Source organism: Klebsiella sp. CN_Kp106, from assembly GCF_040064575.1.
GTDB lineage: Bacteria > Pseudomonadota > Gammaproteobacteria > Enterobacterales > Enterobacteriaceae > Klebsiella > Klebsiella michiganensis.
Genome location: NZ_JBEAIG010000004.1, coordinates 1 through 57,671 on the forward strand (window position 1 = coordinate 1; position 57,671 = coordinate 57,671).

The 57,671-nt window shown below is 57.1% G+C and carries 46 protein-coding genes and 2 pseudogenes (1 of these 48 running past the window's edge); 16 read left to right on the top strand and 32 right to left on the bottom strand.

Annotated elements, in window-relative coordinates; translation table 11 throughout:
* Positions 1 to 117: 117 nt before the first annotated feature.
* The 6 genes from ypfH to dapA all read right to left on the bottom strand — a co-directional run bounded on the left by ypfH (position 118) and on the right by dapA (position 6,645).
* Complete coding sequence (ypfH, locus tag ABLU96_RS03775; RefSeq protein WP_004853078.1) at positions 118 to 816, bottom strand: esterase; 699 nt, start codon at positions 814 to 816, stop codon at positions 118 to 120.
* Between the two features lie 77 nt (positions 817 to 893).
* Positions 894 to 2,894, bottom strand: a complete 2,001-nt coding sequence (locus ABLU96_RS03780; protein ID WP_064404380.1) for a GNAT family N-acetyltransferase — start codon at positions 2,892 to 2,894, stop codon at positions 894 to 896.
* Between the two features lie 12 nt (positions 2,895 to 2,906).
* Entirely contained in the window at positions 2,907 to 3,773 is an 867-nt protein-coding gene (locus ABLU96_RS03785; RefSeq protein WP_014839185.1) for a neutral zinc metallopeptidase, read from the bottom strand.
* Between the two features lie 120 nt (positions 3,774 to 3,893).
* The gene (gene purC, locus ABLU96_RS03790; protein WP_004104417.1) at positions 3,894 to 4,607 is read right to left on the bottom strand and encodes a phosphoribosylaminoimidazolesuccinocarboxamide synthase; all 714 of its coding nucleotides are present in this window, start codon (positions 4,605 to 4,607) and stop codon (positions 3,894 to 3,896) included.
* Positions 4,608 to 4,715: 108 nt separating this feature from the next.
* Positions 4,716 to 5,750: an outer membrane protein assembly factor BamC gene (gene bamC, locus ABLU96_RS03795; RefSeq protein WP_049101678.1), complete on the bottom strand. Its 1,035-nt coding sequence runs from the start codon at positions 5,748 to 5,750 to the stop codon at positions 4,716 to 4,718.
* A 16-nt stretch (positions 5,751 to 5,766) separates the two neighbouring features.
* On the bottom strand, positions 5,767 to 6,645 hold the full coding sequence (dapA, locus tag ABLU96_RS03800; RefSeq protein ID WP_004853086.1) for a 4-hydroxy-tetrahydrodipicolinate synthase: 879 nt from the start codon (positions 6,643 to 6,645) through the stop codon (positions 5,767 to 5,769).
* 153 nt (positions 6,646 to 6,798) lie between these two features.
* Here dapA and ABLU96_RS03805 point away from each other — a divergent pair, with 153 nt between their 5' ends.
* Both ABLU96_RS03805 and bcp read left to right on the top strand, forming a co-directional pair.
* Positions 6,799 to 7,368, top strand: coding sequence for a glycine cleavage system transcriptional repressor (locus tag ABLU96_RS03805; protein ID WP_004123480.1), 570 nt, complete (start codon positions 6,799 to 6,801; stop codon positions 7,366 to 7,368).
* A 3-nt stretch (positions 7,369 to 7,371) separates the two neighbouring features.
* On the top strand, positions 7,372 to 7,842 hold the full coding sequence (bcp, locus tag ABLU96_RS03810) for a thioredoxin-dependent thiol peroxidase (protein ID WP_004104423.1): 471 nt from the start codon (positions 7,372 to 7,374) through the stop codon (positions 7,840 to 7,842).
* Between the two features lie 77 nt (positions 7,843 to 7,919).
* Here the strand turns inward: bcp and ABLU96_RS03815 are convergent, their stop codons facing one another.
* Positions 7,920 to 8,987, bottom strand: coding sequence for an AI-2E family transporter (locus ABLU96_RS03815; protein WP_004123481.1), 1,068 nt, complete (start codon positions 8,985 to 8,987; stop codon positions 7,920 to 7,922).
* Between the two features lie 229 nt (positions 8,988 to 9,216).
* On the opposite strand from ABLU96_RS03815, the gene bepA reads away from it, so the two are divergent.
* A complete protein-coding gene (bepA, locus tag ABLU96_RS03820) occupies positions 9,217 to 10,680 on the top strand; it encodes a beta-barrel assembly-enhancing protease (protein ID WP_004853093.1) in 1,464 nt (487 codons plus the stop codon).
* Between the two features lie 9 nt (positions 10,681 to 10,689).
* On the top strand, positions 10,690 to 11,049 hold the full coding sequence (gene arsC / locus ABLU96_RS03825; RefSeq protein ID WP_064404375.1) for an arsenate reductase (glutaredoxin): 360 nt from the start codon (positions 10,690 to 10,692) through the stop codon (positions 11,047 to 11,049).
* 26 nt (positions 11,050 to 11,075) lie between these two features.
* Here the strand turns inward: arsC and ABLU96_RS03830 are convergent, their stop codons facing one another.
* The 5 genes from ABLU96_RS03830 to bglK all read right to left on the bottom strand — a co-directional run bounded on the left by ABLU96_RS03830 (position 11,076) and on the right by bglK (position 16,400).
* On the bottom strand, positions 11,076 to 11,777 hold the full coding sequence (locus ABLU96_RS03830) for a DnaA inactivator Hda (protein ID WP_211800913.1): 702 nt from the start codon (positions 11,775 to 11,777) through the stop codon (positions 11,076 to 11,078).
* Between the two features lie 95 nt (positions 11,778 to 11,872).
* Complete coding sequence (uraA, locus tag ABLU96_RS03835) at positions 11,873 to 13,162, bottom strand: uracil permease (RefSeq protein WP_004853099.1); 1,290 nt, start codon at positions 13,160 to 13,162, stop codon at positions 11,873 to 11,875.
* A gap of 95 nt (positions 13,163 to 13,257) precedes the next feature.
* A complete protein-coding gene (gene upp, locus ABLU96_RS03840; protein ID WP_004123492.1) occupies positions 13,258 to 13,884 on the bottom strand; it encodes a uracil phosphoribosyltransferase in 627 nt (208 codons plus the stop codon).
* 182 nt (positions 13,885 to 14,066) lie between these two features.
* Complete coding sequence (locus ABLU96_RS03845) at positions 14,067 to 15,497, bottom strand: 6-phospho-beta-glucosidase (protein WP_014230344.1); 1,431 nt, start codon at positions 15,495 to 15,497, stop codon at positions 14,067 to 14,069.
* Positions 15,498 to 15,506: 9 nt separating this feature from the next.
* The gene (gene bglK / locus ABLU96_RS03850) at positions 15,507 to 16,400 is read right to left on the bottom strand and encodes a beta-glucoside kinase BglK (RefSeq protein WP_014230345.1); all 894 of its coding nucleotides are present in this window, start codon (positions 16,398 to 16,400) and stop codon (positions 15,507 to 15,509) included.
* A 265-nt stretch (positions 16,401 to 16,665) separates the two neighbouring features.
* On the opposite strand from bglK, the gene purM reads away from it, so the two are divergent.
* The 4 genes from purM to ppx all read left to right on the top strand — a co-directional run bounded on the left by purM (position 16,666) and on the right by ppx (position 22,125).
* Positions 16,666 to 17,703 (top strand): phosphoribosylformylglycinamidine cyclo-ligase, encoded by a 1,038-nt coding sequence (purM, locus tag ABLU96_RS03855; protein ID WP_004853107.1) that lies wholly within the window; start codon positions 16,666 to 16,668, stop codon positions 17,701 to 17,703.
* Positions 17,700 to 18,341 carry a phosphoribosylglycinamide formyltransferase gene (gene purN, locus ABLU96_RS03860; protein ID WP_004123497.1) on the top strand — a complete coding sequence of 214 codons (642 nt, stop codon included), beginning with the start codon at positions 17,700 to 17,702 and terminating at the stop codon, positions 18,339 to 18,341. The genes purM and purN overlap by 4 nt, the downstream gene beginning before the upstream one ends.
* Before the next feature lie 178 nt (positions 18,342 to 18,519).
* Positions 18,520 to 20,580, top strand: coding sequence for a polyphosphate kinase 1 (gene ppk1, locus ABLU96_RS03865; protein WP_004123499.1), 2,061 nt, complete (start codon positions 18,520 to 18,522; stop codon positions 20,578 to 20,580).
* A 3-nt stretch (positions 20,581 to 20,583) separates the two neighbouring features.
* Positions 20,584 to 22,125: an exopolyphosphatase gene (gene ppx, locus ABLU96_RS03870; RefSeq protein ID WP_004853121.1), complete on the top strand. Its 1,542-nt coding sequence runs from the start codon at positions 20,584 to 20,586 to the stop codon at positions 22,123 to 22,125.
* Positions 22,126 to 22,164: 39 nt separating this feature from the next.
* On the opposite strand, the gene ABLU96_RS03875 is transcribed toward ppx, so the two are convergent.
* Positions 22,165 to 24,384: an EAL domain-containing protein gene (locus tag ABLU96_RS03875; protein ID WP_064404373.1), complete on the bottom strand. Its 2,220-nt coding sequence runs from the start codon at positions 24,382 to 24,384 to the stop codon at positions 22,165 to 22,167.
* 370 nt (positions 24,385 to 24,754) lie between these two features.
* Between ABLU96_RS03875 and ABLU96_RS03880 the strand changes: the two genes are divergently transcribed.
* On the top strand, positions 24,755 to 24,946 hold the full coding sequence (locus ABLU96_RS03880; protein WP_009654356.1) for a YfgG family protein: 192 nt from the start codon (positions 24,755 to 24,757) through the stop codon (positions 24,944 to 24,946).
* 14 nt (positions 24,947 to 24,960) lie between these two features.
* Here ABLU96_RS03880 and ABLU96_RS03885 read toward each other — a convergent pair whose 3' ends face one another.
* On the bottom strand, positions 24,961 to 25,848 hold the full coding sequence (locus ABLU96_RS03885; protein ID WP_014230353.1) for a LysR family transcriptional regulator: 888 nt from the start codon (positions 25,846 to 25,848) through the stop codon (positions 24,961 to 24,963).
* A 98-nt stretch (positions 25,849 to 25,946) separates the two neighbouring features.
* Here ABLU96_RS03885 and ABLU96_RS03890 point away from each other — a divergent pair.
* A pseudogene (locus tag ABLU96_RS03890) lies at positions 25,947 to 27,143 on the top strand (MFS transporter).
* A gap of 137 nt (positions 27,144 to 27,280) precedes the next feature.
* Here the strand turns inward: ABLU96_RS03890 and guaA are convergent.
* Complete coding sequence (guaA, locus tag ABLU96_RS03895; protein ID WP_004853173.1) at positions 27,281 to 28,858, bottom strand: glutamine-hydrolyzing GMP synthase; 1,578 nt, start codon at positions 28,856 to 28,858, stop codon at positions 27,281 to 27,283.
* A 68-nt stretch (positions 28,859 to 28,926) separates the two neighbouring features.
* Entirely contained in the window at positions 28,927 to 30,393 is a 1,467-nt protein-coding gene (guaB, locus tag ABLU96_RS03900) for an IMP dehydrogenase (RefSeq protein WP_014230355.1), read from the bottom strand.
* 158 nt (positions 30,394 to 30,551) lie between these two features.
* Here guaB and xseA point away from each other — a divergent pair.
* The 3 genes and pseudogenes from xseA to ABLU96_RS03915 all read left to right on the top strand — a co-directional run.
* Positions 30,552 to 31,935, top strand: a pseudogene (gene xseA / locus ABLU96_RS03905) (exodeoxyribonuclease VII large subunit); the annotation flags it as partial.
* A 71-nt stretch (positions 31,936 to 32,006) separates the two neighbouring features.
* Positions 32,007 to 33,035 (top strand): M4 family metallopeptidase, encoded by a 1,029-nt coding sequence (locus tag ABLU96_RS03910; protein ID WP_064375075.1) that lies wholly within the window; start codon positions 32,007 to 32,009, stop codon positions 33,033 to 33,035.
* Positions 33,032 to 33,376, top strand: a complete 345-nt coding sequence (locus tag ABLU96_RS03915; protein WP_009654386.1) for a protealysin inhibitor emfourin — start codon at positions 33,032 to 33,034, stop codon at positions 33,374 to 33,376. The genes ABLU96_RS03910 and ABLU96_RS03915 overlap by 4 nt, the downstream gene beginning before the upstream one ends.
* Here the strand turns inward: ABLU96_RS03915 and ABLU96_RS03920 are convergent.
* The 13 genes from ABLU96_RS03920 to ABLU96_RS03980 all read right to left on the bottom strand — a co-directional run bounded on the left by ABLU96_RS03920 (position 33,373) and on the right by ABLU96_RS03980 (position 51,349).
* The gene (locus ABLU96_RS03920) at positions 33,373 to 33,588 is read right to left on the bottom strand and encodes a zinc ribbon domain-containing protein (protein ID WP_004853184.1); all 216 of its coding nucleotides are present in this window, start codon (positions 33,586 to 33,588) and stop codon (positions 33,373 to 33,375) included. The genes ABLU96_RS03915 and ABLU96_RS03920 overlap by 4 nt on opposite strands.
* 119 nt (positions 33,589 to 33,707) lie before the next feature.
* Positions 33,708 to 34,100, bottom strand: coding sequence for a cell envelope integrity TolA C-terminal domain-containing protein (locus ABLU96_RS03925; protein WP_348862334.1), 393 nt, complete (start codon positions 34,098 to 34,100; stop codon positions 33,708 to 33,710).
* 58 nt (positions 34,101 to 34,158) lie between these two features.
* The gene (locus tag ABLU96_RS03930; protein WP_025106606.1) at positions 34,159 to 34,536 is read right to left on the bottom strand and encodes a TonB family protein; all 378 of its coding nucleotides are present in this window, start codon (positions 34,534 to 34,536) and stop codon (positions 34,159 to 34,161) included.
* A 158-nt stretch (positions 34,537 to 34,694) separates the two neighbouring features.
* Positions 34,695 to 36,173, bottom strand: a complete 1,479-nt coding sequence (gene der / locus ABLU96_RS03935; protein ID WP_014230361.1) for a ribosome biogenesis GTPase Der — start codon at positions 36,171 to 36,173, stop codon at positions 34,695 to 34,697.
* A gap of 115 nt (positions 36,174 to 36,288) precedes the next feature.
* Complete coding sequence (gene bamB / locus ABLU96_RS03940) at positions 36,289 to 37,467, bottom strand: outer membrane protein assembly factor BamB (protein ID WP_004104478.1); 1,179 nt, start codon at positions 37,465 to 37,467, stop codon at positions 36,289 to 36,291.
* 10 nt (positions 37,468 to 37,477) lie between these two features.
* On the bottom strand, positions 37,478 to 38,098 hold the full coding sequence (locus ABLU96_RS03945) for a YfgM family protein (RefSeq protein WP_004853194.1): 621 nt from the start codon (positions 38,096 to 38,098) through the stop codon (positions 37,478 to 37,480).
* A 34-nt stretch (positions 38,099 to 38,132) separates the two neighbouring features.
* The gene (gene hisS / locus ABLU96_RS03950; protein WP_014230362.1) at positions 38,133 to 39,407 is read right to left on the bottom strand and encodes a histidine--tRNA ligase; all 1,275 of its coding nucleotides are present in this window, start codon (positions 39,405 to 39,407) and stop codon (positions 38,133 to 38,135) included.
* Between the two features lie 91 nt (positions 39,408 to 39,498).
* Complete coding sequence (gene ispG, locus ABLU96_RS03955) at positions 39,499 to 40,620, bottom strand: flavodoxin-dependent (E)-4-hydroxy-3-methylbut-2-enyl-diphosphate synthase (protein WP_004104485.1); 1,122 nt, start codon at positions 40,618 to 40,620, stop codon at positions 39,499 to 39,501.
* A gap of 26 nt (positions 40,621 to 40,646) precedes the next feature.
* Positions 40,647 to 41,618 carry a cytoskeleton protein RodZ gene (gene rodZ / locus ABLU96_RS03960; protein WP_025106603.1) on the bottom strand — a complete coding sequence of 324 codons (972 nt, stop codon included), beginning with the start codon at positions 41,616 to 41,618 and terminating at the stop codon, positions 40,647 to 40,649.
* 277 nt (positions 41,619 to 41,895) lie between these two features.
* Complete coding sequence (locus ABLU96_RS03965) at positions 41,896 to 43,062, bottom strand: bifunctional tRNA (adenosine(37)-C2)-methyltransferase TrmG/ribosomal RNA large subunit methyltransferase RlmN (RefSeq protein ID WP_004123586.1); 1,167 nt, start codon at positions 43,060 to 43,062, stop codon at positions 41,896 to 41,898.
* A 413-nt stretch (positions 43,063 to 43,475) separates the two neighbouring features.
* Complete coding sequence (gene ndk, locus ABLU96_RS03970) at positions 43,476 to 43,907, bottom strand: nucleoside-diphosphate kinase (RefSeq protein WP_004114414.1); 432 nt, start codon at positions 43,905 to 43,907, stop codon at positions 43,476 to 43,478.
* A 170-nt stretch (positions 43,908 to 44,077) separates the two neighbouring features.
* Positions 44,078 to 46,402, bottom strand: a complete 2,325-nt coding sequence (gene pbpC, locus ABLU96_RS03975; protein ID WP_233933110.1) for a peptidoglycan glycosyltransferase PbpC — start codon at positions 46,400 to 46,402, stop codon at positions 44,078 to 44,080.
* The gene (locus ABLU96_RS03980; protein ID WP_064407122.1) at positions 46,403 to 51,349 is read right to left on the bottom strand and encodes an alpha-2-macroglobulin; all 4,947 of its coding nucleotides are present in this window, start codon (positions 51,347 to 51,349) and stop codon (positions 46,403 to 46,405) included.
* Between the two features lie 400 nt (positions 51,350 to 51,749).
* Here ABLU96_RS03980 and ABLU96_RS03985 point away from each other — a divergent pair, with 400 nt between their 5' ends.
* From ABLU96_RS03985 to sseA, 3 genes are all read left to right on the top strand, one after another.
* On the top strand, positions 51,750 to 52,961 hold the full coding sequence (locus ABLU96_RS03985; RefSeq protein ID WP_064404365.1) for a hypothetical protein: 1,212 nt from the start codon (positions 51,750 to 51,752) through the stop codon (positions 52,959 to 52,961).
* A gap of 35 nt (positions 52,962 to 52,996) precedes the next feature.
* Positions 52,997 to 54,181, top strand: coding sequence for a M20 family metallopeptidase (locus tag ABLU96_RS03990; protein WP_348862336.1), 1,185 nt, complete (start codon positions 52,997 to 52,999; stop codon positions 54,179 to 54,181).
* Positions 54,182 to 54,305: 124 nt separating this feature from the next.
* Positions 54,306 to 55,151 carry a 3-mercaptopyruvate sulfurtransferase gene (gene sseA, locus ABLU96_RS03995; protein WP_014230369.1) on the top strand — a complete coding sequence of 282 codons (846 nt, stop codon included), beginning with the start codon at positions 54,306 to 54,308 and terminating at the stop codon, positions 55,149 to 55,151.
* Between the two features lie 39 nt (positions 55,152 to 55,190).
* Here sseA and sseB read toward each other — a convergent pair whose 3' ends face one another.
* From sseB to iscX, 3 genes are all read right to left on the bottom strand, one after another.
* Entirely contained in the window at positions 55,191 to 55,967 is a 777-nt protein-coding gene (sseB, locus tag ABLU96_RS04000) for an enhanced serine sensitivity protein SseB (protein WP_025106598.1), read from the bottom strand.
* A 111-nt stretch (positions 55,968 to 56,078) separates the two neighbouring features.
* Positions 56,079 to 57,365: an aminopeptidase PepB gene (gene pepB / locus ABLU96_RS04005; protein ID WP_348862337.1), complete on the bottom strand. Its 1,287-nt coding sequence runs from the start codon at positions 57,363 to 57,365 to the stop codon at positions 56,079 to 56,081.
* Between the two features lie 106 nt (positions 57,366 to 57,471).
* Positions 57,472 to 57,671 carry the 3' portion of a Fe-S cluster assembly protein IscX gene (gene iscX, locus ABLU96_RS04010; protein WP_004104502.1) on the bottom strand. The gene runs 1 nt beyond the window's last position, so the window shows 200 of its 201 coding nt (coding positions 2-201); only part of the start codon is in view: it crosses the right edge, with 2 bases visible at positions 57,670 to 57,671; the stop codon is at positions 57,472 to 57,474.

Here is a 57,671-nt window from a genome sequence, read left to right on the forward strand (position 1 = left end):
CTGCGCTCTTTTCCCGGGGGCGGCGCTTAACGCGCCTTGCCCGGGCTACGGGTTTACAGCTCGTCTGCAGGTCCGGTAGCCCGGACAGGCGCATCGCGCCGCCTCCGGGTTTATTATTCACAGCAGTTCAATAATATCGCTGTCTTTCGGCGTGCTGCCGCTGAGGGCTTCATCGAAATAATGCTTCGGTACGGTAAAGCGCAGATGATCGAGGGCAAACTGCATACTGCGATCGTCAATCGCGTGCCCCAGATCTTCAACAATATCCAGCGTCACGTCACCGCCGGCCTGCTGCAGCGCCTCCTGCCCCGCTACCGCCCACGCCAGATCGATCACCCGATCTTCACCGCCGTGGATCAGGTGAACAGTGGTCGCGGTCGTCGCGGTCTCCGGCAGCGTCGCATAGCGGCCGTTAAAGGCGATCACCCGCGATGCCAGACCCGGCTCGGCTTTAATGCTCTCCAGCGACATAATCGCCCCCTGTGAGAAGCCGATCAGCGCCGTCGCCTGCGGGCTGACGCCGCTCTGCTGTTGCCAGTAGCGCACCGTTTCAATAAAGGTCGGCATGATGGCATCCACCCGCTGCTGGCGATTTTCTTCGCTAACGCCCTGCACGGAAAACCACTGGCGTCCCGGAGGCGGACCGCACGGCTCAGCGCCGCCGATACTGACAATCAGCGCATCGGGAAACAGCGGCGCAAACCAGCTACCGATTTGCCCCATGGCCACCGGGTTATCGCCGACGCCATGAAACAGCAGCAGCAGTTGCTGTGCAGGTGTCGCGGGGCTCTGAACAATAAAATGATCGTGTTTCATGGCTGTCTCCTTAATGTCTGCAAGGAAGTTTACGCCGCAGGCGAAATATGACCATGCCATTTAACTGAAGGAGTTAGTTAAAAAAATTGCAGCATTTTAACCTGCCGGCGCAGGTCGTTGGCGCGGTTTTCATCCAGGCTGAGCAGCGCCTGCGCCGCCTCTTCGCGCAGCCTGGCCAGGAGCGCTTTCCGTCCGGATAAGCCTAACGTCCGGCAAAGCGCGGCCTCATCCTGCTGCTGCAGGCGGGCCCGCAGCGCCGGAAGCGGCAGCTCCACCAATATAAGCAGGCGATTGAGGCTACCCGCCGAGGTCAGTAGCGGACGATGGGCAAAAGCAAAACCCGCCACCTCCAGCCAGTCTTCTTCAGTAAGAATAGTCGCTTTCAGCGCCGCCAGCGGCACAGGTTCATCTCGCCACTCGCGCAGCCAGAATTCGTCGCGCTGCAGCCGTTGGGCTTCTTCGCTTGCCAGGCGATGGCCCGCTTCGCTGAGAGGATAGAGCGCCATCGCGGTGTAACAGCCGCTGCTGGCTTCCCGATGCGTGCCCAGCCGCACCAGCGTAAAACCGCAGTGTTGCCAGAAGCGCCACAGCTCAGGCGTGTAGCCAAAACTCACCGAGAGATAATCCCGGTCCGCAGCCTGCGACGCCGCCCGGGCCACCAGCCGCTGCCCCAGCCCTTCGCGCTGGCAAGCCGGATGCACGGCAATACGGCTGATGCGCAGCCCCACCAACGTAGCCGCCAGTGGGCTACCGCCGTGCGCCGCCAGCGACTGCGCCACCAGATTGCCGCGCGGACGGCGATAGCCGGCCCACACCGCCTGGCTAAGCGGCGGCTCAAGACCGCCCTCCTCCACCAGCCATAGCGCTCCGGCGATGCGCTCCCCGCCGCGGGCGCAGGTAAAATGCTGCCCCGGCGCATCCATCATGCGCCGGAGGTCCAGCGGCGAGGTGCGATAGTGGGCCCCGGAGAGCAGTTGATACATCGCTTCCGGTAACGCAGGCTGTCGCCGCCAGCTCTCCTGGTTGACGCTTTCCAGCGCGATATCGCCGCCTGGCGCGTGCTGAAAGGTCTCGTCGTTGAACAGCAGCAGCCGCGCAATCGCTGCCTCCAGCGGGCAGCCGCTTGCCCAACGGATGGGCGTCGTCAGGCTAAACTGCCGTAAGTGCGCAAAACTGGCGCAAAACTTAAGCAAAAAGCCGCGTCCCGTCCCCTCGTACCCCTGAACGGTAGTGGTCAACAGCGTCCTCGGGAAGCGGGAGACAAGCTGGCGCAGCAGCGGCCCGGGGATGGCCGCGGCCTCATCGACAATCAGCCATCCAGCGGTGCAGCCGGAAGCCAGCAATGCGTCGGGGGCCATAAAGCGGAAAGCCTCCCCGGCGAATGTCGCCATCACCTCCGCTGCTCCCCGTGCCGGTGCCGTGACGATGGCATCTCCCCCCAGATGGCGAATAAGCATTCCCGCGAGCGCGGACTTGCCTCGCCCGCGCTCGGCGGTTAGCGCCGCAATACCGGGAGGGAACCGGGCCAGTTCGGCAAGCACGACAGCCTGCTCCGCCTGCGGATGTCCGTCGGCGGGATGCCATGGCGGGCGCACGGGTAACGCGGGCACCGCAAGTTCATTGCCCTGCCGCCAGAGAATGGACGCGTTATCCGCACTAATCTGTTGGCAAAAACGATAAACAAAATTCGGCGTAGGGATGGGGTCGGGAGCGTCGCTCCAGCGCAGAGAATCCGCATCAGGACGGGCCGGCCATTGCGCAAAGTCGGGAGTGAGCAATACCAGCCAGCTTCCGGCGCGCAGCGTACCGGCTAATGCGGCAAAGGCCGCCACATCAAAACCCTCGCGGGCATCGAAAAAGGCGTGCTGGAATTCGCGGCCCAGCAGCGATTTCAGGGCAGCAGACGAGACGTACGGCTCGGGCATCGGACGCGGGCCGACCCACAGCCCGTCGCCCGCCAGCGCGGTACGTACTCTTTGCGCCTGACGCAGGGTCCAGGCATCGTCGCCGCTGAGAACCAGCAGACGACGAACGCCTTCGCGCGCCATCTGCGCCGTCAGGTGACGCAGTTCATCCATGACAACAGAGCATTACAGCGCGTTGCCGAAGGTGTTGCACTGCGCCGGGTCGCCGCTATCGAAACCGCGTTTAAACCAGGTATAGCGCTGCTGCGACGTTCCGTGGGTAAAGCTGTCCGGCACGACGCGCCCCTGGCTCTGCTGCTGCAGGCGATCGTCGCCAATCGCCTCTGCGGCATTCAGCGCTTCCTGCAGATCGCCGGTCTCCATGTAGTCTTGCTTCTGCATGTTGTAGCCCCAGACGCCGGCAAAGCAGTCCGCCTGTAGCTCCATTTTTACCGACAGACGGTTCGCTTCCGCCTGCGAAGCGTTTTGCTGCAGCTGGCGCACTTTCGATTCAATACCCAATAGCTTTTGTACGTGATGGCCAACCTCGTGGGCGATAACGTAACCCTGCGCGAAATCGCCGCCGGCGCCAAGCTTGTTTCTCATCTCATCGTAGAATGACAGGTCGATATACACCGTGCTGTCCGCAGGGCAGTAAAAAGGCCCCATGACCGATTGACCGGTGCCGCAGGCGGTCCGCGTCGCGCCGCGGTACATCACCAGTTTGGGCTGCGGATACTGACGACCCATATCTTTAAAAATAGCGCCCCAGGTATCTTCCGTGTCCGCCAGAATCACCTTCGTGAATTTCGCGGCCTCTTCATCCTGCGGGCTAATGGAGCGTTGGGTGGTTTGCTGTTGAGATACCGGCTCGCCGGTCAGCATGCCGGTTAAATCCACGCCGTAATAGCCCGCCACCAGAACAATAATCAGCAGTACAATGCCGCCTTTACCGCTGGGGAGACGAAAACCGCCTCCGCCGCCCATCGGTGAACCAGATTGACCACGACGATCTTCCACATTGTCGCTCTCGCGACGTCCTTGCCAGCGCATAAGCACCTCAATTCATCATATTAACCAATGAATAAGATCGTAGGCGGTTCAGCGGAGGATTACCACAGGAAACAGCAAGAAGAGCGCCAGAAGAAGAAAACTTCTTCTGGCGTCGGGGGATTAGTCGAGCTTCACGCCCAGGCGATGAGCGACTTCTTCGTAGGCTTCAATCAGGCCGCCAAGGCTCTGGCGGAAGCGGTCTTTGTCCATTTTATCCATGGTTTTTTTATCCCACAGACGGCTGCCGTCCGGAGAGAATTCATCCCCCAGCACCACTTCGCCTTTGAACAGACCAAACTCCAGCTTGAAGTCCACCAGGATCAGGCCCGCATCGTCAAACAGCTTTTTCAGCACATCGTTAGCTTTGTAGGTCAGCTCCTGCATACGCGCCAGGTTCTCTTTGCTCACCCAGCCAAAGGTTTCACAGTAGGATTCGTTGACCATCGGATCGTGCATGGCGTCGTTCTTCAGGAACAGGTCGAACAGCGGCGGGTTGAGCTCGATGCCCTCTTCAATCCCTAAGCGTTTCACCAGCGAACCGGCAGCGCGGTTGCGCACCACGCACTCCACCGGCACCATATCCAGCTTTTTAACCAGACACTCGGTATCGGACAACAGCGCTTCCATCTGGGTCGGGATACCCGCTTCCGCCAGCTTGCTCATAATGAAATGGTTGAACTTGTTGTTCACCATGCCTTTACGATCGAACTGCTCAATGCGAGCGCCGTCCCCTGCTGACGTATCGTTACGGAATTCGAGTATCAACAGATCCGGGTTTTCGGTGCTGTATACCGTCTTCGCTTTACCACGATACAACTCAGCTTGCTTTTGCATCTTTGTCACTCCAGTGATGATTAACGATAAAAATTTGTGCTTTTCTGCCGACGCACACGTTTGCGTCACTATACATTAAAAAGGGCCGGATTGCTCCAGCCCTGTTAATTACTTACTTAATGCAGCCTGGAATACGGCGACCAGGGCATCATTTTGCGACTGCGTCAGCGTATGGCCTTTCGGGTCGATGAACTGCAGACTGCTGCGGTTATCGAGGTCCCCGACCTGCAGTTTATAATCGCCGGAAACCAGCTGCGGGTCGCGGGCGCCCAGATCGGTCCAGCCGCTGTCGGAAAGCGGTTTGTAGGTGACGGAGAAGCTGCCCTGAGAACGAGAGCTATCGGTGACCTTCATGCCCACTTTTTCCAGCGCGCCCGGCAGGCGTTGCCACACCAGGTTAAACGGCGCGCGAACGATCAGCATCGGCAGGCCGGTATCATCAGCGCCGCTCTGCACGTCGAAGGTCGCCCCGGCGTTTTTCTGCGCGGCGTTCTGCGCGCTGGTGGCGTTCAGATCCAGACCTTCGGAGATGACGTTCAGCATGGCGGTACTGTAGCGCTGCAGCGAAGCCGGATCGGCAACAGGTTTACCCGCCTGCTCCAGATTCACCAGCTTCACGATCACCGCCTGCTGATAGCCCTGCTGCTTAACTGAGATTTGATAGCGACCACGATACTGCTGGTCTTCATCGAGGCGATTCCATTCGACCCAGTCGGTATTCAGCGTCTGGCCGGCATCGTCGCGTTTCGCGATAGTGTAGTTTTTCGACTGCACGATGCTTGCCACCTGCGCCCACAGCGAACCGCTGCGTCCGTTTTCCACCATCAGCGTCGCGGTATCACCGTTAAACTGCGTACGCGCGCCGCTGACCAGCGCCAGTGGCTGGGCCGGCGGACGAATGTCCAGGGCTTTGCCAGTGTTACCGGTGCTGGTCGCAACCGGAATATTATAATCACCCACCTGAATCGGCAGGATCATCCCTGCTGGCGCGTGAAGTTCACTAAGCGGCGTAGCCTGCAAATAGGCCTCGTCGCCGCTCACCTGACGCTTGTAGCGCGAGTCAGAACTACAGGCCGCGAGGAGTAGAACCAGCGAAACACCCGCAACCTTCGCCAGGCGCGACTTCTGTACTGAGTAAGCCATCAAATCTCCCTAAACTTTACAGCAAACCGGCATGCTTCAGCGCTGCGGTCACAACCTTAATACCGTTTTCGGTAATCGGGGTCATCGGCAGGCGTAGCGTATCGGTCGCCACAAGACCCAACGCCTTACAGGCCCATTTGACCGGAATAGGGTTGGGTTCGACAAATAATTTGGTATGCAATGGCATCAGACGCTGGTTAATCGCACGAGCTTCGGCAAATTGACCTGCTAGCGCCAGTCGGCACATCTCGGCCATTTCGCGCGCCGCAACGTTTGTCGTTACGGAAATCACGCCATGACCGCCAAGCTGCATAAAGTCCATTCCGGTCGCGTCATCGCCGCTCAGCAGAATAAAGTCATCTGAAACCAGCTCTTTGATCTGATGAACGCGGCTTAAGTTCCCCGTCGCTTCCTTAATACCGATAATATTTTTAATTTCCGCCAGACGACCAACGGTTTCAGGCAGCATATCGCAACCGGTACGGGACGGCACATTATACAGGATTTGCGGCAGGTCAGTATGTTCTGCGATAGCTTTAAAGTGTTGGAACAGCCCTTCCTGGGTCGGACGGTTGTAATACGGCGTTACCGTCAGGCAGCCAACCACGCCGCTATCGTTAAATCGCTTGGTCAGGCTAATCGCCTCTGCGGTTGCATTTGCACCGGTACCGGCAATGACCGGGATACGCCCGTCGGCCAGCTCCAGCGTCTGCATCACCACATCACCATGCTCTTCATGGCTCAATGTTGCGGACTCTCCGGTAGTCCCTACCGAAACGATCGCCGAGGTTCCGCTGGCGACATGATAATCAATCAGTTTTTTCAGGCTTGACCGGCAGACGTTGCCGTTTTCATCCATTGGCGTGACAAGCGCTACAATACTTCCCGTAAACATGGGCCATCCTCAGAGCATAAGTGGGACAAGATTCTCAATGTTACGTTTGGAGTCGTAATAAAAGCAAGAGACCCGATGCCATCAGGGATGTTGTATGCCGGTTTTTTTTATGCTTTCCTAACGTTACCTCACCTTTTTAAAGGAAGAACAGGTTTGACAGCCTCATTACAACACTATCTGGTTATTACCGCGTTGGGTGCTGACCGCCCAGGCATCGTGAATACGATCACTCGTCACGTCAGCAGCTGCGGCTGTAATATTGAAGACAGTCGGCTGGCCATGCTTGGCGATGAGTTTACGTTTATCATGCTGCTTTCCGGCTCGTGGAATGCAATTAACCTGATTGAATCCACTCTGCCGCTGAAAGGCGCCGAGCTGGATCTGCTTATCGTGATGAAGCGTACAACCGCGAGACCGCCTCAGGCGATGCAGAACACCGTCTGGGTTCAGGTTGAGGTGCCGGATTCGCCGCATATCATTGAGCGGTTTACGGCGCTGTGCGATACGTGGAAAATGAACATTGCCGAGCTGGTTTCCCGCACTCAGCCCGGAGCGAACGACGAGTCAGCACAGCTTTTTATTCAAATCACCGCCCACAGCCCGACTACGCAAAATGCATCAAATATCGAACAAGCGTTCAAAGCCCTATGTACAGAACTGAATGCACAAGGCAGTATTAACATTGTTAATTATTCACAGCATGATGAACAGGATGGAGTTTGAGTGATGAACCCACTGAAAGCCGGTGATATTGCACCGAAATTTAGCTTACCGGACCAGGACGGCGAGGAAGTAAATTTGACCGACTTCCAGGGACAGCGTGTTCTGGTTTATTTTTATCCGAAAGCCATGACCCCGGGCTGCACCGTACAGGCGTGCGGTTTACGCGATAATATGGACGACCTGAAAAAAGCAGGCGTTGAAGTACTGGGTATCAGTACGGATAAACCAGAAAAACTCTCCCGTTTCGCCGAAAAAGAGCTGCTGAACTTCACTCTGCTGTCTGATGAAGATCATCAGGTATGCGAGCAGTTTGGTATCTGGGGTGAAAAAACTTTTATGGGGAAAACCTACGACGGTATCCATCGTATTAGCTTCCTCATCGACGCCAACGGCAAAATCGAACATGTGTTTGATGATTTCAAAACCAGCAATCACCACGACGTGGTGCTGAACTGGCTGAAAGAAAACGCCTGACGCTAAGACAAACGCAAGACGCCGGGTCGTTCTCAACCACCCGGCGTCTTTTTTAGGGCATTCCTTGCGGCTTCGCGCTAATGCTCGTCTTCCACTATCAGGCCATCCGGCCAGGCGTGCACCACCGCTTTGATGAGCGTCGCCAGCGGAATAGCGAAGAACACGCCCCAGAATCCCCACAGACCGCCAAAAATAACCACCGACAGAATAATCACCAGCGGATGCAGGTTAACGGCTTCCGAGAAGAGTACCGGCACCAGCAGGTTGCCATCCAGCGCCTGAATAATCAGGTACACCGCAAACAGGCTCCAGAACTCGGTTCCCGCGCCAAACTGGAACAGCGCCACGCCCACCACCGGAATGGTGACCACAAACGCGCCGATATAGGGGATTAATACCGAGAACCCTACCAGCACCGCCAGCAGCAGCGAATAGTTGAGGCCAAAAAGGATAAAACCAATCCACGTCGCCACGCCGACGACAATCATCTCCAGCACCTTACCGCGAATATAGTTGGTAATTTGCTGGTTCATCTCTTTCCATACCTGCCCGGCCAGGCCGCGGTTGCGCGGCAGCACCCGGCGTACGGCATTAAGCATCTGCTCTTTATCTTTCAGCAGAAAGAAAACCATCAGCGGCACCAGCACCAGATAGACCGCCAGGGTCAGCAGCCCGACCAGAGAGGCCAGCGAATATTTCACCACCGAGTCGCCGACGGTTAACATCCGGCTGCGCATATTCTCCGCCATCGCATCGATAATGCCGGCATCCATGAGGGCCGGATAACGGCGCGGCACCGTGGCGGCGAAATCGGAAAGTTTATTCAGCATCCCGGGCATATCGCGAATCAGATAAATGCCCTGCTGCCAGGCAACCGGCATCACCACAAACGCCATCAGCAGCAGAATGCCGACAAACAGAATCAGAACGACCGAGGTGGCCCAGGTACGTGAAAACCCGATACGCTCCAGTCTGACGGTGGGCCACTCCAGCAGATAGGCCAGAACAATCGACACTAACAAAGGTGCCAGCAGGCCGCTGAAGAAAAACATAATGCCGAACCCAGCCAGCAAAATGACCAGCAGCGCTATCGCCTCCGGGTCGCTGAACCGACGACGGTACCACTGCATTAACATCTGGAGCATAAAACCCTTCCCTGAAGAGCGGAACTGTAACAATCTCAGGAATTGTATCGAAATGTCACAAAAAAGACTTCGCTTTTTATGGGTAAAACCACAAACATTACTGGCCGGATGAATATCATATTTGCAACGCCGCGAACGACGGCTAAACTCGCTGGACCTGCTTGCGGTCAGGGAACATTACGCCGCACAATCGGTCAAACTGGCACACCTACATTACAGGACAGAGGTTATGTTCAGGCAGTTGAAGAAAACGCTGGTGGCGACCGTCATAGCGTCGCTGACGCTGGGTTCAATATTACCTGCTTTTGCCGATACCGCAGACACTCTGCCGGACATGGGCACCTCCGCAGGAAGCACGCTCTCCATCGGCCAGGAAATGCAGATGGGAGATTACTACGTGCGCCAGCTGCGCGGCAGCGCGCCGTTAATCAACGATCCGCTGCTGGTGCAGTATATTAACGGTTTAGGCATGCGCCTGGTGTCGCACGCCAATTCCGTTCGCACCCCGTTCCACTTTTATCTGATTAATAACGATCAAATAAACGCCTTTGCTTTCTTCGGCGGTAACGTCGTACTGCACTCGGCCCTGTTCCGCTACTCGGATAATGAAAGCGAGCTGGCGTCGGTAATGGCGCACGAAATTTCTCACGTCACCCAGCGCCATCTCGCCCGCGCGATGGAAGACCAAAAGCGTAACGCTCCGCTGACCTGGGTCGGCGCGCTGGGCTCGATTCTGCTGGCGATGGCCAGCCCGCAGGCCGGGATGGCCGCGCTGACCGGCACCCTGGCGGGCAGCCAGCAGGGGCTGATCAGCTTTACCCGTCAAAACGAAGAAGAGGCCGACCGCATTGGCATTCAGGTCCTTCAGCGCTCCGGGTTCGACCCGCAGGCGATGCCGGCGTTTATGGGTAAGCTGCTCGACGAGTCGCGCTACTCCACCCGGCCGCCGGAAATGCTGCTGACCCACCCCTTACCGGAAAGCCGTCTCGCCGACGCCCGCAACCGTGCGAACCAGATGCGCCCGGTTGTCGTGCAGTCCTCCGCTGACTTCTACCTGGCGAAGGCCAGAACGCTGGGCATGTACACCTCCGGCGACAATAAGCTGGGCAACGACCTGCTGAGCAGCTGGGAAAAAGGCAATATTCGCGAGCAGCACGCCGCCCAGTACGGCCGCGCGCTGCTGGCCATGGGCAATAACAATTACGATCTGGCGCGCAAAACGCTGCAGCCGCTGCTGAGCGCCGAACCGCAGAACGCCTGGTACCTTGACCTGGCGACCGATATCGATCTCGGGCAAAAGAGAGCCACAGACGCGATTAATCGCCTGAAGGGCGCCCGCGAGCTGCGTACTAATCCGGTGCTGCAGCTCAACCTCGCCAACGCACTGCTGGAAGGCGGGCAGCCCGGGGAAGCGGCGACGATCCTTAACCGCTATACCTTCAATAATAAAGATGACGTCAATGGTTGGGATTTGCTGGCGCAAGCGGAAGCTAAACTGGGAAATCGCGATCAGGAGCTGGCAGCCCGAGCGGAAGGCATGGCGCTGGTTGGCCGACTCGATCAGGCCATTACCCTGCTCAGCAGCGCCAGCTCACAGGTAAAATTAGGCAGCCTGCAGCAGGCCCGCTACGATGCGCGTATCGATCAGCTGCGTCAGCTGCAGGAACGCTTCAAACCGTACCAGAAAATGTAAGGAGATCTCATGTCCGATACGGTCAAAATCTATCACAACCCGCGCTGCTCCAAGAGTCGCGACACGCTGAGCCTGCTGAAGGCTAACGGCATCGAACCCGAAGTGGTGCTCTATCTGGAGACGCCGCCGGATGCCGCCACGCTGCGCCAGCTGCTGAAGATGCTGGGGATGACCAGCGCGCGCGACTTAATGCGCCAGAAAGAAGATCTCTATAAATCCCTCGATCTCGCTAACCCGCAGCTGAGCGAAGATGCGCTGATCCAGGCGATGGTTGATAATCCAAAGCTGATTGAACGGCCTATCGTCGTTAGCCACGGCGAGGCCCGTATCGGTCGCCCGCCGGAGCAGGTTCTGGAAATCGTTAACTAAGTTGTTGATCCTCAGGCCGCGGCCCGCTAAAGCTTAAGGATCTCTTTCACGAAAGGAATGGTCAGCTTGCGCTGGGCAGTAATGGAAGCGCGATCGAGCTGATCGAGCGTCATAAACAGCGAACGCATTTCGCGATCCAGCCGCTTAAGCAGGAACCGACAGACGTCTTCCGGCATTTCGAAACCGCGCAGTCTGGCGCGCAGCTGAAGCGCCTGGAGCTTGTCTTCATCCGACAGCGGCTGCAGCTTGTAGATTTGCCCCCAGTCAAGACGCGAAGCCAGATCCGGCAGGCCAAGCTTGAGCTGGCGCGGCGGTCGGTCGCCGGTAATCAGCAGCCGGGTTTTACCGGACTCGAGAATGCGGTTGTAGAGGTCGAAAATCGCCATTTCCCACAATTCATCGCCCGCTACGCACTCAATATTATCGATACAAACCAGCGACAGGTGCTCCATCCCGTCCAGCACTTCAGGAACAAACCACGTCCGTTTATCCAGAGGTACGTAGCCCACCGCATCGCCGCGCTGGGAGAGCTCCGCGCAGGCCGCGTGCAGGAGATGGCTGCGCCCCGCCCCTTCGCGTGACCAGATGTAGATGTATCCGCTATGTTCCTGCCGCAGCACGTTCTGAAGGGCGGCAAGAAGAGAAGGGTTATCGCCCGGCCAGAAACTCGCGAAAGTTTCATCATCGGGAAGATACAGTGGCAAAGAGAGCTGTGCCGGTGCGTTCAGATGGACCTCAACATAGGCTTGCAGAAAAACGCGGAGAGTTTAGCACAGAAATACGCAAGGAGAGAACCGGGCAGGATCGCCGCCCGGTATAAGGATCAATGTTTTGCTTCTTCGCTATCCGCGGCGTCGAGAACCACCTCTTCCGGACGCAGCACGCTAATCAGTTTGAAGATCAGGCTCAGCCCGACGCCAACGATGGTCGCCAGCGCCATGCCTTTCAGCTCGGCGGCGCCGATATGCACTTTTGCCCCGCTGACGCCGATGATCAGGATAACGGAGGTCAGAATCAGGTTCTGCGCCTTGTTGTAATCGACTTTAGATTCGATCAGCACGCGAATACCCGAAGCGCCGATAACCCCGTACAGCAGCAGCGAGACGCCGCCCATTACCGGCAGCGGGATAATCTGGATCGCCGCCGCCAGCTTGCCGACGCAGGAGAGCAGAATCGCGATGATCGCCGCGCCGCCGATAACCCAGGTGCTGTAGACGCGGGTGATCGCCATCACGCCAATGTTCTCTCCGTAGGTAGTGTTTGGCGTGGAGCCAAAGAAGCCGGAGATCACCGTAGACAGGCCGTTGGCAAACATTGAACGATGCAGGCCCGGATCGCGGATCAGATCTTTTTTGACGATATTGGCCGTGACTACCAGATGTCCAACGTGCTCGGCGATCACCACCAGCGCGGCGGGGAGAATGGTGAAAATCGCAAACCATTCAAAGCGCGGGGTGTAGAAGGTCGGCAGCGCGAACCAGTGGGCCTCGGCGATGGGCGTGGTATCGACGACGCCCATCACGAAGGAGAGCGCGTAGCCGACCAGGACGCCGATTAAAATCGGGATAATCGCCAGGAAACCGCGGAACAGCACCGAACCGAAAACCGTCACCGCCAGCGTCACCATCGAAATAATAATGGTTTTGCTGTCCGGCGATTGCCCGTCAGCGGGCAGCAGACCGGCCATATTCGCCGCCACGCCCGCCAGCTCCAGGCCGATAACCGCGACAATCGCGCCCATCGCCGCCGGTGGGAACATCACGTCCAGCCAGCCGGTTCCGGCTTTTTTGACAATAAAGGAGACGATGCAAAACAGCACGCCGCACATGATAAAGCCGCCGAGAGCGACTTCGTAGCCCAGCGGCAGCAGAAGCAGCACCGGGGAGATAAACGCAAAGCTCGATCCAAGATAAGCCGGAATTTTGCCTTTGCAGATGAAAAGATATAACAGCGTTCCGATGCCGTTAAACAGCAGTACCGTGGCCGGGTTGATATGGAACAGAACGGGCACCAGTACCGTTGCGCCAAACATGGCGAACAGATGTTGCAAACTAAGCGGGATTGTCTGTAAAAGCGGCGGTCTTTCACTCACCCCGATAGCACGGCGCGTCATGGCATTTTCCTCTGAGAGTCGTTTGTTGATTGCTGTTGGTGTGTTTTATTCAAAAAAAAGCCGACTCTCAAAGTCGGCTTTTTCTACTTCATCATTTATTTCGTACCAAAAATCTTATCGCCGGCGTCGCCGAGCCCCGGAATAATGTATCCGTGCTCGTTCAGGCCCTGGTCGATGGACGCGGTGTACAGCTCAACGTCCGGATGCGCTTTCTCCAGCGCGGCGATGCCTTCCGGCGCCGCCACCAGAACCAGCACCTTAATGCTGGAGCAGCCCGCTTTTTTCAGCAGGTCGATGGTGGCGATCATGGAGCCGCCGGTCGCCAGCATCGGGTCAACCACCAGCGCCATACGTTCGTCGATGTTGGATACCAGCTTCTGGAAGTAAGGCACCGGCTCAAGGGTCTCTTCGTTACGATAGATGCCCACCACGCTGATACGCGCGCTCGGCACGTGCTCAAGCACGCCTTCCATCATCCCCAGACCCGCGCGCAGAATCGGCACTACGGTAATTTTCTTGCCTTTGATCTGCTCAATTTCTACCGGGCCGTTCCAGCCTTCGATGGTGACTTTTTCGGTCGCCAGATCGGAAGTAGCTTCATAAGTCAGTAAGCTGCCAACTTCTGAGGCGAGTTCACGGAAGCGTTTGGTGCTGATGTCGTGCTCACGCATCAGGCCCAGCTTGTGTTTGACGAGTGGGTGTTTCACTTCCACGATCTTCATTCTCTTTCTCCTCTGAGGGGCAGCCACAAAAAAAATCGCCGGATTATACCGCCTTTTTCCTTTTACGCCATAGCCGATATGTTTGACCGGGATCAACCAAAATGCTTTACGCTGCCTGTGCCAGTATAAGACAAAATAAAAAAACCCCGCGAAGGCGGGGCTGAATGGGGCTTTACGGCCGTTTATAGCTTTTCGCCGTTGCTGCCGATAACCTGCTGATACCAGGCAAAAGATTTCTTACGGCTACGCGCCAGCGTGCCGTTGCCCTCATTATCTTTATCCACGTAGATAAAGCCGTAGCGTTTTTTCATCTCACCGGTTCCCGCGGAAACCAGGTCGATACAGCCCCACGGGGTATAGCCCATCAGGTCGACGCCATCCTCAACAACCGCTTTTTTCATCTCGGCGATATGGGCGGAAAGGTAGTCAATACGATACTGGTCATCCACCGAGCCGTCCGCTTCGCGCACGTCGATGGCGCCAAAGCCGTTCTCCACAATAAACAGCGGCAGCTGGTAATGGTCCCAGAACCAGTTCAGGGAGTAGCGCAGCCCGACCGGATCAATCTGCCAGCCCCAGTCTGACTTCTGCACGTACGGGTTGGAAACCAGGCTCTTGCTTTCATCGTAATCCAGCTGCGGATTATCATCCGTTGCTTTCGTGGCGAACGACATATAGTAGCTAAAGCCGATATAGTCGACGCAGCCCTGAGTCAGCGCCACGCGGTCTTCTTCGGTGATGTCCAGCGCAAAACCGCGACGCTCGAAGTAGTTCAGCAGGTGCTGCGGATAGCGGCCGCGCACGTGAACGTCGGTAAACCAGTAGCGGCGATGCATGGCGTTCATCGCCATCATCATGTCGTTGGGCGCGCAGCTCAGCGGGTAAATCGGACACATGGCTATCATGCAGCCAATCTGCAATGACGGGTTAATTTCGCGGGCGGCTTTAACCGCCAGCGCGCTGGCGACCAGCTCATAGTGCGCCGCCTGAAACATGACCGGCTCGCGGTCCTCCCCCGGCAGATATTTCAGTCCGGAGTTGGTGAACGGCGCAAAATCTTCGTGGAAGTTGGCCTGGTTATTGATCTCATTGAAGGTCATCCAGTACTTCACTTTGTGCTGGTAGCGGGTAAATACCACCCGGGCAAAGCGGACGAAGAAATCAATCAGTTTACGGTTACGCCAGCCGCCGTACTCCGTCACCAGATGGTACGGCATTTCGAAGTGGGAGAGCGTAATCACCGGCTCAATACCGTGCTTCAGGCACTCATCGAACAGGTCGTCGTAAAACTGCAGCCCGGCCTCGTTAGGTTCCTGCTCATCGCCCAGCGGAAAGATGCGCGTCCAGGCAATAGAGGTGCGGAAGCATTTGAAGCCCATTTCGGCAAACAGCCGAATGTCGTCTTTATAGCGATGATAAAAATCAATCGCTTCGTGGTTGGGGTAGTTTTTCCCCGGCAGCACGCCATCGGTGATTTCGCGCGGTACGCCGTGCGCGCCTGCGGTCATTACGTCGGCGACGCTCACCCCTTTACCACCCTCTTTCCAGCCGCCTTCCAGCTGATGCGCCGCCACCGCGCCGCCCCACAGAAAACCTTCTTTAAATCCGGACATGTTCTCTCCCTATGCGCAGTCGCCGCTCTGCGACCGGTATTGCTGATTGAAATGGTAAACCGCGCCTACCAGCCCGGCATCGTTGCCGTGGCTGACGGTGTCGATATATTCCGCAATGCCAAACCAGGCCAGATGTTCGCGCAGCAGCGCCAGAAAGCCCGGTCGTTCCACAATCCCGCCGCCGATCAAAATCGTTTGCGGGTCGAATAAGTTGACGAGGTTGTAAAGCCCGGTACCCAGGCCGTTAAAGAATTCAGCGACCAGACGTCGACAGGTGGCGTCGCCCGCATCGTAGCGGTCAAAAATCTCTTCGCCAGTGACGTCATCCAGCGCCTTGCCGATATGTTCAGCGTAGCGATGGCGCAGCACGCGCAGCGTGCAGTTTTCGTTCATCGAATAGCGCCGCACATCGCGGGTGCCCGGACGCGCGGTTTGCATATAGCCGAACTCGCCGGCGCGGAAGCGCGCGCCGTGGACCAGCTGGTTATTACAAAAAATCGCCCCGCCGATGCCGGTGCCGATGGTCAGGACCAGAAAGTTGCTCATGTCGGCGGCTTTACCCCGCCAGCGCTCGGCCAGCAGCACGCAGTTAGCATCATTCTCAATGGCCACGGGCAGCCGCACCTGCTGCTCAAGCCAGCGCTTGATGGCGAAGTTATCGAATTTACGGATGGCGCCGCCCATTTCGATAAAGCCGGTGTGCGGGTTAACGTAGCCGGGCGCGCTGATTGCCACCCCTTCACACGCCGGGTGAGCGGCGATCCACGCCAGCATCGCCTGCAGGATTTGGTCGCCGTCGCTGTCGACGATGTTCTGCTTTCCTTTCTCCAGCAGCGTGCCTTCGCGCGTCATTACCCCCATTTTTAACGCCGTGCCACCGATATCAAATGCGGCAATGTTCATCCTCAGCTTTCCTCCAGAATCCATCACATTCGCGGTTTATCTCTCCAGGAATCAGGAAAGAAACCGGTTTCACTGGCATGATGATTATTCCCGACAACGCTGGCAAGCAGAAGAATGTACCCGGTTTCATTTTCGTGAACAGTATCAAATTTGCGCACTTAACGGCCGTTTTACATCGGCTGCAAAGCAGGCTCGCAAACGTTTGCTATCCCTGTTAGAATTGCGCCGTTTTTTATTGCTACCGCAAACGCGTGGAGACTTCGCAGTGACCGATAAAACCTCTCTCAGCTATAAAGATGCCGGCGTGGATATTGATGCAGGCAACGCTCTCGTCGACCGTATTAAGGGCGTGGTGAAGAAAACCCGCCGCCCGGAAGTGATGGGTGGACTGGGCGGATTCGGCGCGCTGTGCGCGCTGCCGCAGAAGTATCGCGAACCGGTTCTGGTCTCCGGCACCGACGGCGTCGGCACCAAGCTGCGTCTGGCGATGGACCTCAAGCGTCACGACACTATCGGTATCGACCTGGTCGCTATGTGCGTAAACGACCTCGTGGTTCAGGGCGCAGAGCCGCTGTTCTTCCTTGATTACTACGCGACCGGCAAACTGGATGTCGATACTGCGTCGAGCGTAATCAGCGGCATTGCCGAAGGTTGTCTGCAGTCAGGCTGCGCGCTGGTGGGCGGCGAGACGGCGGAAATGCCGGGCATGTACCACGGCGAAGATTATGACGTGGCCGGTTTCTGCGTTGGGGTGGTAGAAAAATCAGAAATTATCGACGGCAGCAAAGTGGCCGATGGCGACGTGCTGGTGGCGCTGGCTTCCAGCGGCCCGCACTCTAACGGCTACTCTCTGGTGCGCAAAATTATCGAAGTCAGCGGCGTTGACCCGCAAACCACCGATCTCAACGGTAAGCCGCTGGCCGACCATCTGCTGGCGCCGACCCGCATTTATGTGAAATCCGTACTCGACCTGATCGCCAACGTTGACGTGCACGCCATCGCCCACCTGACCGGCGGCGGCTTCTGGGAAAACATCCCGCGCGTGCTGCCGGACAACACCCAGGCGGTCATTGATGAATCCTCCTGGCAGTGGCCGGACGTGTTCAACTGGCTGCAAACCGCGGGTAACGTTAGCAGCCACGAAATGTATCGCACCTTTAACTGCGGCGTCGGCATGGTCATCGCGCTGCCGGCGGAAGCGGCGGATAAAGCCATTGCCTTCCTGAACGACAAAGGTGAAAGCGCGTGGAAAATAGGGTATATCAAAGCCTCTGATTCCGAACAGCGTGTGGTCATTGAATGAAAAACATCGTGGTGCTGATTTCCGGTAACGGTAGCAACCTGCAGGCGATTATTGACGCCTGCGCCCGGAAAAAAATCAACGGCACCCTGCGTGCAGTCTTCAGCAACAAGGCCGACGCGTTCGGCCTTGAGCGCGCACGCGCGGCCAATATTCCGGCTCACGCGCTCGCCGCCAGCCAGTTTGCCAACCGGGAAGCTTTCGACCGAGAGCTGATGCACGAGATCGATGCTTACGCGCCGGATCTGGTGGTTCTCGCCGGCTACATGCGTATTCTTAGCCCGGCTTTTGTCGCCCACTACCAGGGGCGCATGCTGAATATCCACCCTTCCCTGCTGCCAAAATATCCGGGGCTGCACACCCATCGTCAGGCTCTGGAAAATGGCGATGAGGAGCACGGGACGTCGGTGCATTTTGTGACCGATGAGCTGGACGGAGGTCCGGTGGTTCTGCAGGCAAAGGTACCGGTTTTCGCTGAAGATACCGAGGACGACATTACCGCCCGCGTACAGGCGCAGGAACACGATATCTATCCCCTTGCTATCAGCTGGTTTGTCGACGGCCGCCTGCGCGCGGAAGGAAACGAAGCCTGGCTTGATGAAATAAAACTACCGCCGCAAGGCTACGCCGCCGAAGAGTAATCCATCGCCCTGCGTTTTATCCACGCGGGGCTTTTTTTGATTAAAATCGTTTAACAATCAATCATATTGAAGAAATAGTTCTTCTTACTGTCATATAGTTGTGACAGAGTGAATCGCTATGCGGAAAATTTCGTCATAATAGTCTATGTCCTGTGAGTAAAACGGAGTGTGAGCTGTAATGGGCCAGGAAAAGCTATACATCGAAAAAGAACTCAGCTGGTTATCCTTTAACGAGCGCGTACTTCAGGAAGCGGCGGACAAAAGCAACCCGCTGATCGAGCGCATGCGCTTTTTAGGGATTTACTCCAATAACCTCGATGAATTTTATAAAGTGCGCTTTGCCGAGCTGAAGCGCCGCATCATCATCAGCGAAGAACAAGGCAGTACCGCACACTCTCGCCATCTGCTGGGCAAAATTCAGGCCCGCGTGCTCAAAGCCGATCAGGAGTTTGACGGCTTATACAACGAGTTGCTGCTGGAAATGGCGCGTAACCAGATTTTCCTGATCAACGAACGCCAGCTCTCCGTCAACCAGCAGTCCTGGCTGCGTAACTACTTCAAGCTGTATCTTCGTCAGCACATCACGCCAATCCTGATTAACCGCGAAACGGATCTGGTGCAGTTCCTGAAGGATGATTACACCTACCTGGCCGTCGAGATTATTCGCGGGGATACCATCAATTACGCGCTGCTTGAAATTCCGTCAGACAAGGTGCCGCGTTTTGTGAATCTGCCGCCGGAAGCGCCTCGCCGCCGCAAGCCAATGATTCTGTTAGATAACATCCTGCGCTACTGCCTGGATGATATCTTCAAGGGCTTTTTTGATTACGACGCGCTGAACGCCTACTCGATGAAAATGACCCGTGACGCCGAATACGATCTGGTGCACGAGATGGAATCGAGCCTGATGGAGCTGATGTCCTCCAGCCTGAAACAGCGCCTGACCGCCGAGCCGGTGCGCTTCGTTTATCAGCGCGATATGCCCGACGCGATGGTCGAAATGCTGCGCGATAAGCTCTCCATCTCCAACTACGATTCAATGCTGCCGGGCGGTCGTTACCACAACTTTAAAGACTTTATCGGCTTCCCGAACGTCGGCAAAGCCAATCTGGTCAACAAACCGATGCCGCGTCTGCGTCATCTGTGGTTTGATAAATTCCGCAACGGCTTTGACGCAATCCGCGAACGCGACGTGCTGCTTTACTACCCGTACCATACGTTTGAACACGTCCTTGAGCTGCTGCGCCAGGCCTCTTTCGACCCAAGCGTGCTGGCTATCAAAATCAACATCTACCGCGTCGCGAAAGATTCACGGATTATCGACTCGATGATTCACGCCGCCCACAACGGTAAGAAAGTGACGGTCGTCGTGGAGCTGCAGGCGCGTTTCGATGAAGAAGCCAATATTCATTGGGCTAAACGCCTGACCGAAGCCGGCGTGCACGTTATCTTCTCCGCGCCGGGCCTCAAGATCCACGCCAAGCTGTTCCTGGTTTCGCGCAAAGAGGGCGATGAAGTCGTGCGCTATGCGCATATCGGCACCGGCAACTTCAACGAAAAAACCGCGCGTCTTTACACCGACTACTCGCTGCTGACCGCCGATGCGCGCATCACCAATGAAGTCCGCCGGGTATTTAACTTTATCGAAAACCCCTACCGCCCGGTCAGCTTCGATTATCTGCTGGTGTCGCCGCAAAACTCGCGTCGCCTGCTTTATGAGATGATCGATCGTGAAATCGCCAACGCGCAAAATGGTCAGCCATCGGGCATCATGCTGAAGCTGAACAACCTGGTCGATAAGGGGCTGGTAGACCGTCTCTACGCCGCTTCCAGCTCCGGCGTGCCGGTTAATTTGCTTATTCGCGGTATGTGCTCGCTGATCCCCGGTCTGGAAGGAATCAGCGAAAATATTCGCGTGACCAGCATTGTTGACCGTTTCCTTGAGCATGACCGCGTTTATTGCTTTGAAAACGGCGGCGATAAGCAGGTTTGGCTATCGTCCGCGGACTGGATGACGCGCAATATTGACTATCGTATCGAAGTGGCCGCGCCGCTGCTGGATCCGCGCCTGAAACAGCGGGTGCTGGATATTTTCGATCTCCTCTTCAACGATACGGTGAAAGCACGCTATCTTGATAAAGAACTGAGTAATCGCTACGTGCCGCGCGGCAATCGCCGCAAAGTGCGCGCACAGATGGCGATATACGACTACCTCAAATCACTTGAACAGCCCGATTAACCTATGCCAATAAACGAAAATGCCCCTCGGCCGCAGGAGTTCGCTGCGGTCGACCTCGGTTCGAACAGTTTTCATATGGTGATCGCCCGTGTCGTTGACGGGGCAATGCAGATCATCGGTCGTCTGAAGCAGCGCGTACATCTGGCCGACGGCCTGGATGAAAACTCTGTACTGAGCGAAGAGGCTATTGCGCGCGGGCTGAACTGCCTGTCGCTGTTCGCCGAGCGCCTGCAGGGTTTTGACCCATCAAGCGTCTGTATCGTCGGCACGCACACGCTGCGCCAGGCGACAAACGCCGCAGAGTTCCTCAAGCGCGCGGAGCAGGTCATCCCCTACCCGATCGAAATCATTCCCGGCAACGAAGAAGCGCGTCTGATTTTTATGGGCGTGGAGCACACGCAGCCGGAGCGAGGCCGTAAGCTGGTCATCGATATCGGCGGCGGCTCTACCGAGCTGGTTATCGGCGAGGATTTCGAGCCTCGTCTGGTGGAAAGCCGCCGTATGGGCTGCGTGAGCTTCTCTCAGGCCTACTTTGCTGGCGGCGTCATCAACAAAGAGAATTTCCAGCGCGCGCGTCTTTCCGCCGTGCAGAAGCTGGAAACTCTGGCCTGGCAGTTCCGCATCCAGGGGTGGAACGTCGCTCTGGGCGCATCGGGCACCATTAAAGCCGCTCACGAAGTGCTGGTGGCCATGGGCGAGAAAGACGGCTTCATCACTCCCGAGCGCCTCGAGATGCTGGTCGAAGAGCTGCTGAAGTATAAAAACTTCGACTCGCTAAGCCTGCCCGGGCTGTCTGAAGATCGGAAAGCCGTTTTTGCGCCCGGTCTGGCTATCCTGTGCGGGGTGTTTGACGCGCTGGCGATTAAAGAGCTGCGCTTGTCCGACGGCGCGCTGCGCGAAGGCGTACTGTACGAGATGGAAGGACGTTTCCGTCACCAGGATATCCGTAGCCGCACCGCGCAGAGCCTGGCGAACCAGTACAATATCGATCGCGAGCAGGCGCGTCGGGTGCTGGAGACCACCACGCATATTTATGAGCAATGGCAGGAGCAGAATCCCAAGCTCGCGAACCCCCATCTGGCGGCGCTGCTGAAATGGGCGACCATGCTGCATGAAGTCGGCTTGAATATTAACCACAGCGGCATGCACCGTCATTCGGCTTATATCCTGCAAAACAGCGATCTGCCGGGCTTTAATCAGGAACAGCAGATGCTGATGGCCACCTTAGTTCGCTATCACCGTAAAGCGATTAAGCTGGATGATTTACCGCGTTTCACGCTGTTTAAGAAGAAGCAGTTTCTGCCGTTAATTCAGCTGCTGCGCCTTGGCGTGCTGCTGAATAACCAGCGTCAGGCAACGACAACGCCGCCGAGCCTTACGCTGAAAACCGAGGCAAACCACTGGACGCTGACCTTCCCGCACGACTGGTTTAGCCAGAATGCGCTGGTGCTGCTCGACCTGGAAAAAGAGCAGGAATACTGGGAAGGGGTACCTGACTGGTGGCTGAAAATCAGCGAAGAAGAGAAGCCTGACGCGGCAAGCTAGTTTCGCGCATATGGGCCGGACGTCCGGCCCATTCGCTTATCAATCCTCAACCAGCGCCTCAAGCGGGGCCGGTTTGCCGATATCATAGCCCTGCATATAATCAATCCCCAGCGAAACCACAGCCTGCCGAATCTCGGGCGTTTCGACATATTCGGCCACCACCTGCATATTTTTCATCCTCGCCAGAAGGCAAATAGAGGCAACGGCCTGATAGTCCAGACTGCTGGTCACCAGATTACGAATAAAACTACCGTCGATTTTCAGCAGATCCGCATTCATCGTTTTCAGCCGCGCGTAGCTGGCATAGCCGGTGCCAAAGTCATCAATCGCTACCCGACAGCCCAGGTCCTGAAGCTGCGCCAGGGTTTTCCGCGCCTGCTCGGGATTGGTCAGCGAATGGTTCTCCGTCAGCTCAAAAATAATCTGCCAGGGTTCAATGTCATAATGCTCCAGCAGCGTTTTTACCTGCTGATGAAAATAACTGTTACTCACTGAAAACGGCGAGATATTTATCGCCAGGCGCATTCCAGGAAGCTTTTTGCGCCGCTTGTCCATAAAGACCAGCGTATGTTCGAGGACCCAGCTATCGATACGCGCCGACAGTCCAAACTCGTGCGCCACCGGTAAAAAGACATCCGGCATGATGATTTCATCGTTGTCGTTCAGCATTCTCAGCAGAACTTCATGATAGCTATCCCCCCGGATGCCGACGATCGGTTGTGCCATCAGAACGAAGCGATCGTGTTCCAGCGCCTTCACCAGCTGATTCATTATCATGACTTTGTCTTTCAGCTCCTGCTGCGTATTAATGGCGCCGCGACGCTGTAAATTTTCAGGACTTCCGGTCGCCAGGGAAAGATCAGCCGCGCCGCTGAGTTCTCCAAGCAGTAAATGCAGATGCATCACCGGAGAGCGAACGTTGCAATAGCTGAATCCCACGGGCGGCTGCAGCGGCATACCGTTCCAGACAAAGCGAAACTTTTTGAGATGGTCAAACAGCAGGGGGACTCGCTGCTGATGGTCTTCACTGTGCAGATGGATAACCAGCTCGTGCCCGGCCATCTGATAGATATCCTCCCCGGGCTGCAATAGATCGCCAAGCGACTCGGCCAGCAGCTGCTTGTACTGAATGCGCAACAGAACGCCGTAATGGCGGCCCAATATTTCCAGCTCGGGAATGCGTAAGAAGCACAGTACTGACCAGGAGGATTTATTTAACGCCCGGCTCAGCGCGCGGATATTGGGCAAGCGTACAACCGGATCAATGAAGGCCATTCGCCGCATCCGCGCATAAAAAATTCTCTGCTGCGTCGCCAGCATCGCCATATAGGCGATAATAAATGAAAACACCAGATAGCTTGAGGAGATAATAGCCAGCTGATTACTGTAAATCGGTGAATGCGGGAGATATTGATAATGAAAGTGGATAATAACAATTAATATAGGGGACCAGACCAATGAAATGAAGCGATAGCCAAAACGCATCGCCCCCCACAGCATCACCGGCATAAGCAAGGACAAGGTATAATTTGTACTAAAAATAGTGCTCGTACTACTTAGCGGCATTAATAGCAAAACTAATAAAATTAACAGCACTACCGCCCATAAAATAAACTCAAAGTACTTTATTTTCGGATCGATCTGCAGGCGAATCTGAGAAACAAAACCCCGAATATAGAGCGGGTTGCGGATAATTCGAATCAGAAAGTAGCATAGCGGCACGCCGGTCAGGCATCCGGCCATCAGGGCCTGAAAGGTGATAAGCGAACGCAAACTTAAGGGGTTGACCCCGATCAACCCGGTCGCGCGAGGATGGATCCCCAAATACTCGGCGAGCTGGGAAAGGATAAGAAAGATCAGCGATGGCAGCAACATTTGCCAGAACAATCGCTGAGGCATCAGTCGCACATTGCCATGCGAGATTTGCTGTCTTCGCGGGACAAAAACGCGATACCCGCCCCAGCAAAGGACGGTCGGAATAAGAAAATGGAAAATCACGCCGATGGAATCTTCCAGCGCCATGCCGCGCGTAATGGAAAGCAGCAAACCGACAACGATCCCCGGTAAAGCAGCCCAGCCGAAAAACAGCATCAGGCTCAGCACTAACGCCAGAGGTAAATAGTAAAGATAAACTTCATTACCATTCAGTACAGCAACGGTGTTCGCCCATCTTGCCAGGGGGAGTAAAAGGATGGGTAAGATGAGCGGCAGCGACCACCATTTATCCCGATATCGTCTGTAAAGTTTAATAATGTTCATAGATGCTCTACGGATAACCCTAAATCCTGCAGGGTATATTCAGGCAGGCATCCAACCAACCGTCATAATCGCGCAAGGAATAACAACGCGGAACTGGCTGGTGATTTTAGTTGTCGGTGAGAATAGACGATTGATATAAATCAAAAAATCACGTCGCTAATATTAATAATGTCTTTTTTTTAACATCAATTTGCGATAAGCAGAAAGCATGTAAATACGAGGATTATCTTATATAACATTAATTAATGTTTTACCCCTGGGATTTTTACATCCTCATCAATTGACCCTTCCGCGTTACTGTGCCTTAATACGCACATCGCCCATCCTTTGGGTATACTTTAAGGAACCTTTTGTGAGTCAGGCACCCAGTATGCGTAAACGACATCGATTTAACCGTCGCATGACCCGTATCGTACTGCTTATCAGCTTTATCTTCTTCTTTGGACGCTTTGTCTACTCCTCCATCGGTGCCTGGTACCATCATCAGGACAAAAAGCAATCGCAGCAATCCACTATCACCGTTGAACCTTCAGATCCGCTAAAAACGCCGGTACAAAAATAAGCGCGGTACGCTGTTCAGCAACCGGCCTGAGAGAGCAAACGCAGCACTTCAGCGATGCCTTTGCTGATGATTTTATCCTGCCGCATGACGATGCCTAACTGCCGATACAGGCGCGGAGTCAACGATTGCACGTTCAGGCCGACGCGATCCTGCGGATCCTCTACCGCCATACGCGGCACGATGCTGTATCCCAGCCCCGCGCGCACCATGCGTTTAATCGCCTCAATGCTGCCTAACTGCATGACTGGCACGACCATCAGTCCATTATGGCGAAACCAGCCGTCAATCAGATCCCGGGTTCCGCTCCCCGCTTCAAAAGCAATTAGCGGCAATGATTGCAGAACCTCTGGCGTCAGCGGCGAGGGCAGGTCGTCCTGAGCATCGCTAAAAATACCGACAAACTCTTCATCTAAAACCGGCGTCACCGCCAGGCTGCGTCCGTTCGCCGGAAGCGTACAAAGGCCCAGATCAAGCCGGTTCTCCTCGATAGCCCGAACCACTTCCAGGGTATTGCCAACCGTCACCCTCACCGTCAGCAGAGGGTGATCCTGATGCAGCTTCTGCAGCAGCGGCGGTAACAGGTGGATACAGGCGGTCGCCCCGGTACCCAACGTTATCGAGCCGCTGATTTCTCGATTGAATTCGCTAACCGATTGCACTGCCGCGCCCACCGCCAGTTCAATCCGCTCGCTGTGCGCCAGCAGGGCGATGCCGGCCGCCGTCGCTTTGATGCCTCGTCCTGTTCGCTCAAGCAGTCTGGTTTGGAGAAATTGTTCCAGCTGACGTACCTGCAGACTTACCGCAGGCTGCGACAGCCCCAGCAGGTCAGCTGCGGCGGAAAAGCTTCCGCGCTGTACCACCAGGCGGAACGTCGCCAGATTTCCCAGATTGAGCGTCATCATCACAAAGTTTCTCTTATAAGGGTCATAAATGGACCGGCCTGCCTCCACAATAGCGTGCAGGGTATGCTGCCGACAACAGCGTAACAAAATGGACGATCATGAAAACATCTGCAAAACCACTCTCCGCGCCGGGCGCTGTCACGCTTGCCGCCGGGTGCAACCAGTTAATAAACTGGGGAATCTCATTTTAAATGCCCGGCACTTTCGCCAGAGCTATTGCTCAGGAGACCGGCTGGGCCGCAACGGAAATCTACTTTGGCCTGACTATCGCCATGCTGATGATGGCGATGCTCTCCCCGTTTGTCGCCCGGCTACTGGCCCGCTTTGGGGGTCAACGGGTGGTGGTCACGGGTACGCTGATGATTTCAGCGGGCTGCCTGGTAATGGCTTACGTCCAGAGTCTGCCGGGCTGGTTCGCCGCCTGGGTTCTGACCGGCGCCGGGATGCGTCTGGCGCTCTACGACGCGCTGTTCGCCGCGCTGGTGAATATCTATGGGCAAAGCGCCAGATTAACTATCTCACGCGTGACGCTGGCCGGCGGCCTGGCTTCGGCTCTGTTCTGGCCGCTCGGCGCCGGGTTGTTGACGCGGATGGACTGGCGGCATGCGCTGCTGATTTATGCCCTGTGTGGCCTGCTTAGCGCGATGCTGCTGTGGAAAATGCCAAATCACAGACTGCCGTCACCGAAACGGATAATGCAACGCCAGCGGCTCTCCCACCGCGATAAACGCCCTGCCCTCCTGTACGCGTCGCTGATTGCGCTGGTAACTTTTGTTTCCAACGGTACCTCGACGCATCTTCCCGAGTATATCGCCAGCGTCGGGCTTTCTGTCGCGGTGGGAATGCTGTGGGGGATTGGGCAAACCGGCGCGCGCTTTCTCGAAGTGGCATCCGGTTCTGTCCTTACGCCGTTGCGGCTAACGATACTGACCACCCTGTTGATGCCGCTCTGCTTTGCGCTCGGCCTGAGCGGGCCATATCTGTCGTGGGCGGCCGGCGGATTTGTGCTGGGTTACGGCGCGATCAACGGCCTGACGACCGTATTTAAAGCCACTCTGCCGCTGCAGCTTTTTGCCACCGAGGATTATGCCCGGCGAACCGGTATTCTGTTGATTCCCGCGCAGCTGCTGGCCGCCGCCTCGCCGTTTGCCTACGCGTGGCTGAATGATCATCTCGGGATAAGGGGTAGTTTAGCGGTTTCCGCCGCGCTGGCCCTGGTGGTGGCAGCTCTGGCGATGGCCATTGCATGGTGTCAGCGGGAGAATACGCCAGCGGCGATTGAAGAACGGGGTTGACAGTAGAAACCCGGTGTATCGGTATTCATCGTCTCAGGGAATGCCGTAATCCGGCGATCTTGTTAAGAAAAATGCCATTAATGACGTCAATCATTAATGGCATTATTTTTTTATTCAATTAACGCAAAGAATAAAGTTTATTCCCACTCAATAGTCGCCGGCGGCTTACCGCTGATGTCATACACCACGCGGGAAATACCGTTGACTTCATTGATGATGCGGTTGGACACGCGGCCGAGGAAATCGTACGGCAGGTGCGCCCAGTGAGCGGTCATAAAGTCGATGGTTTCAACCGCACGCAGGGAAACGACCCAGTCGTACTTACGACCATCGCCCATGACGCCGACGGAACGCACCGGCAGGAACACGGTGAACGCCTGACTCACTTTGTTGTACAGGTCGGCTTTGTGCAGCTCTTCAATAAAGATTGCATCCGCGCGGCGCAGCAGGTCGCAGTACTCTTTCTTCACTTCGCCCAGCACGCGCACACCCAGACCCGGCCCTGGGAACGGGTGGCGGTACAGCATATCGTACGGCAGACCCAGTTCGAGGCCAATCTTACGCACTTCATCTTTGAACAGCTCGCGCAGCGGTTCAACGAGGCCCATCTTCATCTCTTTCGGCAGGCCGCCCACGTTGTGGTGAGATTTGATGACGTGCGCTTTACCGGTTGCGGAAGCCGCGGACTCGATGACGTCAGGGTAGATGGTCCCTTGCGCCAGCCATTTCACGTCTTCCAGCTTCAGCGCTTCTTCGTCAAACACTTCAACGAACACGCGGCCGATGATTTTACGCTTCGCTTCCGGATCGTTTTCGCCCGCCAGCGCAGCCAGGAAACGCGCCTCGCCTTCGACGTGAACGATGTTCAGGCCGAAGCGATCGCCAAACATATCCATAACCTGCTGGGCTTCATTCAGACGCAGCAGACCGTTATCCACAAAGACGCAGGTCAGGTTTTTACCGATGGCGCGGTGCAGCAGCATGGCGGTGACGGAGGAATCCACGCCGCCGGACAGGCCGAGGATCACTTTATCGTCGCCAACCTGCTGACGAATGCGCTCGATGGCATCGTCGATAATTTTGGCCGGGGTCCACAGCGCTTCACACTGGCAGATATCGCGTACGAAACGCTCCAGCATGCGCAGACCCTGACGGGTATGGGTGACTTCCGGGTGGAACTGTACGCCGTAGAAGCGCTTCTCTTCGTTAGCCATAATGGCGAACGGGCAGGTTTCGGTGCTGGCAACGGTGACGAAGTCAGACGGGATGGCGGTGACTTTGTCGCCGTGGCTCATCCAGACGTCCAGCATCGGCTTACCATCCGCGCTCAGCGCATCTTCGATACCGTGAATCAGGGCGCTATCGGTCTGCACTTCAACCTGCGCATAGCCAAACTCACGTTCATTAGAGGCTTCAACGTGGCCGCCCAGCTGCATCGCCATGGTCTGCATGCCGTAGCATACGCCGAATACCGGCACGCCGGCTTCAAAGACATACTGCGGCGCGCGCGGGCTGTTATCTTCGGTGGTGCTTTCCGGGCCGCCGGAAAGAATAATGCCGTTAGGATTAAACTCACGAATTTGAGCTTCAGTCACGTCCCATGCCCACAGTTCACAGTAGACACCTAATTCACGAACGCGACGCGCAACCAGCTGGGTGTACTGAGAACCGAAGTCCAGGATAAGAATACGATGTTTATGAATGTTATCCGTCATTGACGATAATTCCGAGGCAAGTGATACAGGTTAAATAAATCGCCCGGCGCGTGGCCGGGCGATGAAAATCAGGAGCCCATGCGGTAGTTCGGGGATTCCTTGGTGATAGTCACGTCGTGAACGTGGCTCTCCTGGATACCCGCGCCGCTGATGCGCACGAATTCCGCTTTGGTCCGCAGGGTGTCGATGGTACCACAACCGGTCAGGCCCATACAGGAGCGCAGGCCGCCCATCTGCTGGTGAATGATCTCTTTCAGGCGGCCTTTATAGGCGACGCGGCCTTCGATACCTTCCGGTACAAGTTTGTCGGCGGCGTTATCGGTCTGGAAGTAGCGATCGGAGGAACCTTTAGACATCGCGCCAAGGGAACCCATACCGCGGTAAGATTTGTACGAACGGCCCTGATAGAGTTCGATTTCGCCCGGAGACTCTTCGGTACCGGCCAGCATCGAACCAACCATGACGGCGGCTGCGCCTGCGGCAATCGCTTTCGCGATATCGCCGGAGAAACGAATACCGCCGTCGGCGATAACCGGGATACCGGTGCCTTCCAGCGCTTCAACCGCGTCGGAAACGGCGGTGATCTGCGGAACGCCCACGCCGGTCACGATACGAGTCGTACAGATGGAGCCAGGGCCGATCCCTACTTTCACCGCGCTGCAGCCGGCTTCCGCCAGCGCACGTGCGCCCGCGCCGGTCGCCACGTTGCCGCCGATGATTTGCAGGTCAGGATATTTCGCACGGGTATCGCGGATACGCTGCAATACGCCTTCAGAGTGGCCGTGAGAGGAGTCGATCAGCAGAATATCTACGCCCGCGGCAACCAGCGCATCCACGCGCTCTTCGTTACCGGCACCCGCCCCCACCGCCGCACCGACGCGCAGGCGACCCTGCTCATCTTTACAGGCGTTTGGTTTACGCTCCGCTTTCTGGAAATCTTTAACGGTGATCATGCCGAGAAGATGGAAGCTATCATCCACAACCAGCGCTTTCTCAACGCGTTTTTCATGCATTTTGGCAAAAACCACTTCGCGGCTTTCGCCTTCGCGAACGGTCACCAGACGCTCTTTCGGCGTCATATAAACGCTCACCGGCTGATTCAGGTCGGTGACGAAACGCACGTCGCGACCGGTGATGATGCCGACCAGCTCGTTGTCTTCGGTCACCACCGGATAGCCAGCAAAACCGTTGCGTTCAGTCAGCTCTTTCACTTCGCGCAGAGTGGTGGTCGGCAGGACGGTCTGCGGGTCGGTAACCACGCCGGACTCATGCTTCTTCACGCGCTTAACTTCTTCCGCCTGGCGCTCGATGGACATGTTTTTATGAATAAAGCCGATGCCGCCTTCCTGTGCCAGGGCAATTGCCAGACGCGCTTCCGTCACGGTATCCATTGCAGCAGAGAGCATTGGAATATTCAGACGAATGGTTTTCGTCAGCTGAGTGCTGAGATCGGCGGTATTTGGCAGAACGGTTGAATGAGCGGGAACGAGGAGGACGTCGTCAAACGTCAGGGCTTCTTTAGCGATACGTAGCATGGGCAATATCTCGACCAGGGTGGATAAATATTGCCGTGGCATTATACAGAGCGTAACCGATTGCATCTACCCTTTTTTGCAAATAATACTTGCGATCCCCTCCCAGCAGGTTACTATCGACTGAATAACCTGCTGATTTAGAATTTGATCTTGCTCACATGTTGCCATCTCAATCCCCCTCAATTTACACGGTTAGCCGCCTCAATCAGTCGGTTCGACTGCTGCTCGAACGTGAAATGGGTCAGGTATGGATCAGCGGCGAGATTTCCAATTTCAGCCAGCCCGCTTCCGGCCACTGGTACTTCACCCTAAAAGACGATAACGCCCAGGTGCGCTGCGCGATGTTCCGCAACAGCAACCGCCGCGTGACGTTCCGTCCGCAGCACGGGCAGCAGGTGCTGGTCCGCGCTAATATCACGCTGTACGAGCCGCGCGGCGATTATCAGATCATCGTGGAAAGCATGCAGCCTGCGGGCGAAGGTCTGCTTCAGCAGAAGTATGAACAGCTCAAGACCGCGCTGGCGGCGGAAGGCTTGTTCGATCAGCAGCATAAAAAAACGCTCCCCTCTCCCGCGCACTGCGTTGGCGTCATCACCTCAAAAACCGGTGCTGCGCTGCACGATATTTTACACGTGCTCAAGCGCCGCGATCCTTCCCTGCCGGTGATTATTTACCCGACCGCCGTCCAGGGGGAAGATGCGCCGGGGCAGATCGTTCGCGCGATTGAGCTGGCCAACGCGCGCCAGGAGTGCGACGTGCTGATTGTCGGGCGCGGCGGCGGTTCGCTGGAAGATTTATGGAGCTTTAACGATGAGCGAGTGGCGCGGGCGATTTTTGCCAGCCCTATTGCCATCGTCAGCGCCGTAGGCCATGAGACTGACGTCACTATCGCCGATTTTGTCGCCGACCTGCGCGCCCCGACGCCTTCCGCGGCGGCGGAAATGGTCAGCCGCAACCAGCAGGAGCTGCTGCGCCAGCTCCAGTCCGTGCAGCAGCGCCTTGAAATGGCGATGGACTACTTCCTTGCCAACCGCCATCGTCGCTTTACCCAGGTTTTTCACCGCCTGCAGCAACAGCATCCTCAGCTGCGGCTGGCCCGTCAGCAAACGGAGCTTGAAAGATTGCGTCAGCGCATGCGTTCCGCTCTTGAGACGCAAATAAAGCGCGCCGACCAGCGCCAGCAGCGCGCCGCGCAGCGCCTGAATCAACAAAACCCACAGCCGCGAATTCACCGCGCCCAGAGCCGTATTCAACAGCTGGAATACCGGCTGGCGGAAAACATCCGCGCGCGTCTTGGCGAACAACGTGAACGCTTCGGTAATATGGTCACGCACCTGGAAGCCGTCAGCCCGCTGGCGACGCTGGCCCGCGGCTATAGCGTCACTTCTGCCAGCGACGGCAAGGTGCTGAAACAAACGAAACAGGTGCGCGAGGGAGACATCCTCACTACCCGTTTGAACGATGGCTGGGTAGAGAGCGAAGTGAAGAACATCACGCCGGTGAAGAAAACCCGTTCCCGCAAAAAAGCCGGATAAGCCTGCCATTTCGACCGAGGATAACTATACTGCTGTCATGCCCTTTTTAAACGGTTCTATCCGGCTAAGGAGCGTGATATGCCAGATGCTTATCCTCGTTTTGTAATTCCGCCCTACATTTTACGCCGCATTGTCGATCGTGGTTCCCTTCAGCAGCAGCGCTGCGCGCAGAATACCCTCAGCCACGTTCAGACCCTGATGGCGCACGTTCCGGGGCGCCCTGCCGCGCCCCACGTCACCACGCCGGGCCTGCTTGAACGCGATATTTATGATGCCGGGCAGACCCAGGATCTACCGGGTACTCAGGTCCGTTTTGAGGGACAGCCCTCCAACGGCGACGTTGCCGTTGATGAAGCCTATGACTATCTCGGCATCACCCATGATTTCTTCTGGAAGAGCTACCAGCGCGATTCGCTGGATAACCGCGGATTGAAGCTCACCGGCAGCGTCCACTATGGTCACGAATATCAAAACGCATTCTGGAACGGCCAACAAATGGTGTTTGGCGACGGGGATGGCGAGATTTTTAATCGTTTTACTATCGCCATTGACGTAGTGGCGCACGAACTAAGCCACGGCGTGACGGAGAGCGAAGCCGGTCTCATCTATTTCGAACAATCCGGCGCGCTGAACGAATCGCTTTCCGATGTTTTCGGTTCGCTGGTCAAACAGTATCAGCGCCAGCAGACGGCAGACAAAGCGGACTGGATCATTGGCGAGGGACTACTCGCGAAAGGCATCCACGGCAAAGGTCTGCGCTCAATGTCGCAGCCGGGTACCGCATACGATGACCCTGTCCTTGGCAAAGATCCGCAACCCGCCCATATGAAAGATTTTGTTCATACCCAGCAGGATAACGGCGGCGTGCATATCAACTCCGGCATTCCTAATCACGCCTTTTATCTCGCCGCCAGCGCCCTCGGCGGTTTTGCATGGGAGAAAGCGGGATACGCCTGGTACGACGCGGTGTGCGATCAATCTCTGGCAAAAGACGCCGATTTCTCAGCCTTTGCCAGGCTGACGATTCGCCACGGCGAGAAACGCTCTGGCAAAGAGACCGCAGAGGCGATTACTCAGGCCTGGGAGCGGGTCGGAGTGGTGCTATGAACCTTGCCGATCTTAGCGATGACGCGGTGATTGAGCTGGCGCGCGAGGGCGGCGTTGCCTGGATCCCGGCGCTCAGCGGGATGCGTAAGATCGTCGTGGCGAAGCTCAACGAGCAACAGAAGCAGCGGATTGCGACGATTCTCCAACAGTCGCTACCGCTGGGCAAGCCGCCGGGCCAGCCCGACTCGCCTGGACGGGGCGACCAGCGTTTTTTTCGCATCCAGATCGTCAGCGAGCAGCACTACCACAGCCTGATTATTCTCATTCCGGAGGATCGTGCGCCAGATTCACTGGTTGAACTCTGGCGCGACGGCGAAGGCTGCGTCAGCGATAAAGATTAAATCGGCACAAACTCGACGCGTTTTTTCGAAATCAGCCCGTGGCCATTCTGGCAAAAATAATCCACCGCGCCGCAGGCTTTTAACACCTCCAGCGGCTTGTGGCAGTCCGGGCAGCGGGCTTCGACAACATACTCTTTCGCACAACGCTCGCAGCGGGCGCTATTGCCCTGCACAGCAAGCTGCGCATGGCACACGGGGCAATCAAATTCCATGGTGACTCCTGACGACGGGTATATCGCTTTATTTTATCACGGTTGCACAATCTGTGGCTGCTGCCAGTCATAATCCTTCAGCAGGTTACTCGCCCCCAGGCGGTCCGCCACCTTTAATTTTATTCACCCTGCATACTGAATCGGGACTGAGCAAAAGCATCATAGACCTGCTTATCGGTAAACGGCGGAAAAGTGGCCCGTTTAGCGGCATCAACCAGCGCGGCGCAATAGGCTTTATGAACTTCACTCGTTGTCACGCTATTCAGTTTCCCCTCATCGCTAAATCTCAGATGTATTGTGCATTTTTTTCCCGTCCAGCCGTAGCGATTGGATAACCGGGAATCAATAGACTCTTTTATCGCTCTCGCCTGTTTGCCATATTTATCGTCATCGCTGAAGCGTCCGGAGCTACAGCTCCCAAGCGCTGATGTTTTATGACAGTCAGAAGGATGAAACGGCGTACAGCTGCTGGCTAAAATAACCAAACCGACCATCACTATTGTTTTTTTCATATCCCTGCCCCCATCGTTTGACACGATTCTCCCTACGCTCATTTACCTGCGTTCTACTTTAGCGAAAAGGAACGCCGCTGCTTTGAATACTGCCGGGCTGGTTTGGCGCTGGCACCTCTACGCAAGGCGGCCCCGGCTTGAAATGAATGGTAATGATGTTATTGCTGGAAGGCTTCCCTTTGATGTATCGCCATTTTTCCATTGCGGCCCTGACTTCATTATCAAACATTCCGGAAGGATCTGAGCTTAATAACCGAACGTGAGTCACCCTCCCATTCTCATCAACGTCAAATTGCGCTTTAACCTGACCCGGTATCCCTTTTTTTTCGGCTTTCGCGGGATAAGCAGGCTTAACGCGCGGTTCAATCGGTTGTGATTCAGCGGCACAGGCTATGGGAATAAGAAACAGCATCAGGAGAGTTAAAAGGCTTTTCATTCTGACCTCATTGTCACAAAAATATTTATCCTCCCTGGTTTTTCTCACATTTATAACCCGGCCTCAAGCGAGTTTATTATTATTCTGCGCATGTACAATGGCGATAATAAAAAAGCCCGGCGGATGCGGGCTTTAGGTTTTTGATGCTGGCGGATAGCTTATTTGCTTTTCTTGATGTGCTTAATCAAGCGTTTACGCTTACGCATCTGGTTCGGCGTCAGGGTATTGCGTTTGTTGGCAAACGGGTTTTCCCCTTCCTTGAACTGAATACGAATCGGCGTGCCCATCACTTCCAGCGATTTACGGAAGTAGTTCATCAGGTAGCGTTTATAAGAATCCGGCAGATCTTTAACCTGGTTACCGTGAATAACCACGATCGGCGGGTTATAACCACCGGCGTGGGCATATTTCAGCTTCACGCGACGGCCGCGCACCAGCGGCGGCTGATGGTCTTCAGCAGCCATGGTCATGATGCGGGTCAGCATAGCGGTACCCACGCGACGGGTTGCGCTGTCGTACGCCTCGCGCACGGATTCAAACAGATTGCCTACGCCGCTGCCGTGCAGCGCGGAGATAAAGTGCACGCGGGCAAAGTCGATAAAGCCCAGACGGAAGTCGAGGGTCTCTTTCACCTGCTCTTTTACTTCCTGGCTCAGGCCGTCCCATTTATTGACGACAATCACCAGCGAACGACCGCTGTTGAGGATAAAGCCCAGCAGGGAGAGATCCTGATCGGAAATCCCTTCGCGCGCATCAATCACCAGCAGCACCACGTTGGCGTCTTCAATCGCCTGCAGCGTTTTGATCACCGAGAATTTTTCGACGACATCGGTAATTTTGCCGCGCTTGCGCACGCCTGCGGTATCGATAAGGACGTATTCACGCTCATCGCGCTGCATCGGGATGTAGATGCTGTCGCGAGTGGTTCCCGGCATATCGTAAACCACCACACGATCTTCACCCAGGATACGGTTGGTGAGCGTTGATTTACCCACGTTCGGGCGGCCCACAATCGCCAGCTTAATCGGCAGATCCTGCGGGTTAAAATCATCTTCCGGCTCTTCAAGCGCTTCGCCGTTCTGCTCGGCTTCGAACTGCGCCCAGTATGCCGCGTCTTCGTCCACTTCTTCCGGCGGGTTCACCTCGTCAACCCACGGCAGCAGCACGTGCTCGAGCAGGCTGGTGACGCCGCGGCCATGGGAAGCGGCGATAGGATAAATCTCGCCTAACCCCAGCGACCAAAAATCGGCAATCGCCTGATCGGCATCGATACCGTCAGTTTTGTTTGCCACCAGGAAAGTCGGTTTCTCACGGGAGCGCAGATGTTTCGCAATTGCCGAATCCGCCGGCATCAGGCCCGCACGCGCATCGACCATAAACAGCACCACGTCCGCTTCTTCAATCGCCAGCAGCGACTGTTCCGCCATTCGCGTTTCTACGCCATCTTCGGTACCGTCGATCCCGCCGGTATCGATACAGATAAATTCGCGGCCTTCCACTTCAGCACGACCGTACTTACGGTCACGAGTCAGCCCCGGGAAATCCGCGACCAACGCATCGCGAGTGCGCGTTAAGCGGTTAAAGAGCGTGGATTTTCCAACGTTAGGGCGCCCGACAAGCGCGACCACAGGTATCATGTTAAATGCCTCATACAAAAATCGATACAACGCCCGTTTTCACGGCGTTTTTAAAAAAGCCAAAACGGCCCCTGTCTGCCAGGGGCCGTTTCTCAAAAATAGACTACCGCTGTTGTTAACGCGTAATCGCGTACAGCGTGCCGTCTTTCGCCTGAATCAGCAGTTTGCCGTCAGCAACAACCGGATCGGTCAGGAAGCCTGAGCTGTCCACCTTCTGCTGAGCCACAAAGTGACCATCTTCAGGGTTGACCCAGTGCATATAGCCTTCGCTATCGCCAACAACCAGATTGCCATTATACAGCACAGGCGCAGTCAGCAGACGGTGCAGCAGATCGCTTTGCGTCCACAGCGTCACGCCGCCGTCGGTGGTGAGCGCCAGCAGACGGTCATTCTGGTCAACCAGGTAAATACGGTTGCCGTCGACAATGAAATCGTTCACTGAACCCAGCTCGCGTTTCCACATAATCTGGCCGCTGCGCAGATCCAGCGCCGTCAGGTTACCGTTGTAGGCCAGCGCGTAAATCACGCCGTTCACGATAACCGGCGTCGTGTCGACGTCGTTAAGCCGGTCGATTTCCGTCGGACCGGTCGCGGTAGAGATACGCTGCTGCCAAATCATCTGGCCCTGCTGCATCAGCACCGCGCTGACGCGACCGTTGTCGCCGCCCACAATAGCTGCGCCGTAGGCGGTAGCCGGAGCGGATTCGCCGCGCAGGGAGAGCGCTGGCATATCAAGGTTAACGGTCCATTTCACCGCGCCATCGGCTTCGTTCAGCGCCTGAAGCTGACCGTTAGTGGTATGAATCAGCACCATGCCGTCGCTGACGACCGGACGAGAAATCGCTTCACCCGCCACGCTCGCTTCCCACGCGACGGTACCGTCGCTGGTGTTCAGCGCATAAACTTTCGCTTTTTCGCTACCGATATAAACGTGGCCGCCGGAGACGGTCACGCCGCCGGAGAGCAGCGCAGGCGCGCGGGAGAACCAGCCGTCTTTCTCTGCCAGATTAACCGACCACACCTCTTTGCCGTCGCCTGAATTAAGGGCTTTAACGGTACCTTTACGATCGGCGGCATACACAACGCCATCAGCAAAAGCCGGGTGCAGATTAGAGTAGAATTCGCCAATACCGCCGCCAACGGAGGTGCTCCAGGAGGTGGACGGCGTAAACTGGTTTTCCACCGTCGGCAGTGGCGACATTTTCACCACATCTTCTTCGCTGTTAAACAGCGAACAGCCGCTCAATAAGGTAACGGAAAGCAGCCCTGGCAGAAGTAATTTACGCAATTGCATCGAGTCCCTCTCAGATGGACAAATTATTTATTTTCATACGCATCATTTCGCTGAGCGCCGGTGAGGCATCGCTTTTCGCGCCCGCTTCCCATGCTGCTTTCGCCCCTTGCTTATCGCCTTTGCTCAGCAGGATCTCGCCGCGCAGGTCAGCGACAATCGCGGTCCAGCCTTCGCCTTTTACGGCATCCAGGGTTTTCAGCGCGGCATCAGGCTGCTTAAGCTGCAGCTGGACGCGAGCAAGACGCATATTGATAACCGATTTCAGGTTATCATCAGAAGCGGCCGTAAGCCCCTGCTGAAGCTGCTTTTCAGCGTTCTGCAGGTCGTTTTTATCGACAAACTGCTGCGCCAGCTCAAGAGAAGCAAACGCACCATAGGTGTTTTTGCTGTCGGCGGCAAATTTCTGCGCAGCGTTCAGCGCTTCTGGTTTATCCGATTTGAGGGCGGAAATCGCATTTTCATAAGCCAGGGACGAGCCTCTGGCGGTATCCAACTGATGGGAGGTCCAGTAGCGCCAGCCAACCAGCGCGCCAACGCCCAAAATCACCCCAACGGCCAGCGCCTTGCCATTTTCAGCAAAGAAACGCTTCAGCGCGTCGACCTGATCGTTTTCGTTATTGTAAAGTTCCACGCAGTCCTTCTCCTGACTAATGATTCCCGGGAGATTAACCCAGAAGTGTGCGCAAATGCGCGGCAACGCTATCCTGCGTTACGGTAGTTTGCTCTCCTGAGCGTAAATCTTTCACTACCACGTTTCCGTCAGCGATTTCTGATTCGCCCAGCACCAGCGCAACGCGAGCGCCCCATTTATCAGCGCGCGCAAACTGCTTCTTAAAGTTGCCGCCGCCGTGGTTGGTCATCAGCTTAACGCCGGGTAACGCATCGCGTACCTGTTCAGCCAGACGCATTGCTGCGGACTGGGTGTCAGTTCCGGAGGCTACCAGGTATATATCGACAACAGGATCGGCTTTAAATTCCGGATTCACTGCCTGAACCAGTAAAACAAGACGTTCCAGCCCCATCGCAAAGCCGACGCCAGGGGTTGCGCGACCGCCAAGCTGCTCAACCAGACCATCGTAACGGCCGCCGGCGCAGACGGTGCCCTGGGAACCGAGGCTGGTGGTGACCCACTCAAACACGGTGCGGTTGTAATAGTCGAGACCGCGCACCAGACGCTGATTCACGGTATAGCGGATACCGGCATCATCCAGCAGCGCGCAAAGTCCCGCAAAATGCGCTCTGGACTCTTCATCAAGATAGTCGCCCAGCGTCGGGGCGTCGTTCAGCAGCGCCTGGACGTCCGGGTTTTTAGAATCCAGCACGCGCAGCGGGTTAGTGTACATGCGGCGTTTGCAGTCTTCGTCCAGCTTATCTTTATACTGCTCAAGATAGGCCACCAGCGCGTCGCGATAGTTAGCGCGAGCCTCCAGCGAACCGATAGAGTTCAGCTCCAGCGCAACGTGGCTGGAGATGCCCAGCTCGCGCCACCAGCGGGCGGTCAGCATAATCAGCTCGGCATCAATATCCGGCCCCTGCAGACCGAACGCTTCCGCGCCAATCTGGTGGAACTGGCGATAACGCCCTTTTTGCGGACGTTCGTGGCGGAACATCGGCCCGATATACCACAGGCGCTGTTCTTGATTGTACAGGAGACCATGTTCGATGCCGGCGCGTACGCAGCCAGCGGTACCTTCCGGACGCAGAGTCAGGCTATCGCCGTTACGGTCCTCAAAGGTGTACATCTCTTTTTCAACCACGTCGGTCACTTCGCCGATAGCGCGTTTGAATAACGGGGTCTGCTCTACAATCGGCAAACGGATTTCGCTGTAACCGTAGCTACCAAGCACCTGCTTCAGTGAGCCTTCAATGCGCTGCCAGAGAGCGGTTTCGCCCGGCAGATAATCGTTCATGCCACGGATGGCTTGAATGTTCTTTGCCACGTTTATTCTCTTTATATATACAAAAATGAACCCCGGCGCCTCGCGCCCGCAGGTTCAATCATACACGGGAAGCGTATCGCTTCCCAACACGTTATTTCGCTTCAACCTGCTGAATATCGATGCGACGCGCCTCATCAAGCATCGATGCTTTAGCGCGAATACGCGCTTCCAGCTGATCGATCATATCGTCGTTATCCAGTCTGTCTTTACGTACGCCGTCTTCGTACAGGCCGCTTTTCTTGTTGCCGCCGGTCACGCCGAGGGTGGAAACCAGCGCCTCGCCGGGACCGTTTACCACGCAGCCAATGATCGAAATATCCATCGGCGTAATGATATCTTCCAGCCGCTGCTCCAGCGCGTTAACGGTACCGATAACGTCAAACTCCTGACGTGAACATGTCGGACAGGCAATGAAGTTGATCCCGCGAGAGCGAATGCGCAGCGACTTGAGAATATCGAAGCCCACTTTGATCTCTTCAACCGGATCCGCCGCCAGAGAAACGCGCAGCGTATCGCCGATCCCTTCAGACAGCAGCAGGCCGAGGCCGATCGCGGACTTCACCGCGCCGCTGCGCGCCCCGCCCGCTTCGGTGATCCCGAGGTGCAGAGGCTGATCGATCTGTTTCGCCAGCAGGCGGTAGGATTCAACCGCCAGGAACACATCGGAAGCTTTCACGCTGACTTTAAACTGATCGAAGTTAAGACGATCGAGGTGATCGACATGGCGCATTGCCGATTCCAGCAGCGCCTGCGGGGTGGGTTCACCGTATTTTTCCTGGAGATCTTTTTCCAGAGAACCGGCATTCACCCCGATACGGATAGGGATGTTTTTATCGCGAGCGCAGTCCACCACCATGCGGATACGCTCTTCGTTGCCGATATTGCCCGGGTTAATGCGCAGGCAATCAACGCCGTATTCCGCTACCTTCAGGGCAATGCGGTAATCGAAGTGGATATCGGCAACCAGCGGTACGCTAACCTGCTGTTTGATAAGCTTGAACGCTTCCGCCGCATCCATCGTTGGTACCGAAACGCGCACGATATCCGCGCCAACGCGCTCAAGGGCTTTAATTTGATTTACCGTCGCCGCCACATCGGTGGTGCGCGTGTTTGTCATCGACTGTACGGCGATGGGAGCGCCATCGCCAATCGGCACATTCCCAACGTAAATTCGCTTTGATTTTCTACGTTGAATCGGAGCCTGGTTATGCATGAAAAATCTCCCGCGTTACCCGTCTGTTACTGCGCCGGTGATTGTTCGGCATTGAGGGTCAGACGTGCAACCTGGTTAGTTCTGATAAAACGACTCAAATCGACTGGTTTACCCAGATACTGTATCTGTACCGCCGCCGGGGCACCGATTTTCAGCTTATAAGGCGCCTGGCCGCTCAGATTGAGGTTACCGCCTTTACGCTGTAAACCGCTGAACAGCTTTTTACCGGTCGCATCGCTCACTTCCAGCCAGCAGTCGGCGGTAAAATTCAGCACCAGATCCTGGGCGGAGGCCGCCGCAGCGGTCACGTTTGCCTGGTCGGTCGGTAACGGCGAAGTTGCCGGCGCTGCCGCCGTATCGACGTTGGCCTGAGAAGGCGCGACAACGGCGTTATTCTCGGCCGGAGCCGGGGCCGGAGTCGACGCCGCTGGCGCCGGAGACGTTTCTACAGGCGCGCTGTTGGCGGCGGTATCCGGTGCAGAATTCGCCGATTGATTATCCAGAGGGATGCTTTGGCTGTTGCTATCGCCCGCATTCAGTTCGGCGGAGGATTGATCGGCCATCGTGGAGATCTCGTCCTGCTGCGCTTTGTGGTCCTGCCACCACCAGGCGCCGCTGAGGCCAATCACCACGAACAGCACCAGCCAGGTAAAGCTCATTAGCCAGCCGTCGCGCTTTTTACGGCGTTTACCCAGCGAGAAGCTCTGCATGGGGGCAACTTTCGCCGCCCGGATCGGAGCCTGCTTGGCCATCATCGGCAGCAGCTCTTCTTCAGGAATGTGCACAAGGCGGGCATAAGAGCGGATATAGCCGCGCAGGAAGGTTGAAGCAAGATCGGCGGGTGCCTTATCGTCTTCAATATCACGAACCGTGGAAACCTTCAGGCATAAGCGTTCAGCCACCGCCTGCTGGCTGAGCCCGAGTTGTTCGCGGGCATTACGCAGACGCGCGCCCGTGGTGTTTGCTTCTTGATGGTCTTGAGTGGCTTCAGTATTCATTCGCTACAACTACTGGTACGTGAAATTTAAAATTCAGCGCCGGTGACCCCGCGCCGCGAGACATCTGCTCAACGTCAGACAAACAGTATAAGTCCGTATGACCTGGTATCACAGAGACTTATCAATATTGAATGCTAAGCGGTTGTTGTACCGCTACATACTGCCTCAAAGTCGACAAAAACGCACCGTAATTATTAACCACAACAGCGTATTTCGCCCGGCGATTCCACATAAATATGCAGCGCACCGCCAGGGCTGTGCGCTGCATCATTGATTATCAGACCGCCTTCACGTCGATGGCTTCGCCCTGCATACGTTTACGCAGCGTACGCTTGGTACGGTCGATAACGTCGCCGGCCAGCTGACCGCAGGCGGCATCAATATCGTCGCCGCGGGTTTTACGCACGATCGTGGTGAAACCATACTCCATTAACACCTTGGAGAAACGGTCGATACGGCTGTTGGAGCTACGGCCATACGGCGCGCCCGGGAAGGGGTTCCATGGGATCAGGTTGATCTTGCACGGCGTATCTTTCAGCAGCGCGGCCAGCTCGTGCGCATGCTCGGTGCCGTCGTTGACGTGATCCAGCATGACGTATTCGATAGTGACGCGTCCCTGGTTGGCGTTGGACTTCGAAATATAGCCACGCACCGAGTTCAGGAAGGTCTCAATATTGTATTTCTTGTTGATCGGCACGATTTCATCACGAATGGTATCGTTCGGCGCGTGCAGAGAGATGGCCAGCGCGACGTCAATCATATCGCCAAGCTTATCGAGCGCCGGCACCACGCCGGAAGTGGAGAGCGTGACGCGACGTTTAGAGAGACCAAAGCCGAAGTCGTCGAGCATGATCTCCATGGCCGGCACCACGTTAGTCAGGTTCAGCAGCGGCTCGCCCATCCCCATCATCACCACGTTGGTAATCGGACGTACGCCGGTGGTCTTCACCGCGCCGACGATTTTCGCCGCGCGCCAGACCTGGCCGATAATTTCCGAAACCCGCAGGTTGCGGTTAAAGCCCTGCTGGGCCGTAGAGCAGAATTTACACTCCAGCGCGCAGCCCACCTGGGAAGAAACGCACAAGGTGGCGCGATCGTCTTCCGGGATATACACGGTTTCGACGCGCTGATCGCCAACGGCAATCGCCCACTTAATGGTACCGTCGCTGGAGCGCTGCTCTTCAACGACTTCCGGGGCGCGAATCTCCGCGACTTCCTTTAATTTGCCGCGCAGAACTTTGTTGATATCGGTCATCTCATCAAAGTTATCGCAGCAGTAGTGATACATCCATTTCATCACCTGATCGGCGCGGAAAGGCTTTTCGCCCATGTTTTTGAAAAACTCGCGCAGCTGCTGACGATTCAAATCCAGCAGGTTGATTTTGGCATCTTTGTTCGGCACCGTCAGAGCGGCGCTATCAGGTGTGACTATTTGTTCAGACATAATTGATTCCGGCCTCGTTATTACACGTTATGGCCCCTGGAGGGTTGAAAAAAGAAACGCCCCGGGAGCGACTGCTCATCCGGGGCGCTGTATTCTACAAATTCTGGTCCATCAATACCACGTTTGCACGCAGCAATGATGAAAAAATCTGTAACTGCCTGGCAGATCCTCTAAGGATTTTCGATTGTCGCAAGGCGGTAAGCAAGCGAAGCCCCGGGAGCAAAGATAAGCGACCGGGGTGAACGCGCGCAGCCAACACCGCGATAGTCGAAAAGACGACGAGGATGGGTATCTCCAAAGTATTTTACGTCACGGCGAGGCGGCGAATTCGCAAATCCCGGGAGCATAGATAACTATGTGACCGGGGTGCGCGAATGAAGCCAACAAAGCGGTGGCGTGAAAGACGCGGGAGATTAGCGGGTGCGCGGACAAACCTCGCCTTCAGCAAAGAAAAACGCGATCTCGCGCGCAGCGGATTCAACGGAATCGGAACCGTGGGTGCCGTTCTCGGTGAAGCTGTCAGCGTAGTCTGCGCGCAGGGTACCCGCCAGCGCGTTCGCCGGGTTGGTTGCGCCCAGCAGGTCACGATGACGCTGAACCGCATTTTCGCCTTCCAGCACGGAAACCACGATCGGGCCGGAAGTCATGAATTCAACCAGACCGTCAAAGAACGGGCGACCTTCGTGCTCAGCATAGAAGCCGCGAGCCTGCTCAACGGTCAGATGCAGCATTTTGGTGCCAACAATTTTGAACCCTGCAGCTTCAAAGCGAGAAAAGATGCCGCCAATAACGTTTTTTGCCACCGCGTTTGGTTTGATGATGGAAAAAGTACGTTCAATAGCCATGATAACCTCTTTATATATGTTGTTCTGTTTTGCAGATGAGCAGATGAGACCGATAAATACGGCGCGAATTATAATCATCATCTAAGGCGATTGCCTATGTGTTTAGGTAACATTTTTTTAAAAAAAAGCGACCTTAAACAACAAATCCCGCCAATTAAGGCACGTTACGTTTATTGCACGGTGAAGTTCGCGGCAACAATTTGCCCCGCCTCGTCCATCACCACCAGCTGATAACGGTCAGGGCGATCGATGTTAAGGGTCGCGCTGGCGCCTTCCGCCGACAGAGGCTCACCGTTAAGAAACCACCAGCGGCGCCCTTCCCCGCCGGTCGTTTGCAGCGGCAGCATCACCTTTTGCTCGCCGGGCAGCCGTTTAACCACCGCGCCTTCACGAAGACCGGAGAGCACCAGCGGAGCGGCATCAGCGGTTTGCACCGGCGGACACGCCGCCGAAACCGCAGGCAGCCTTACGCGACGCCGTTCGCCTGCGGGTAGCCAGGGTTCAAGCGGCAGCGGCCAGACGTCGAGGCTTTTCTCTACCGCGCCGGGGCAATCTGCCGCCACCCGCAGCCCTTTCTCATTCAGCCACACCGGGAAGCGAATCCCGCGAATACCTTCCTGGCCGGGCAGCAGCAGGGTCGGCGGCTGGCTCTCATCGAGCAGCCAGGTGGCCAGCCGTCGGCGGCAGTTCGCGTCGCCCGCGGGTAAATTCTGCCCGCCGGGCCAGCAAACCGTCCCGGCGCTGACCGACGACGGGCGAGGGTCGGCAGGCAATCCGCCGCGGCTCATCGCCGGGCGCGCCAGCAGCATATTATTCACCTGGTTCAGCAGCGGCACCGCGCTGGCGAAGCCAAACTGCCCGACGACCGGCGTGCCGTCGGGTCGCCCGGTCCAGATACCTATCAGATAGCGGGCGTTCACGCCGATCGCCCAGGCATCGCGGTAGCCGTAGCTGGTTCCGGTTTTCCACGCCAGCGGCACCACCTGCACCAGCGACGCATCGGGCACCGGCTGCGCTTCGCCGGCCAGTATGCGCCGCACGATCCACGCGGCGCCCGGCGACAGCAGCGGCCTCTCAACCAGCGGTGAGTCTGGCGTGATGCGCAATTGTCCCGCCTTACCATGGCGGGCAAACGCGCTGTACGCCGCCACGATATCCGCCAGACGCGCGCCGCCTCCGCCGAGGATCAGCGACAGATTCGGCTCCGCGCCGGCGGGCAGCATCAGCGGTAATCCGGCATTGCGTAGCCTGGCGGCAAAACGCTTCGGCTCGTAGGCCTCCAGCACCTGCACTGCCGGAAGGTTCAGCGAGCGAACCAGCGCGTCGCTGGCGCTCACCGGCCCGTGAAAACCGCTGTCAAAATTCCCCGGCCGGTAGTCGCTAAACCGTCGCGGCACATCCTGTAACAACGAAGCCGGATGGATCAGCCCCTCATCCAGCGCCATACCATAAACAAACGGTTTCAGAACCGAGCCCGGGGAGCGGATCGCCGAGACCATATCAATATGACCAAAGCGGCTATCATCGTTGATATCCACCGACCCTACCCAACCGCGCACCTTCATATTGGTATGGTCAACTACAATCATCGCTAAAGAGCTGCGCGGCGGCAGGCGCGATTTCCAGTTCAGCGCCAGGTCTTCCAGCTGCCGCTGCAGTCCGGCATCCAGCGTCGTTACCACCTTCTCTGCGCGGCTGCTCGCCAGCGCGCGGCGGGCAAAAAGCGGCGCCAGCTGCGGCATCTGCCGCGGAAAGAGCCAGACGGGCTCTTCGATAGCTTCTCGTACCGGCTGCGCCGGCCACACGCCCTGATTTTCCATCCGCAGCAGCACTTTATCGCGCGCCGCCTGCGCTCGCTCCGGCCAGCGATCCGGACGCAGCCTGCTCGGCGCCTGCGGCAGTACCGCCAGCAGCGCCGCTTCGCCATAGCTAAGCTGCGCGGGCGGTTTACCGAGATAGGCCCAGCTGGCTGCGCCTATCCCCTGCAGCGTACCGCCGAACGGCGCCCGGTTGAGGTAGAGCGTGAGGATCTCGCTTTTTGACAGATGCCACTCCAGCTGCAGCGCGCGCCATAGCTGACGCAGCTTGCCGCCGAAGGTTCGGGGATGCGGATCGAGCAGGCGCGCCACCTGCATGGTCAGGGTGCTGCCCCCAGAGATCACCCGCCCGGAAGTGAGATCCTGCCAGGCGGCGCGAACGATCGAGAACGGATTAACGCCGGGGTGATCCCAGAACCAGCGATCTTCATACTGGATCAGCGCCTGTAAATAGCGCGGCGAAACGTCAGCCAGGGTCACCGGATAGCGCCAGACGCCCTGCGCGTCGGCGAAACGCCACAGCGGCGTCCCGTCTTCCGCCACCACCACTCGGGCAGGCGTCACCTCGCGCAGCGGCAGCGGCCACAGGCGATCGGCGGCCAGCAGCAGCAGCCACAGCAAAAAAATAAACGCCGCCAGCCAGCGCCAGCGGCGTTTAATGCGCTTCAGTGCCCGCATTTAGGGTACAACGGTGAGCGGTCCGCTGGCCGCGCCGGTTGCCCGCCACTGCGGCACGTACATTGACTCGACCTGCGGCTGCGGTACCTGATAGGTGCCCGGCGTCACCGCGCGCGCCAGATAAACCAGCGTCACCGGCTGGCCTTCATTGATAGCCACCGCGGCGACGAAGCGATCGTCGCGAAACTCAATGTGCTGAATATCGGCCTGCTGCATCTGGTTAAGCAGATTCTGCACCACCTCGCCGTTCTCCTGCAGGCTGGCGCTGCTGTTGGCCAGATTCTGGTTTTCCAACTCCAGCCCCGCCGGGAGTAAATCCACCACCAGCGCGTCCGGGACGTTACGCTTAGCCGTCACTTCCAGCTTCACCAACACCAGTTCGCCGCTGCGCAGCGAAGAGAGCGATTTCTGCTGGCCCTGGGTATCGAAAATTTGCCGTTCAATGCCAAGCACGTTGCCCCCCGGCTGCGGCGCGTTCTGCGGATAGCCGCTGCTGTCGAGACGGAGCCACAGCGGCTGCTGGCCGGTATTGGTCACCTGCAAGGCCGCCAGCTGGTCGCCGGTCAGGTTGCGGGTTTGCGCTTTCTCGCCGGAGAGCGGTTCGGCCTGCACGGAGGTTTGCGCCTGCCAGCTGCCGGGGAGATCCTGCAGCGTACGCCCGGCCAGGAACAGGGCGTTACTCTCCTGCGTCGAGAGCCAGCGCTGGCCGTAGGCTTCGTCCGCCAGATGGCTGAGCAGCGTATTTTGCGCTTCCGGCAGCAGTTTGTTCTCCTCCAGCAGCGCCAGCTTCAGCGCATCATCGCGCAGCTCGCTGCCGTAATCGCCGAGCCAGCGGTTCGCGTCCTGCCGCGGCGTCGTCAGCGCCAGCTTCAGGGCTTCGTCGCCGCGCGGCGCATCGCCCATCAATTTCAGGGCCACGCCCAGCTGCAGCAGCGGCAGACCGGAACGCGCCTGGTCGTGACGGCTCCAGATTTCGCGCAGCGCGCCGAGCGGCGCTTTCTGCTGCCGGGCCAGTACCAGCGCGGCGTAGGCCTGAGCGGCAAAGCGGCTGGCCTGGGCATCATCGCTATAGCGGACGGACATCAGCCCCGGCTCCTGTAAATAACGCAGCAGGCGCTGGTTGCCGTTATTGACGGCGTTCGTTGGTACGCTGTAGCCCTGCTCGCCCGCCCGGACGAGGAAGTCCATCGCGTAGGCGCTCAACCAGTACTCCTCCGGCCCTTCTTTATCCCACAGGGCGAAACCGCCATCATCGCGCTGCATCTGCAGCAGACGAGAAATGCCGATATCCACCGCCGCGCGTCGCTTTTCATCGCTATCGCCGCCGATCCCCAGGGCTTTAAGCTGGGCGGCGTTGGTATAGAGCGACGGGAACAGCCCGCTGGTGGTCTGCTCCAGGCAGCCGTAAGGATAGGCTTTCAGGTCGCGTATATAGCGCGCCAGGTTCAGCGGCGGCTTGCCGCTGAACACCAGCTGCCCCTGCAACGTGGCCGGCGAGAAGCCCTCACTTTGCGCCGCCGGAGCCTGCCAGCTTTCACCCGGCTGGAGGACAGCGCCGGAATTCACGGTTTGCGCCGGGAAAGCCGGACGCACGCCCAGCTGCCACTGCTTCTGCATCGGCGCGAAGGTTTCACCCGGCAGGTTCAGGCCGCTGATGGTGGCATTCACCTGACCATCGCCAAAGCCTTGCTGCGCGCGAACCGGCACAAACAGGGTGCTGCGCGCGCCGGGAGCCAGATGCACCGGCGGTATTTCTCCCCCTTCAAGCTGCAGCAGACCGCTGGCGGCCAGCGCAACGTTGAGGGTCTGCGGCTTATCGGTCAGATTGCTGAGATCCAGCGCCAGGCGAGTGGTATCTCCGCTGGCGAGGAAGCGCGGCATATTCAGCTCGGCAATAACCGGCGCCGCCACGATCGTTTTTCCTTCGCTGCTGCCAAAATCCTCTGCGGTCCACGCCTGGGCCATAACCCGCAGTTCGCCGTTAAAGTCGCCAATCGGCAAAGTCACCGTCCCTTCGCCTTTCTCATCCAGCACCACCGGCTGCGCCTGCTGAGCGATAATCGTCACGTGATTAACCGGCGGTTTGCCGCCGCGTTTGAGTTCATCACCGTCGCCGCCGAAGCGCAGGCTGGCGAGTCTCCCCTGCCCTTCGATCACCTGACCATAGATATCGTAAATATCGGCGCCGTAGCGTTTCTGGCCAAAGAAGGCGTTCCACGGATCCGGCGTTGCATAGTCGGTGATATTGAGTACGCCGCTATCGACGGCGGAGAGCAGCATGTTAACCTGTTTCGGCGTCTCGCCTCCTTTGACGCTGGCCTTAACGTTGACCGTTAGCGGCTGGTTGGGGCGCATTTTATCCGGCGCTTCCAGCGTCAGGTTCAGACGGCGATTTTCATCGCCAAGCGGCAGATGCAGCAGACCCACCGCCCGTTTTGGCGTCGCGGACTGGGATTTATCCCCCGGACGAATCACCAGGGTGCTGAGGTAGAGGTCGTGACGATTCCACGCTTTATCCACCGGGATCGATAACTCCATCCCTTCCGCCGGGACGTCAATCTCCTGCCACCACAGCGGCCCTTCGCTTGATTCCACCAGCGCGTAGCCTTTACCGGCTGCCGGAGCGGCGATATGCAGCTTGATCGTATCGCCCGGTTTATAGGTCGGTTTGTCCAGCTTCATGGTGACGCGGTCCGGACGCGCCGCCCCCTGGCCATCGCTGTTATCCTGCCAGCTGTATCCGGCCCAGAAGCGCGCGCTGCTGACCGCATCATCCGGCCCTTTAACTTCCAGGCGATAAGAACCCCACTCGACCGGGAAGCTCACTTTCGCCGTTTGTCCGGCTGAAATATCCAGCGACTCCTCGCCTTCCTGAAGATCTTTTTGATCGAACTGCGACTGCCAGCCTTCGCTCTCGGACCAGTTCCAGTAGTAATCGCGGCGTTCGCGAATCAACCGAACCTGCAGCCCGGAGACCGCTTTCTTCTCACCTTTGGCGTCGGCATACACAATCTCAAACGCGGCGGTGCCGTTTTCATCCACCACCGGCTGCTTGATAGTGCTGTCGGTGCGATAGTCGTAAACCTCTTTCAGGGCAAATTCCGGTCGGATACCCGGCAGCGTTTCGGCCGGCCAGATCGGCTGCCTGACGGTGCGCGTGACCGGTCTGCCGCCGGACTCCAGCAGGCTGGCCTGCAGGATCACCTGCAGCGGCGAGCGACTCTCCTGCCACTGGCTGGCGGCGGTGACTTCCGCATGTCCGCGATCGTCCAGGGTGGTCTGCACTTCATCCAGGCTGCGGGAAAGGTTCTCTTCGGCAATGTCGCCAAACTGGAAGCCCGGCAGCGCAGGCACCGCATCGCGCAGCGGACGCAGGAACAGTTTACCCTGCAGCGAGTTGCCGCTGGCCGGCGCGCCGTACAGATACGCCCCGCTCACGGCAAAGCTGACATCCGCAGCCGGCGAAACCGGGGCATTTTGCGCCGTGAGATTCAGCGCCATGCGCTCAGGCATAAAATCTTCAACGTGAAAATCCCACTCGCGCGGCTGGTTGTCGCCGGTGCTGGCGCGAATGTGCCACATCCCGGTCGCCGCGCCGCTATCGAGCGGATAAGTCAACTGATACAGGCCGTTAACCGGTTTGCTGACCGTCGAACGAATAACCTGGCCATCCGGCTGCACGACTTCCAGCTTCACCGGCTGCTCGGGGAGCGGTTTACCGTCACTATCGCGCAGTAGCGCGTTGAGAATAACCGTTTCGCCCGGACGATAGAGATCCCGTGGGCCAAACATAAATAGCTGCTTGCTGAAGCCCGGCGCGCCGGCGATGGAAAATTCAGCCAGGTCCAGCGCCGGAAGTTTGAGATCCAGCAGAGTGGTTTGCCCGTCCTTACGCGCCAGCAGCAGCGCCGCTTCTTTGTCCGTTTGCAGCGTCACGTGCCCCTGAGCGTCGCTCTTCGCCTGCGCCAGGGTTTGCCCTTTGGCGTTCAGCAGCTGCACATCGATACCGGACTGCGCCGCGCCGTTTTCCAGGCTCTGGGTAAAGACATCCAGCCGGTTGTGGTAGCGGTGCGCGGATACGCCGATATCGCTGAGGGTGAACAGCGTCGCGGCGTTGCTATAGCTGTAGCGGCCCGCCTGGTTCATCACCGCGATATAGACGCCCGGCTCCTGCAACGGCTTGATATCCGCCAGCGGCAGCAGCAGTTTTTCGCGCGTATTGCGCGCCGGGTTAAGGTCAAAACGGCCGGTGTAGACCAGATCGGCCATCTTCAGCAGCTCGTCCGACTCCCAGTTGCTCAGGGAATTGCGGTATTCCCATTGGCTGACGAAGGCGGAGAGCGATTCAGGTTTGATGCGGAAAAAATTGACGTCGATGTTATCGACATTCAGCGCCATCACCGGCAGTCCGGCCACCACTTTCCCCGGCAGCAGCGAGCCGCGGCTGGCAAAGCCGATGCTCGGGGCGATATCGCGGGTGGTAATGGTTTTTTCAACGCTGCTGTCTAAGGTCGCTTTATTCAGCGCGGTCAGGGTGGGGTCAAGCGAAACGATCAGCTCGCGTTTTGGCTCAAGATGGCGTAGACGCAGCTCTTTAAGGTTGGGCGCCAGCTCCCATGCCCCATCGACTTTGCCGCTTTTTTTGTCGACCAGATGCACGCTGCGGGAGAAATCCTGATCCGGCTGCAGAGGAATAGAGAAGGTCAACACCAGCGTCGCCGCGCCGTCGAGCTGAACCTCAGAAGCATCCAGCAGCGTTAACGCTTTGCCTTTGCTTTTTTCAGCCAGCGCCGCCAGCTGGGCGCTGTCCGGCTTTGCGGGCGCGCTATCTGACGCCGCGGATGGCGCCGACGCGACCGCCTGCGGTTTGCCGCTGTCGTCACAGGCGGTCAACGATAGCGCGGTAAGTAGCGCCAGAGATAGCGCCGCCAAACGAAATGGTTTCATCCTTCTAACCCCTCGGCCCGCAGGCCAGATAATTTCAGTGAACACATTATTATGCGTTAACGGCAGAATTACCAATAGCGCGCTAGCAAGCAATATTGGTAGGGACCACGGATAGCTGGAGTGGATTAATTTAGCGGATATACCGCGCTACGATTTTTCTTATATCAACTTTTAATATGCTCAGCTATCAATACTTTTTATTCTGAAATCCCACTCTCTCCGCCCATATAAATTGACAAGGCGTGCGCTTTCTATTTATTGTTCGGGATATCATTGCCTTTAAAATATAAATTATTACGCCGGCGATGGTATTGACTGTACGTTCCAGCGTTTACCAGATAACACAACATCAACCCATCTCATATCAATATATATGAGATTAATAATATGGAAGTTATTTATGTCTCAGATGGTCGCACTGTCGATTATTATTTTAATTCTTTATATCGGCGACGTTGTTTCAACCCGCACAAAAGCCTGGATTCCCTCCGTATTTGTCTGTGCGGTCCTGTTTTTAATCGGGTACTGGACATTTTTCCCGGCAGATATTATCAGCCGGGCCGGAATCGGCACGCCGGTTGCCATAATGCTGATGTATCTGTTAATCACCAATATGGGCACCCTGCTGTCGCTAAAAGAGCTGGCGCAGCAGTGGAAGACCGTAGTCATCTCCCTCGCCGGCATTGCCGGGATCGCGGCGGCGGTCTTTGCGGTGAGCCTGGCGCTGTTCGACCGCAACACCGCTCTGGTCACCATTCCTCCGCTGGTCGGCGGTATCGTCTCATCGCTGATTATGTCTCAGGGCGCGAGCAGCGCCGGACTGGTCGACCTGTCGGTTTTTGCCATTTTGATTTACGTAATGCAGGGGTTTGCGGGATATCCGCTCACCGCCATCATGCTGCAGCGCGAAGGTAAAACGCTGCTTGCCCGCTACCGCAGCGGCGAGCACCGACCCGATGACATCGCCGGTGAGCACGCGATGCTCACCGTTGGCGAGGAGAAAATGCCGCGCCTGTTCAGTAAAATCCCCGTTAGCTACAACAGCAACTACTTTAAATTCCTGCGGCTGGCGCTGGTCGGCTGTCTGGCCTGGCTTGTCGCCGATCTCGCGAAGCCGATAGTGAATATCAGCCCCTTCGTGCTGTGCCTGTTTTTTGGCGTGGTGTTTACCTCGTTAGGCTTTCTTGAAAAGCATATGCTGCATAAGGCGAACGGCTTTGGCTTCGCTATTATGGCATTGATGCTATTTATCTTTGATACCTTAAACAAAGCCACGCCGGAGATGCTGCTGCGCCTGCTTTTCCCGATGGTGGTGTTAATCGCCACGGCGGCGATCGGGATGTTTGTTGTCTCCTGGCTGGTCGGGAAACTGCTTGGCGTCAGCGGCCCAATGGCTTTCGCCATCTCATTGACCGCGCTGTACGGTTTCCCCGCCGACTATATTATTACCAACGAGGCCATTAACGCCCTCACCCACGATGAAAAAGAGCGCCAGATGCTGACCCACCATATGCTGGGCCCGATGCTGGTCGGCGGATTCGTCTCCGTCACCATGGTGTCGGTGGTGTTAGCCGGAATTCTGGTCGGCTATCTGACCCCCGCTATCGGCTGAGCGCGTTGAATTTTTAGCAAATGATGGAGCCATTGATGATTAACCCTGACATCACCGCGATTATCGCCAGAGAAGAACAGGCGATGATCGCTTTTCGTCGCGACCTGCACGCCCATCCGGAACTTCCCTGGGAGGAGAAGCGCACCACGGATCGCGTCGCCGCCGGACTGGAGGCCATCGGTATCCCTTACCGCCGGACGCATCCTACCGGAATCATCGCCGACATCGCCGGCGGCCAGCCGGGTAAAACCGTGGCTCTGCGCGCCGATATGGATGCGTTACCGGTGGTGGAGCTGAACGATCCGCTCGACTATAAATCACAACCCCCCGGGAAAATGCACGCCTGCGGCCATGACGCCCATACCGCCATGCTGCTGACCGCCGCCCGTGCGTTATATGACGTCCGCGAGCAGCTGGCAGGCAACGTCCGGCTGATCTTTCAGCCTGCGGAAGAGATTGCCGAGGGGGCGAAGGCGATGATTCAGCAGGGGGCTATCGATAACGTGGATAACGTTTTCGGGATGCATATCTGGTCCGGCACGCCGTCCGGCAAAATCTCCTGCAACGTCGGTTCCTCCTTTGCCTCAGCCGATTTGCTGAAAGTGACCTTCCGCGGCCGCGGCGGCCACGGTTCGATGCCGGAGGCCTGCGTCGATGCGGCGGTGGTCGCTTCCGCTTTCGTGATGAATCTGCAGGCTATTGTGGCGCGAGAAACCTCCCCGCTGGAGTCCGCGGTAGTCACCATCGGCAAAATGGATGTCGGCACGCGCTTTAACGTCATTGCCGAGAACGCCGTTCTTGACGGTACCGTGCGCTGCTTCAGCCTGGAAGCGCGCCAGCGCCTGGAAACGGCCATTACCCGCTATGCCGAGCATACCGCCGCGGTATATGGGGCGACCGCTCAGGTTGACTACTGCTACGGTACGCTACCGGTGATCAACGAAGAGCGCAGCGCGCTGCTGGCGCAGTCGGTTATCCGCGACGCGTTCGGCGATGGCGTCCTTTTCAATGAAAAACCGACCACCGGCGGAGAAGATTTTAGTTTTTATATGCAAAATATCCCCGGCGCCTTTGCGCTGCTCGGCTCGGGCAATAAAGAGAAAGGCAGCGACTACGCGCACCATCACGGCTGCTTTAATATCGACGAGCAGGTGATGAAAAGCGGCGCTGAACTGTACGCGCAGTACGCCTGGCGCTACCTGCAGCAAAACGCGTTTTAAGCCAACCCTCCCCCGACGCCGCTCGGGGGAATATCACATTCCCGCCGCCTCTCCTTGAAAATGCCTTGTCGATATCGCAAAAAACAACAACAATCACTCTATTGTTGATGACACGGAGGCACTCATGTCTACCTCGTTTTTTGTCGCTGCCGACTGGCTGGCAGAGCATATTGATGACCCGGAAATCCAGATTATCGACGCGCGGATGGCCCCCCCGGGACAGGAAGAGCGCGATCTTAACGCTGAGTATCAGGCAGGCCATATTCCCGGCGCCGTCTTTTTCGATATCGAAGCCCTCTCTGACCACACCAGCCCGCTGCCGCACATGATGCCGCGCGCGGAGGCGTTTGCCGTCGCCATGCGCGAACTTGGCGTCAGCAGCGATAAGCATCTGGTGGTATACGATGAAGGCAATCTCTTCTCCGCGCCGCGCGCCTGGTGGATGCTGCGCACGTTCGGCGTTGAAAAGGTGTCGATTGTCGCCGGTGGGCTGGAGGGCTGGCGCCGCGATGGGCTACCGCTGGAGCAGGGCCTCCCCGAACTGCCGGAAGGTGATTTTGACGGCCGCGTCGATCCGCTGGCGATCAAGCGCTTGACGGATGTGCTGCTGGTCAGCCACGAAGGATCGGCGCAGATCGTCGATGCGCGCCCGGCAGGACGCTTTAATGGCCAGGTGGCAGAGCCGCGACCGGGACTGCGCAGCGGGCATATTCCCGGCGCGCTAAACGTACCGTGGACGGAACTGGTGATTAACGGCGAACTGAAAACCACCGATGAACTCAACGAGATCTTCGCGCGTCAGGGCGTCGATTTTGAACGGCCGATTATTGCCAGCTGCGGCTCCGGCGTAACGGCGGCGGTCGTCGTGCTGGCGCTCACCACCCTCGGCGTTAACGGCGTTAGCCTGTACGACGGCTCATGGAGCGAATGGGGCGCGCGGACGGATTTGCCGATTGAACCGGCGCAGTAGGCAGTAAAGAGAACAACGGGGGCCTGAGCCCCCGTTGAGTTAAATAATCCGATTGTGCTTAAAGTCGCGCAGGAAGCTGCCCCAGCGCTTTTCATAAAACGGCGTGATGTGGGCGATCATAAAGTGGCTAATCCCCTTTTCCCCCTCCACCACCTGACAGATATCAATCGGCTCGTCGCCGGGAAGCGTATCGGTCGCCACGCTGCCGGTCGCCTGAATAACCTCCTCAATATCGCCTTCCGCTTCAATGCCAATCAGCAGGTTGGCTGGCGCATCGGCGCTGTCTTTGATAGAGCATAAAAACGCGCGCTTCACCGTTTTCAGGGTCTTAAACAGCGCGGTCAGCGAGTCCACCATCTGCGCGGGCGGCTCGGCAACCTCAGACAGCAGCAGCGACTCTCCGCCTTCAAGCACGGTCTGGGTGCTGAGCGGGCTGCCCTCTTCCCCCAGCAGATGGCTAATCTCACGCGGCGCAAACTCTTTGCCGGTGGCGAGTTTGGCATTGAGATAGAGCGTTTCGCCGAGGGTCATGGCGAACAGCGTGCGCACCGGCATCACCACAAAAGACTGTTCGTCCTCAACGGCCTGCTGCAGCGCTTCCAGCGAGGTGAAAAAAGGAATGACCGATGTGCCATCATCTTTTTCCCAGTGCTGCAGATCCAGCACGCTGTCTTCAACGACCTGCTCGCCCTGAGCGGCGGCTCCGGGTACCCACACGGTAGCTTCCAGCAGCGTACGGAAAAACGCCGGACGATGGCCTGGCTCGGTAGCCGCCTTCTCCAGCAGGGTTTCTAGCTCATTTTTAGTTTCGGACATAGTAGTTCCACAACGAAAATCCCCTCACCCCGGCTCTCTCCACGAAGGAAGCGGGAGAAAGCCGAACGTGACCTCCCCCTGAAACATCAGGGGGAGGGTCAGGGGAAAGGGTTATTCCGCGGTCAGCAAATTAGCAATAGTGCGCACGCCGAGGCCGGTCGCGCCCGCCGACCACTGCTCAACCGCAGATTTGCGGTAGGTCGCCGAGCAGTCGATATGCAGCCAGCCTTCATGATAATTCTCCACGAAGTGGGACAGAAAGCCCGCCGCGGTGCTGGCGCCGGCCGGATAGGCCGCGCTGCCGGTATTGTTCAGTTCAGCAAAGTTGGACGGCAGCTGGCCGCGGTGGAACTCAGCCAGCGGCAGGCGCCAGAAAGCTTCGTTTTCAGCCTGCGCGCTCGCCAGCAGGCGATTCGCCAGCGCATCATCAAAGCTGAACAGCGCGTGATAATCATTGCCCAGCGCGGTTTTCGCCGCGCCGGTCAGCGTGGCGGCATCGATGATCAGCGCCGGCTTTTGCGCCGAAGCATTGATCAGGCCGTCCGCCAGCACCAGGCGACCTTCCGCATCGGTGTTCATGATTTCCACGGTTTTGCCGTTGCGATAGTGAATAATATCGCCCAGTTTGAAGGCGTTACCGCTAATCAGGTTATCGGCGCAGCACAGATACAGCTTCACGCGCTTGTTCAGGCCGCGCGTGATGGCGAACGCCAGCGCGCCGGCCACCGTCGCCGCGCCGCCCATATCGGACTTCATCGAGTCCATAAACGCGCTCTGCTTGATGCTGTATCCGCCGGAGTCAAAGGTGATGCCTTTACCGACCAGGCAGGCGTACACCGGGGCTTCTTTGTCGCCGGTTGGGTTATAGTCCAGCGCCAGCAGGACCGGCGGACGCTCGGAGCCGCGGCCGACGGTGTGGAGGCCCAGGTAGTTCTGTTCGCGCAGATCTTCGCCCTTGGTGATGCGATAAGAGACGTTATCGCAGGCCACGCTGCACAGCAGGTCTACCGCACGCTGCGCCAGCTGTTCCGGCCCCAGCTCTTCCGCCGGGGCGTTGATGGTGTCGCGGACCCAGTCAATAATGGTCAGGCGGTTATCCAGTTCGCTTTTCTGCGCATCGTCGAGGGCCGGCCACTCCACTTTGCGGCTGCCTTTCGGGCCTTTATAACCGGCCCAGAACGCCCATGCGCGATCGGTATCCCAGCCCTTGCCGTCAAGCGCGACATGTTTGATGCCCATGCCGTCAATTTTTCGCGCCGCGCGCTGAATCAAACCGAGGTCGTCTTTGCCGTTCAGATGCAGGGCGATGCCGTCGTTATTAATGCTGTAAGATGCTTTTTCTCCCCAGCGCGCATCGGCTGGCTGAGCGGTAAGCGTAATTTTCATAGCTTCGGTCATTATCATTATCCTTCTTAGCAAACGGGCCGCCGTATGGCAGCCCGTAAAGTTCTTTCGCTCGTTGATTCATCCGGCTTAAACCACCGGGTAAATCATGACGCGAAAATTATTCTGCTTCGTCTAACCAGACTAGCAGAATCGCCTCAAGAATTTTTTCATTGGATGCGTTCGGATCGTCATCAAACTCTTCCAGATCGCAAATCCACTGATGCAGATCGGTGAAGCGAACGGTTTTCGGGTCGAGATCCGGGAAAGCGTCGTACAGCGCTTCCCCGATTTCACGACTATCGGTCCATTTCAGTCCCA

Bases quoted from the DNA above. Each gene is read 5' to 3' on its own strand.
- ypfH (WP_004853078.1), bottom strand. From the start codon at position 816: ATGAAACACGATCATTTTATTGTTCAGAGCCCCGCGACACCTGCACAG.
- ABLU96_RS03780 (WP_064404380.1), bottom strand. From the start codon at position 2,894: ATGGATGAACTGCGTCACCTGACGGCGCAGATGGCGCGCGAAGGCGTT.
- ABLU96_RS03785 (WP_014839185.1), bottom strand. From the start codon at position 3,773: ATGCGCTGGCAAGGACGTCGCGAGAGCGACAATGTGGAAGATCGTCGT.
- purC (WP_004104417.1), bottom strand. From the start codon at position 4,607: ATGCAAAAGCAAGCTGAGTTGTATCGTGGTAAAGCGAAGACGGTATAC.
- bamC (WP_049101678.1), bottom strand. From the start codon at position 5,750: ATGGCTTACTCAGTACAGAAGTCGCGCCTGGCGAAGGTTGCGGGTGTT.
- dapA (WP_004853086.1), bottom strand. From the start codon at position 6,645: ATGTTTACGGGAAGTATTGTAGCGCTTGTCACGCCAATGGATGAAAAC.
- bcp (WP_004104423.1), top strand. From the start codon at position 7,372: ATGAACCCACTGAAAGCCGGTGATATTGCACCGAAATTTAGCTTACCG.
- ABLU96_RS03815 (WP_004123481.1), bottom strand. From the start codon at position 8,987: ATGCTCCAGATGTTAATGCAGTGGTACCGTCGTCGGTTCAGCGACCCG.
- bepA (WP_004853093.1), top strand. From the start codon at position 9,217: ATGTTCAGGCAGTTGAAGAAAACGCTGGTGGCGACCGTCATAGCGTCG.
- arsC (WP_064404375.1), top strand. From the start codon at position 10,690: ATGTCCGATACGGTCAAAATCTATCACAACCCGCGCTGCTCCAAGAGT.
- uraA (WP_004853099.1), bottom strand. From the start codon at position 13,162: ATGACGCGCCGTGCTATCGGGGTGAGTGAAAGACCGCCGCTTTTACAG.
- upp (WP_004123492.1), bottom strand. From the start codon at position 13,884: ATGAAGATCGTGGAAGTGAAACACCCACTCGTCAAACACAAGCTGGGC.
- ABLU96_RS03845 (WP_014230344.1), bottom strand. From the start codon at position 15,497: ATGTCCGGATTTAAAGAAGGTTTTCTGTGGGGCGGCGCGGTGGCGGCG.
- bglK (WP_014230345.1), bottom strand. From the start codon at position 16,400: ATGAACATTGCCGCATTTGATATCGGTGGCACGGCGTTAAAAATGGGG.
- purN (WP_004123497.1), top strand. From the start codon at position 17,700: ATGAAAAACATCGTGGTGCTGATTTCCGGTAACGGTAGCAACCTGCAG.
- ppk1 (WP_004123499.1), top strand. From the start codon at position 18,520: ATGGGCCAGGAAAAGCTATACATCGAAAAAGAACTCAGCTGGTTATCC.
- ppx (WP_004853121.1), top strand. From the start codon at position 20,584: ATGCCAATAAACGAAAATGCCCCTCGGCCGCAGGAGTTCGCTGCGGTC.
- ABLU96_RS03875 (WP_064404373.1), bottom strand. From the start codon at position 24,384: ATGAACATTATTAAACTTTACAGACGATATCGGGATAAATGGTGGTCG.
- ABLU96_RS03880 (WP_009654356.1), top strand. From the start codon at position 24,755: ATGCGTAAACGACATCGATTTAACCGTCGCATGACCCGTATCGTACTG.
- ABLU96_RS03885 (WP_014230353.1), bottom strand. From the start codon at position 25,848: ATGATGACGCTCAATCTGGGAAATCTGGCGACGTTCCGCCTGGTGGTA.
- guaA (WP_004853173.1), bottom strand. From the start codon at position 28,858: ATGACGGATAACATTCATAAACATCGTATTCTTATCCTGGACTTCGGT.
- guaB (WP_014230355.1), bottom strand. From the start codon at position 30,393: ATGCTACGTATCGCTAAAGAAGCCCTGACGTTTGACGACGTCCTCCTC.
- ABLU96_RS03910 (WP_064375075.1), top strand. From the start codon at position 32,007: ATGCCAGATGCTTATCCTCGTTTTGTAATTCCGCCCTACATTTTACGC.
- ABLU96_RS03915 (WP_009654386.1), top strand. From the start codon at position 33,032: ATGAACCTTGCCGATCTTAGCGATGACGCGGTGATTGAGCTGGCGCGC.
- ABLU96_RS03920 (WP_004853184.1), bottom strand. From the start codon at position 33,588: ATGGAATTTGATTGCCCCGTGTGCCATGCGCAGCTTGCTGTGCAGGGC.
- ABLU96_RS03925 (WP_348862334.1), bottom strand. From the start codon at position 34,100: ATGAAAAAAACAATAGTGATGGTCGGTTTGGTTATTTTAGCCAGCAGC.
- ABLU96_RS03930 (WP_025106606.1), bottom strand. From the start codon at position 34,536: ATGAAAAGCCTTTTAACTCTCCTGATGCTGTTTCTTATTCCCATAGCC.
- der (WP_014230361.1), bottom strand. From the start codon at position 36,173: ATGATACCTGTGGTCGCGCTTGTCGGGCGCCCTAACGTTGGAAAATCC.
- bamB (WP_004104478.1), bottom strand. From the start codon at position 37,467: ATGCAATTGCGTAAATTACTTCTGCCAGGGCTGCTTTCCGTTACCTTA.
- ispG (WP_004104485.1), bottom strand. From the start codon at position 40,620: ATGCATAACCAGGCTCCGATTCAACGTAGAAAATCAAAGCGAATTTAC.
- rodZ (WP_025106603.1), bottom strand. From the start codon at position 41,618: ATGAATACTGAAGCCACTCAAGACCATCAAGAAGCAAACACCACGGGC.
- ABLU96_RS03965 (WP_004123586.1), bottom strand. From the start codon at position 43,062: ATGTCTGAACAAATAGTCACACCTGATAGCGCCGCTCTGACGGTGCCG.
- ndk (WP_004114414.1), bottom strand. From the start codon at position 43,907: ATGGCTATTGAACGTACTTTTTCCATCATCAAACCAAACGCGGTGGCA.
- pbpC (WP_233933110.1), bottom strand. From the start codon at position 46,402: ATGCGGGCACTGAAGCGCATTAAACGCCGCTGGCGCTGGCTGGCGGCG.
- ABLU96_RS03980 (WP_064407122.1), bottom strand. From the start codon at position 51,349: ATGAAACCATTTCGTTTGGCGGCGCTATCTCTGGCGCTACTTACCGCG.
- ABLU96_RS03985 (WP_064404365.1), top strand. From the start codon at position 51,750: ATGTCTCAGATGGTCGCACTGTCGATTATTATTTTAATTCTTTATATC.
- ABLU96_RS03990 (WP_348862336.1), top strand. From the start codon at position 52,997: ATGATTAACCCTGACATCACCGCGATTATCGCCAGAGAAGAACAGGCG.
- sseA (WP_014230369.1), top strand. From the start codon at position 54,306: ATGTCTACCTCGTTTTTTGTCGCTGCCGACTGGCTGGCAGAGCATATT.
- sseB (WP_025106598.1), bottom strand. From the start codon at position 55,967: ATGTCCGAAACTAAAAATGAGCTAGAAACCCTGCTGGAGAAGGCGGCT.
- pepB (WP_348862337.1), bottom strand. From the start codon at position 57,365: ATGACCGAAGCTATGAAAATTACGCTTACCGCTCAGCCAGCCGATGCG.